48 protein-coding genes and 1 tRNA gene (2 of these 49 running past the window's edge) are annotated in these 57,671 nt (G+C 63.1%); 23 read left to right on the forward strand and 26 right to left on the reverse strand.

Annotated features, from left to right (window positions below; all coding sequences use genetic code 11):
* Window positions 1-280, forward strand: partial view of a metal-dependent hydrolase gene (locus tag EU803_RS06830; RefSeq protein WP_129681097.1) — the 3' portion only. Its footprint begins 182 nt before the window's first position; the window shows 280 of its 462 coding nt (coding positions 183-462); the start codon falls outside the window, past its left edge; its stop codon occupies window positions 278-280.
* 38 nt (window positions 281-318) lie between these two features.
* Window positions 319-1,479, forward strand: coding sequence for a multidrug effflux MFS transporter (locus tag EU803_RS06835; RefSeq protein WP_242494299.1), 1,161 nt, complete (start codon window positions 319-321; stop codon window positions 1,477-1,479).
* A gap of 16 nt (window positions 1,480-1,495) precedes the next feature.
* Here EU803_RS06835 and mfd read toward each other — a convergent pair whose 3' ends face one another.
* Entirely contained in the window at window positions 1,496-4,957 is a 3,462-nt protein-coding gene (gene mfd, locus EU803_RS06840; RefSeq protein WP_129681101.1) for a transcription-repair coupling factor, read from the reverse strand.
* 37 nt (window positions 4,958-4,994) lie between these two features.
* A complete protein-coding gene (locus EU803_RS06845; protein ID WP_129681103.1) occupies window positions 4,995-5,519 on the reverse strand; it encodes a component of SufBCD complex in 525 nt (174 codons plus the stop codon).
* A 127-nt stretch (window positions 5,520-5,646) separates the two neighbouring features.
* On the opposite strand from EU803_RS06845, the gene hemB reads away from it, so the two are divergent.
* On the forward strand, window positions 5,647-6,645 hold the full coding sequence (gene hemB / locus EU803_RS06850; protein WP_129681610.1) for a porphobilinogen synthase: 999 nt from the start codon (window positions 5,647-5,649) through the stop codon (window positions 6,643-6,645).
* Window positions 6,646-6,761: 116 nt separating this feature from the next.
* Window positions 6,762-7,319: a YSC84-related protein gene (locus EU803_RS06855; protein ID WP_129681105.1), complete on the forward strand. Its 558-nt coding sequence runs from the start codon at window positions 6,762-6,764 to the stop codon at window positions 7,317-7,319.
* Window positions 7,320-7,326: 7 nt separating this feature from the next.
* Here EU803_RS06855 and EU803_RS06860 read toward each other — a convergent pair whose 3' ends face one another.
* On the reverse strand, window positions 7,327-8,661 hold the full coding sequence (locus EU803_RS06860; RefSeq protein ID WP_242494300.1) for a DUF2254 domain-containing protein: 1,335 nt from the start codon (window positions 8,659-8,661) through the stop codon (window positions 7,327-7,329).
* Between the two features lie 93 nt (window positions 8,662-8,754).
* Here EU803_RS06860 and EU803_RS06865 point away from each other — a divergent pair, with 93 nt between their 5' ends.
* Complete coding sequence (locus EU803_RS06865; RefSeq protein ID WP_129681107.1) at window positions 8,755-11,163, forward strand: FAD-dependent oxidoreductase; 2,409 nt, start codon at window positions 8,755-8,757, stop codon at window positions 11,161-11,163.
* A 42-nt stretch (window positions 11,164-11,205) separates the two neighbouring features.
* A complete protein-coding gene (locus EU803_RS06870) occupies window positions 11,206-11,802 on the forward strand; it encodes a nucleotidyltransferase family protein (protein WP_129681109.1) in 597 nt (198 codons plus the stop codon).
* Window positions 11,803-11,895: 93 nt separating this feature from the next.
* On the opposite strand, the gene EU803_RS18795 is transcribed toward EU803_RS06870, so the two are convergent.
* Window positions 11,896-18,894 carry a Hint domain-containing protein gene (locus tag EU803_RS18795; RefSeq protein ID WP_129681111.1) on the reverse strand — a complete coding sequence of 2,333 codons (6,999 nt, stop codon included), beginning with the start codon at window positions 18,892-18,894 and terminating at the stop codon, window positions 11,896-11,898.
* 662 nt (window positions 18,895-19,556) lie between these two features.
* Window positions 19,557-19,642: transfer RNA gene (locus EU803_RS06880), tRNA-Leu, on the reverse strand.
* Window positions 19,643-19,743: 101 nt separating this feature from the next.
* Between EU803_RS06880 and EU803_RS06885 the strand changes: the two genes are divergently transcribed.
* Window positions 19,744-20,322: a YqaA family protein gene (locus tag EU803_RS06885; protein ID WP_129681113.1), complete on the forward strand. Its 579-nt coding sequence runs from the start codon at window positions 19,744-19,746 to the stop codon at window positions 20,320-20,322.
* Window positions 20,319-20,789 (forward strand): disulfide bond formation protein B, encoded by a 471-nt coding sequence (locus EU803_RS06890; protein WP_129681115.1) that lies wholly within the window; start codon window positions 20,319-20,321, stop codon window positions 20,787-20,789. Before EU803_RS06885 ends, EU803_RS06890 begins: the two co-directional genes overlap by 4 nt.
* Here EU803_RS06890 and EU803_RS06895 read toward each other — a convergent pair.
* The gene (locus tag EU803_RS06895) at window positions 20,786-21,217 is read right to left on the reverse strand and encodes an Lrp/AsnC family transcriptional regulator (RefSeq protein WP_129681117.1); all 432 of its coding nucleotides are present in this window, start codon (window positions 21,215-21,217) and stop codon (window positions 20,786-20,788) included. The two genes, EU803_RS06890 and EU803_RS06895, sit on opposite strands and share 4 nt — an antisense overlap.
* Before the next feature lie 85 nt (window positions 21,218-21,302).
* On the opposite strand from EU803_RS06895, the gene rocF reads away from it, so the two are divergent.
* Both rocF and EU803_RS06905 read left to right on the forward strand, forming a co-directional pair.
* Window positions 21,303-22,235: an arginase gene (gene rocF, locus EU803_RS06900; RefSeq protein ID WP_129681119.1), complete on the forward strand. Its 933-nt coding sequence runs from the start codon at window positions 21,303-21,305 to the stop codon at window positions 22,233-22,235.
* Complete coding sequence (locus EU803_RS06905) at window positions 22,232-23,290, forward strand: ornithine cyclodeaminase (protein ID WP_129681121.1); 1,059 nt, start codon at window positions 22,232-22,234, stop codon at window positions 23,288-23,290. Before rocF ends, EU803_RS06905 begins: the two co-directional genes overlap by 4 nt.
* 193 nt (window positions 23,291-23,483) lie before the next feature.
* Here EU803_RS06905 and EU803_RS06910 read toward each other — a convergent pair whose 3' ends face one another.
* Window positions 23,484-23,750 carry an usg protein gene (locus EU803_RS06910; RefSeq protein WP_129681123.1) on the reverse strand — a complete coding sequence of 89 codons (267 nt, stop codon included), beginning with the start codon at window positions 23,748-23,750 and terminating at the stop codon, window positions 23,484-23,486.
* Window positions 23,751-23,941: 191 nt separating this feature from the next.
* Between EU803_RS06910 and gyrA the strand changes: the two genes are divergently transcribed.
* The 4 genes from gyrA (at window position 23,942) to gluQRS (ending at window position 30,033) form a co-directional block, all read left to right on the forward strand.
* Window positions 23,942-26,701 carry a DNA gyrase subunit A gene (gyrA, locus tag EU803_RS06915; protein WP_129681124.1) on the forward strand — a complete coding sequence of 920 codons (2,760 nt, stop codon included), beginning with the start codon at window positions 23,942-23,944 and terminating at the stop codon, window positions 26,699-26,701.
* Window positions 26,702-26,819: 118 nt separating this feature from the next.
* Complete coding sequence (locus tag EU803_RS06920; RefSeq protein ID WP_129681126.1) at window positions 26,820-27,728, forward strand: hypothetical protein; 909 nt, start codon at window positions 26,820-26,822, stop codon at window positions 27,726-27,728.
* A gap of 95 nt (window positions 27,729-27,823) precedes the next feature.
* On the forward strand, window positions 27,824-29,167 hold the full coding sequence (gene trmFO, locus EU803_RS06925; protein ID WP_129681128.1) for a methylenetetrahydrofolate--tRNA-(uracil(54)-C(5))-methyltransferase (FADH(2)-oxidizing) TrmFO: 1,344 nt from the start codon (window positions 27,824-27,826) through the stop codon (window positions 29,165-29,167).
* Window positions 29,164-30,033, forward strand: coding sequence for a tRNA glutamyl-Q(34) synthetase GluQRS (gluQRS, locus tag EU803_RS06930; protein WP_129681614.1), 870 nt, complete (start codon window positions 29,164-29,166; stop codon window positions 30,031-30,033). Before trmFO ends, gluQRS begins: the two co-directional genes overlap by 4 nt.
* Window positions 30,034-30,097: 64 nt before the next feature.
* Here the strand turns inward: gluQRS and hisI are convergent, their stop codons facing one another.
* Window positions 30,098-30,457 carry a phosphoribosyl-AMP cyclohydrolase gene (hisI, locus tag EU803_RS06935; RefSeq protein WP_129681130.1) on the reverse strand — a complete coding sequence of 120 codons (360 nt, stop codon included), beginning with the start codon at window positions 30,455-30,457 and terminating at the stop codon, window positions 30,098-30,100.
* A 68-nt stretch (window positions 30,458-30,525) separates the two neighbouring features.
* On the opposite strand from hisI, the gene EU803_RS06940 reads away from it, so the two are divergent.
* Window positions 30,526-30,972, forward strand: coding sequence for an iron-sulfur cluster assembly scaffold protein (locus EU803_RS06940; protein ID WP_129681132.1), 447 nt, complete (start codon window positions 30,526-30,528; stop codon window positions 30,970-30,972).
* A gap of 198 nt (window positions 30,973-31,170) precedes the next feature.
* On the opposite strand, the gene EU803_RS18865 is transcribed toward EU803_RS06940, so the two are convergent.
* The 5 genes from EU803_RS18865 to EU803_RS06960 form a co-directional block, all read right to left on the reverse strand.
* Entirely contained in the window at window positions 31,171-31,293 is a 123-nt protein-coding gene (locus EU803_RS18865; protein ID WP_277985703.1) for a hypothetical protein, read from the reverse strand.
* A gap of 122 nt (window positions 31,294-31,415) precedes the next feature.
* Entirely contained in the window at window positions 31,416-33,506 is a 2,091-nt protein-coding gene (gene recG / locus EU803_RS06945; RefSeq protein WP_129681134.1) for an ATP-dependent DNA helicase RecG, read from the reverse strand.
* Window positions 33,503-35,722, reverse strand: coding sequence for an NAD-dependent DNA ligase LigA (gene ligA, locus EU803_RS06950; protein ID WP_129681616.1), 2,220 nt, complete (start codon window positions 35,720-35,722; stop codon window positions 33,503-33,505). The genes recG and ligA overlap by 4 nt, the downstream gene beginning before the upstream one ends.
* Before the next feature lie 227 nt (window positions 35,723-35,949).
* A complete protein-coding gene (locus EU803_RS06955; protein ID WP_129681136.1) occupies window positions 35,950-36,663 on the reverse strand; it encodes a response regulator transcription factor CtrA in 714 nt (237 codons plus the stop codon).
* A 95-nt stretch (window positions 36,664-36,758) separates the two neighbouring features.
* The gene (locus tag EU803_RS06960) at window positions 36,759-37,037 is read right to left on the reverse strand and encodes a DUF1153 domain-containing protein (protein WP_129681138.1); all 279 of its coding nucleotides are present in this window, start codon (window positions 37,035-37,037) and stop codon (window positions 36,759-36,761) included.
* Window positions 37,038-37,176: 139 nt separating this feature from the next.
* Between EU803_RS06960 and mnmA the strand changes: the two genes are divergently transcribed.
* Together mnmA and EU803_RS06970 are read left to right on the forward strand one after the other, a co-directional pair.
* Window positions 37,177-38,313, forward strand: coding sequence for a tRNA 2-thiouridine(34) synthase MnmA (gene mnmA / locus EU803_RS06965; protein WP_129681140.1), 1,137 nt, complete (start codon window positions 37,177-37,179; stop codon window positions 38,311-38,313).
* A gap of 190 nt (window positions 38,314-38,503) precedes the next feature.
* Window positions 38,504-39,100 (forward strand): thermonuclease family protein, encoded by a 597-nt coding sequence (locus EU803_RS06970; protein WP_129681142.1) that lies wholly within the window; start codon window positions 38,504-38,506, stop codon window positions 39,098-39,100.
* On the opposite strand, the gene lpxB is transcribed toward EU803_RS06970, so the two are convergent.
* The 13 genes from lpxB to pyrH all read right to left on the reverse strand — a co-directional run bounded on the left by lpxB (window position 39,097) and on the right by pyrH (window position 51,076).
* Complete coding sequence (lpxB, locus tag EU803_RS06975) at window positions 39,097-40,242, reverse strand: lipid-A-disaccharide synthase (RefSeq protein WP_129681144.1); 1,146 nt, start codon at window positions 40,240-40,242, stop codon at window positions 39,097-39,099. The genes EU803_RS06970 and lpxB overlap by 4 nt on opposite strands.
* On the reverse strand, window positions 40,239-41,033 hold the full coding sequence (gene lpxI, locus EU803_RS06980) for a UDP-2,3-diacylglucosamine diphosphatase LpxI (protein WP_129681146.1): 795 nt from the start codon (window positions 41,031-41,033) through the stop codon (window positions 40,239-40,241). Before lpxI ends, lpxB begins: the two co-directional genes overlap by 4 nt.
* Entirely contained in the window at window positions 41,033-41,812 is a 780-nt protein-coding gene (gene lpxA / locus EU803_RS06985) for an acyl-ACP--UDP-N-acetylglucosamine O-acyltransferase (RefSeq protein WP_129681148.1), read from the reverse strand. Before lpxA ends, lpxI begins: the two co-directional genes overlap by 1 nt.
* Entirely contained in the window at window positions 41,809-42,279 is a 471-nt protein-coding gene (fabZ, locus tag EU803_RS06990; RefSeq protein WP_129681150.1) for a 3-hydroxyacyl-ACP dehydratase FabZ, read from the reverse strand. Before fabZ ends, lpxA begins: the two co-directional genes overlap by 4 nt.
* A gap of 88 nt (window positions 42,280-42,367) precedes the next feature.
* Window positions 42,368-42,961 carry an OmpH family outer membrane protein gene (locus tag EU803_RS06995; RefSeq protein ID WP_129681151.1) on the reverse strand — a complete coding sequence of 198 codons (594 nt, stop codon included), beginning with the start codon at window positions 42,959-42,961 and terminating at the stop codon, window positions 42,368-42,370.
* Window positions 42,961-45,264 (reverse strand): outer membrane protein assembly factor BamA, encoded by a 2,304-nt coding sequence (gene bamA / locus EU803_RS07000; RefSeq protein WP_129681153.1) that lies wholly within the window; start codon window positions 45,262-45,264, stop codon window positions 42,961-42,963. The genes EU803_RS06995 and bamA overlap by 1 nt, the downstream gene beginning before the upstream one ends.
* Window positions 45,265-45,394: 130 nt before the next feature.
* Complete coding sequence (locus tag EU803_RS18870) at window positions 45,395-45,520, reverse strand: hypothetical protein (protein WP_277985704.1); 126 nt, start codon at window positions 45,518-45,520, stop codon at window positions 45,395-45,397.
* A gap of 108 nt (window positions 45,521-45,628) precedes the next feature.
* A complete protein-coding gene (rseP, locus tag EU803_RS07005; RefSeq protein WP_129681155.1) occupies window positions 45,629-46,939 on the reverse strand; it encodes an RIP metalloprotease RseP in 1,311 nt (436 codons plus the stop codon).
* A 12-nt stretch (window positions 46,940-46,951) separates the two neighbouring features.
* On the reverse strand, window positions 46,952-48,118 hold the full coding sequence (gene dxr / locus EU803_RS07010; protein WP_129681157.1) for a 1-deoxy-D-xylulose-5-phosphate reductoisomerase: 1,167 nt from the start codon (window positions 48,116-48,118) through the stop codon (window positions 46,952-46,954).
* Window position 48,119: 1 nt separating this feature from the next.
* Complete coding sequence (locus tag EU803_RS07015; RefSeq protein WP_129681159.1) at window positions 48,120-48,908, reverse strand: phosphatidate cytidylyltransferase; 789 nt, start codon at window positions 48,906-48,908, stop codon at window positions 48,120-48,122.
* Window positions 48,898-49,632: a polyprenyl diphosphate synthase gene (gene uppS, locus EU803_RS07020; protein WP_129681161.1), complete on the reverse strand. Its 735-nt coding sequence runs from the start codon at window positions 49,630-49,632 to the stop codon at window positions 48,898-48,900. Before uppS ends, EU803_RS07015 begins: the two co-directional genes overlap by 11 nt.
* 33 nt (window positions 49,633-49,665) lie before the next feature.
* Window positions 49,666-50,229 (reverse strand): ribosome recycling factor, encoded by a 564-nt coding sequence (gene frr / locus EU803_RS07025; RefSeq protein WP_129681163.1) that lies wholly within the window; start codon window positions 50,227-50,229, stop codon window positions 49,666-49,668.
* A 109-nt stretch (window positions 50,230-50,338) separates the two neighbouring features.
* A complete protein-coding gene (gene pyrH / locus EU803_RS07030) occupies window positions 50,339-51,076 on the reverse strand; it encodes a UMP kinase (protein ID WP_129681165.1) in 738 nt (245 codons plus the stop codon).
* Between the two features lie 140 nt (window positions 51,077-51,216).
* On the opposite strand from pyrH, the gene miaA reads away from it, so the two are divergent.
* The 6 genes from miaA to EU803_RS07060 all read left to right on the forward strand — a co-directional run.
* The gene (gene miaA / locus EU803_RS07035) at window positions 51,217-52,101 is read left to right on the forward strand and encodes a tRNA (adenosine(37)-N6)-dimethylallyltransferase MiaA (RefSeq protein WP_129681167.1); all 885 of its coding nucleotides are present in this window, start codon (window positions 51,217-51,219) and stop codon (window positions 52,099-52,101) included.
* A gap of 99 nt (window positions 52,102-52,200) precedes the next feature.
* Complete coding sequence (locus EU803_RS07040; RefSeq protein WP_129681169.1) at window positions 52,201-53,037, forward strand: AraC family transcriptional regulator; 837 nt, start codon at window positions 52,201-52,203, stop codon at window positions 53,035-53,037.
* Between the two features lie 299 nt (window positions 53,038-53,336).
* Complete coding sequence (locus EU803_RS07045; protein ID WP_129681171.1) at window positions 53,337-55,001, forward strand: ABC transporter substrate-binding protein; 1,665 nt, start codon at window positions 53,337-53,339, stop codon at window positions 54,999-55,001.
* Between the two features lie 137 nt (window positions 55,002-55,138).
* Window positions 55,139-56,185: an ABC transporter permease gene (locus EU803_RS07050; RefSeq protein ID WP_129681173.1), complete on the forward strand. Its 1,047-nt coding sequence runs from the start codon at window positions 55,139-55,141 to the stop codon at window positions 56,183-56,185.
* A 12-nt stretch (window positions 56,186-56,197) separates the two neighbouring features.
* Window positions 56,198-57,646 (forward strand): ABC transporter permease, encoded by a 1,449-nt coding sequence (locus EU803_RS07055; RefSeq protein ID WP_129681175.1) that lies wholly within the window; start codon window positions 56,198-56,200, stop codon window positions 57,644-57,646.
* An 11-nt stretch (window positions 57,647-57,657) separates the two neighbouring features.
* Window positions 57,658-57,671, forward strand: the start of a protein-coding gene (locus EU803_RS07060; protein WP_129681177.1) for an ABC transporter ATP-binding protein. Its footprint extends 2,071 nt past the window's final position; 14 of the gene's 2,085 nt are visible here — the first part of the coding sequence; its start codon is at window positions 57,658-57,660; the stop codon falls past the right edge of the window.

Genomic DNA, 57,671 nt, shown 5'->3' on the forward strand with positions numbered 1-57,671 from the left:
GGTGATCACGGGCGCCATCATCTGGCCGATCCTGCGGGCGGTGGATCTGAGGGTATCGAGGGTATTCGCCGCGTTCCTTGCAGGCGTCGCCCTGCACATCGGGCTTGATGCCATTGCGGGCGGAATAGCCTGGGGGTGGCCTTTTGACAGCCATCTTTACACCATCGTATCGGTGCCTGCCCTTGGCGGGCATTGGATATGGAATTTCATCCTTCATCCGGTCTTTGCGCTGGAGTTGGCAATCTGGGCAAGTGCGGGGTGGCTGTTTTGGAACAAGTAAGAAAACCCGGGCCAAAACGTACTGAATTCGTCGCCCTGATGGCAATGATGGGAGCGATGGTGGCCTTTTCCATCGACGCCATGCTGCCCGCGCTGCCCGAGATTGGCGCAGAGCTGAGCCCAGATGCCCTGAACCGTGCGCAGCTTGTCGTCACAAGCCTCGTGCTGGGCATGGGGGTGGGCACCTTCTTTGTCGGGCCGATATCCGATGCCGTCGGCCGGCGGCCCGTCGTGATCGGCGGCACGGTGATCTATATCGGGGCGGCATTGTCGGCCTATTGGGTGAACAGTCTCGAAGGGCTGCTCATCTCGCGTGTCATCATGGGGCTTGGCGCCTCAGGCGCGCGGGTCATGTCGATTGCCATTGTCCGAGACAAGTTTGAGGGGCGGCAGATGGCGCGGATCACCAGTTTCGTCATGCTGGTCTTTGCGCTGGTTCCTGCGCTGGCCCCGTCGCTTGGGGCGCTGATCATCGTGGGCTGGGGCTGGCGGGCTGTGTTCCTGTCCTTCGCGATCTTCGCGCTGGTGATCTGTCTTTGGTATTTGCTGCGACAGCCCGAAACCCTGCATCCCGAATATCGGCGGCCCCTGTCCTTTCGGGCGATGGGCGCTGCCCTGCGGGAAATGGCGGCGCATCCGACGGTACGGCTTTCGACTGTCGTCCAGACGCTGTGCTTCGGGATGCTGTTTTCGGTTCTGTCCTCGACCCAGCAGGTGTTTGACATAACCTTTGATCAGGGCGCGGCTTTCCCGCTGTGGTTCGGCGCGATTGCTGTCATCGCGGCGAGTGGATCGGTGATCAACGCGCGGCTGGTGGTGCGGCTTGGGATGCGGGCCATGGTCAAGGGCGTGTTGGTCCTGGAAATCGGCCTTTCCGCGCTGATGATCCTTGGATGGTTGCTGGTCCCCGGAACGGTCGCGTCCCTGGCCCTTTATGTACTTTGGACCGCATCGGTCTTCTTCATGGTCGGGCTGACAATCGGCAACCTGACTGCACTGGCGCTCGAGCCGATGGGGCATATCGCGGGGATCGCCGCCTCGGCCCTGACGGCGATTGCGACCGTCGGCGCGGTGCTGATCGCGGTGCCGGTGGGGCTGGCCTTTGACGGAACGCCCCTGCCGCTGGCCATAGGTGTGCTCTGCGCAGCCATCCCGGCGCTGTGGCTGACAACAAAGATCCGGCGGGACAGCGACGGCTAGGACCCGCCTGCCGCCGCTAGCCAGCCTTCTTCTCGGCCTTCGCTTCCTTCACCTTCATCGCCAGATCCTGCGCGATGGCAAAGGCGCCCTTGATCTTGTCGCTGTCCTTCTTCCAGTCGCGGCGGACGACGATCTTGTTGTCCTTGACCTTGGCCAGCCCATCCTGCGCCTGAATGAAGTCGACCAGCCCCTTGGGCGAGGCGAATTTGTCGTTGTGGAACCGGATCGTCGCGCCCTTCGGCCCGCCGTCCAGATGGCTGATGCCGGCGCGTTTGCACATCGCCTTGATCCGCACGATCAGCATCAGCGTGTTCACCTCTTTCGGCAGCTTGCCGAAGCGGTCGATCAGTTCGGCGGCGAACCCTTCCAGTTCCACCTTGGTAGTCAGTTCCGACAGCCGCCGGTAGAGGCCTAGGCGCACATCCAGATCGGGGACATAGCTGTCGGGGATCAGGACCGGGACGCCAAGGTTGATCTGCGGCGCCCAATGCCCGTCGTTGTCGGTGACGCCCTCGGCCTCGCCAGACCGGATGCGCGCGATTTCGTCCTCGAGCATCTGTTGATACAGCTCGTATCCGACCTCGTTGATATGGCCCGACTGTTCTTCGCCCAACAGGTTGCCCGCGCCCCGGATGTCCAGATCCTGACTGGCCAGCGTGAACCCGGCCCCCAGCGTATCCAGACTGCCCAGAACGCGCAGACGCTTTTCCGCCTGCGGGGTCAGCCGGGCGCGGGGTTTCGTGGTCAGATAGGCATAGGCGCGGGTCTTGGACCGGCCCACGCGTCCCCGGATCTGATAGAGTTGGGCAAGGCCGAACATATCCGCCCGGTGCACCACCATCGTATTTGCAGTCGGGATATCGAGCCCCGATTCCACGATGGTCGTGGCCAGAAGCACGTCGTATTTCCCGTCGTAGAAGGCATTCATCCGGTCGTCCAACTCGCCCGCCGCCATCTGGCCGTGGGCCACCACATAGGTGATTTCCGGGACATTGGTTTTCAACCAGTCCTCGACCTCGGGCAGGTCGGAGATGCGCGGCACCACATAGAAGGATTGCCCGCCGCGATAGTGTTCGCGCAAGAGCGCCTCGCGGACGGTGATGGTGTCAAATTCGCTGACGTATGTGCGGATCGCCAGACGGTCCACCGGGGGCGTGCCGATGATCGACAGTTCGCGCACGCCGGTCAGCGACATTTGCAGGGTGCGCGGGATCGGCGTGGCAGTCAGGGTCAGGACGTGCACATCCGACCGCATCTGCTTGAGCCGTTCCTTGTGCTGGACGCCGAAGTGCTGCTCTTCGTCGATGATCAACAGGCCCAGGTTGCGGAACTTTGTCCCCTTGGCCAAGAGCGCATGGGTGCCGATGACGATATCCACATCGCCCGAGGCCATGCCGTCCCGCGTGGCGGCCATATCCTTGGCCGAGACGAACCGCGACAGTTGCCGCACCTTGATCGGGAAGCCGCGGAACCGTTCGGCAAAGCTTTTGTAATGTTGCCGGGCCAGCAGGGTCGTCGGCGCGATCAGCGCGACCTGCACCCCCGACATCGCCGCGACAAAGGCCGCGCGAATCGCGACCTCGGTCTTGCCAAAGCCCACGTCGCCGCAGATCAGCCGGTCCATCGGGCGGCCCGCGTCCAGATCGTCCAGCACCTCGGCGATGGCCTGCAACTGGTCGTCGGTTTCGGCATAGGGGAAGCGGGCCAGAAACTGGTCCCACATGCCATCGGGCGGGGTCAGCACGGGCGCCTTGCGCAGAGCGCGTTCGGCGGCGATGCGGATCAGCCGTTCCGCCATCTGGCGGATGCGTTCCTTCAGCCGGGCCTTCTTGGCCTGCCATGCGCCGCCGCCCAGCCGGTCCAACAGCCCCTCTTCATGGCCGTATTTCGACAGAAGCTCGATGTTCTCGACCGGCAGGTACAGCTTGGACCCTTCGGCGTATTCCAGCGCGATGCATTCATGGGCGGCACCGGCGGCGGTGATGACCTCAAGCCCGAGGTAGCGGCCAACGCCGTGGTCGACATGAACCACCAGATCGCCCGGCGTCAGGCTTTGGGTTTCGGTCAGGAAGTTTTCGGCGCGGCGCTTCTTCTTGGTTTGCCGGATCAGGCGGTCGCCCAGAACATCCTGTTCGGAAATGACCGTCAGGTCCTTCGCCTCGAACCCGGCATCCAGTGGCCAGACCGCCAGATGCAGGCCTGCCTTGCCGACGCGGGTGAAGGCGGTGATGTGGATCACCTCGCCCATGCCCTCGTCTTCCAGAAGGCCGGACAGGCGTTCGCGCGCGCCGTCGGAATAGCTGGCGATCACGACCGGGCCATCGTCCAGTTTGCGCCGCAGATGGTCGGCCAGGGCGCCGAACAGGCTGATGCTTTCCTGTTGCCGTTCGGGGGCGAAATTGCGCCCGATCCGCCCGCCAGCGTCGATGACGCCCGGGCCGCTGGCCTTTGGCAGAGGGTGGAAATGCAGCACGCGGCGGCCATCGGTGGCCGCGTCCCATGCGGCGTCGTCCAGATACAGCAGGTCCGGTGGCACGGGCTTGTAGACCGTATCGACCCGGCCCTTCTGGGTCATGGCGATCTTGCGGGTTTCGTATTGGTCGGCAATCCCGTCCCAGCGCGACAGGCGGGCCGCCCCGGTCTGGTCGTCCAGCGTTATCGTGGCGCCGGGCAGGTAATCGAACAGGGTTTCAAGATGGTCGTGAAAGAAGGGCAGCCAATGTTCGACGCCCGCGTGCTTGCGGCCCGCGCTGACGGCCTCGTACAGCGGGTCATCGGTGCCTGCCGCGCCAAATTCGATCCGGTAGTTCTGGCGGAACCGGGTGATCGCGGCCTCGTCCAGAATGACCTCGGACACGGGTGCAAGTTCGATGACCGACAGTTTTTCGGTGGTACGCTGGGTCGCCGGGTCGAACCGGCGGGCGCCGTCCAGCACGTCCCCGAACAGGTCCAGCCGCACCGGCCCTTCCTGACCCGGCGGGAAGATGTCGATGATCCCGCCCCGGATCGCGTAATCGCCCGGTTCCAGCACCGTGGGCGCCTGGGTGAACCCCATGCGGATCAGGAAATCGCGCAGGCCCTTTTCGTTGATCCGGTCACCGACGCGGGCGGAAAACGCGGCCTCGCGCAGAACCTCGCGGGCGGGCACCTTCTGGGTCGCAGCGTTCAGGGTGGTCAGCAGGACGAATTTTTTCGGCATCCCGTGCGCCAGCGCCGCAAGCGTCGCCATCCGGGTGGCCGAAATATCTGCATTGGGAGAGACGCGGTCATAGGGCAAACAGTCCCACGACGGGAAGGTCATCACCGGCATATCGGGGGCAAAGAAGGCCAGCGCGGCCTGCATCGCGGCCAGTCGCTTGTCATCGCGGGCGACATGCAGAACGGGCGCGCCGCCCTTGTCGATCTCTTGCAGGATCAGGCGGGCATCCAGACCTTCGGGCGCGCCGCCAACGGTGATATGATGGGATGAATTGGCCATGCGGTTCCCTACGCCACCGCCCTGCGATGTCAACCGGTCAGAAGCCGGCCCCGACCGCAAGGTTCTGATACATCCCGAACATTGCGGTCACGAAGATCGAGAGCATGCCGATGAACTGGGTATAGACCCGGTGCCGGTACAGGCGGCGGTGCAGCGCCTCGCCCTCGGGCTGTTCGGTTGCGATCAGCCGCGCGGTGGACAATGACAAAGCCCCGACAAGCGACATCGGGAAGGCCAGAAGGAACACGGCCTGCGCGAATTCCACCCAATACCAGAAGGCCAGCACCCCAAGGGCAGTCAGGACAAAACAGACGAACCCCAGAAGCCAGAGCCCGGACACCCGGCCGATGTGCAGAATGCGGTTCACGTTGACCCGGACAAGGTCTTCCAGATCCTGCTGCGCCTCGCCGCCGGACCGGGCCGCGCGCTGGACCAGATCATAGGGAACGCCCAAAACCCAATGGCTGGCCGACGACCAGAACACCGCCAGCGCGATCCAGAACCAGAGGTTCGAGAAAGAGCGCATGTCGATGACTTCAAAAAGGGTTTGGGTCCAATTCACGGGGGTCGGGTCCGGGTGATCTTTTCGATTTTTCGCGACCCTAGCGCCCGGATGCGGCATTGCCCAGACTTGTGATGCGACAAAATCCGTGGCACCGGTGATTTGTGACAAGAAAGGCCCGTTCCAGATGACCCGCATCCCTGCCCCCTTTCCCGCCAACCGCCCGCGCCGTCTGCGGGCCACCCCGGCCCTGCGGTCGATGGTGCGCGAAAACACCCTGACCCCGGCCGATTTCATCTGGCCGATCTTCCTGATGGAGGGGACGGATGCCGAAACCCCGGTGCCGTCGATGCCCGGTGTTGTCCGCCGCACGGTGGATCGGGTGGGTGCTGCGGCGAAAGAGGCGTGGGAACTGGGCATTCCGGCGATCTGCCTGTTTCCCTACACCGCAATGGAACACCGGACCGAGGATTGCGCCATGGCCTGGGACCCGGACAACCTGACCAACCGTGCCATCCGCGAGATCAAGTCGGCCTGCCCCGAGATTGCGGTGATGACCGATATCGCGCTTGATCCCTACAACATCAACGGCCACGACGGGTTTGTCGAAAACGGCGAAATCGTCAACGACCGCACGGTCGCGGCGCTGGTTAAGATGGCACTGGCGCAGGCGGCCTCGGGCGCGGATATCCTCGGACCCTCGGACATGATGGATGGCCGGATCGCCGCCATTCGCGGGGCGCTTGAAAGTGAAGGATACCAGAAGGTTACGATCCTGTCTTACACTGCGAAATATGCCTCGTCCTTCTACGGGCCGTTTCGTGACGCAGTGGGGGCATCGGGGGCGCTGACCGGGGACAAGAACACCTATCAGATGGACCCGGCCAATTCGGACGAGGCGATGCGCCTTGTCGCCCGCGATCTGGCCGAGGGGGCCGATATGGTCATGGTCAAGCCGGGGATGCCCTATCTGGACATCTGCCGACGGGTGAAAACCGAATTCGGGGTGCCGACCTTTGCCTATCAGGTGTCCGGGGAATACGCGATGCTGCAGGCGGCCGCGCAAAACGATTGGCTGGACGGCAAGAAGGTGATGATGGAAAGCCTGATGTGCTTCAAACGCGCGGGCTGTGACGGCATCCTGACCTATTTCGCGCCCGAGGCCGCCAAAGTGCTGAACGGCTGAAACCCGCCACCGCCGATGCCCCTGCATCTTGCGGGTGACAGGCTTGCCAACTCTGCCTATAGTGGCGCCATCAAGAACGGCCGCCAGAGCCGTCCACAGGCACATGAGGCACATAGATGAGCAGTCTTTCCAGACGCAATTTCGCGCTTGGCGCGTTGGCCGGGGTTTCCCTGACCGCCTGCAGCAATGGCATCGGCGGTAGCGGCGCGCCAACCATCGACGCGCGGGTGAACGAAACCCTGAACTACATGTATTCGCGCTATCCCGGCACCCGGGATCTGGCGAACAGCGCGCGCGGCATGTTGGTCATGCCGGTCATGACCGAGGTCGGGCTGGGGATCGGCGGGTCGTTCGGGCGCGGTGCGCTGCGCATTCAGAACACCACCGTCGATTATTATTCCGCCGCCGGGGCCAGCGCGGGCATTCAGCTGGGCGCGCAGCAGTTCAGCCACGTGTTGTTCTTCATGACCGACGAGGCGCTGATGGAATTCCGCCGCGGGTCGGGCTGGGCCGCAGGGGCCGATATGGAATACGCGCTGAACGATCAGGGCGAAATGCTGCGGGCCGAGACCACGACCTCGCTTGCGCCGGTCATCGCCGTTGTCTTTGCGCAGGCCGGATTCCGGGTCGGGGCCACGCTGGAGGGTGTGAAATACACCCGCATCATTCCCTGATCCGATCCTAGATCAGACTTTCGGACCCGGACCAGACATCCGGGTTCGTCGCCGCCTTGAGCCGGTCACGGTCCGGCCCAAAGGCCAGCGCGGTTCTGGCGCGGGCGCAGCAGAGCGTTGCCAACGACCGGGCCGCTTCGGCCATGTCCTCGCAGGGGTGGTCCAGAAGCCCGGCCAGCACCTGTTGCAGCCGTTCCTGAACCTCGATCACCGCCGCGCCATCCCGGGCCGGGGCGGTAAAGGCATCCCGCAACAGCTCTGCCGCGTTCAGCGGGCGAACCCAGAGCCTGTCGAAGGTGGGGTTTTCGGGCGGGTCGATATCTTCGCGCCGATAGCCCGCAAGAATGGCCCCCTGCCGGATAAAGACATCAATGGCGGTTCCGGGATCGTTAATGCCGGGGGACAGCGCCTTTGATCCGATTTCGGACAACACAGTCAGCCCGAAATGCGGGTCCTGCTGATAGCTGCGCATCTGCCCCATGTTGATGTGACGACAAATGACCTCCGCCGCCTTTTCCTCGTCCGCCTCTTTGGCGCCGTCCCCAACGGCGACCCAATAGGCGATCGTGTCCCCCTTGCTGATGTAATCGCCGATTTCATTGGGCAGGTAGATATGCCAGCCCTGCGCCCGCGCCTTGGCGTTCAGCCCCTCTTGGAAGATTTCGCAAATGTAGCCGGATTCGGTGGCGCGGACCGGTTTTGCCTCGCGCGGCAATTCCTTGTCCGTGGGCCAGACATTCGCCCCAAGGCAGGGCATGTCCAGCCGTTCCTGCAAGCGCAGGCGCACCATGTCTTCGACCTGCTGCAATGTCTTGGCTAGGCTTCCGAAGGTCTGCAGATGGACGATCCAGCGAATGATCGACACCACGACATAGCCCAGCATAAGCACGGTCGTCGCAAACAGCACCAGCGACCGGTCGTCGCCAAAGATATCGAGTTCCCGCAGGATGATCCCGCAAAGCGAATAGACGTAGGCCCCGACGAAAGCGGCAAGCGTCTTCTGCGTGACCGTATCTTCCATGATCAGGCGATGAACGCGCGGCGTGAACTGGGTCGCGGATGACCGAAACACGGTCACCATCACCGTCAAGGAAAAGGTCGTCACGGCGAGAAGCGCGTTGGCCATGATCGCCAGAAGACGGTCGGTCGCTTCACCACTGACCGCGCCGTTCCAGTCGCCGGGGATCAGCCACCCAAACAGCCGCGCCAGACCAAGTGCCAGCACCGCCACCCCGCCCATCACGACGACCCGGACCCAAAGTTTGCGCCAATAGACCAGCCACAGCCGCCAGGCCGTCAGGGGAACATGGGTCAGCCCGAGGGCCAAATCAGAGAGTTTCAATTTTCCACCGCCGACAAGAAATGTCGCCTTTCGCTACGCTTGCGTCACTCGTCTCGGATAGATGATGTTGCGAAACCAAGACAGGAGCAAGTCATGAAGACCCAAACCCGTGTTGCCGTTATTGGGGGCGGCGTTGTTGGATGTTCCGTTCTCTATCACCTGACCAAGCTGGGCTGGTCGGATGTGATGCTGATCGAACGGTCCGACCTGACATCCGGGTCGACGTGGCATGCGGCGGGCGGGTTTCATACGCTGAACGGCGATACCAATATGGCCGCGCTTCAGGGTTATACGATCAAGCTTTATCGCGAGCTGGAAGAGATCACCGGCATGTCCTGCGGGCTTCACCATGTGGGTGGGGTGACGCTGGCCGATAACAAGGACCGGTTCGACATGCTGGTCGCGGAACGGGCCAAGCACCGCTACATGGGGCTGGAGACCGAAATCGTCGGTCCGGAGGAGATCGCCAAACTGGCCCCCATCGTGAACCTCGACGGGATCAAGGGTGCGCTTTACGACCCATTGGACGGCCACCTTGACCCGTCCGGCACGACCCACGCCTATGCCAAGGCCGCCCGCATGGGCGGGGCCGCGATCGAAACCCACTGCAAGGTGATCGAAACCAATCAGCGCCCCGACGGCACATGGGACGTGGTGACCGAAAAGGGCACCATCCACGCCGAACATATCGTCAACGCCGGCGGCCTTTGGGCGCGCGAGGTGGGGGCGATGGCCGGTGTCTACCTGCCGTTGCACCCGATGGAGCACCAGTATCTGGTCACCGATGACCTGCCCGAAATCTATGAACGCGGCGAAGAACACCCCCACGTCATGGACCCCGCCGGAGAAAGCTATCTTCGGCAGGAAGGCCGGGGTCTGTGCATCGGGTTCTACGAACAGCCCTGCCGCCCCTGGGCGGTGAAAGGCACCCCCTGGGAATTTGGGCACGAATTGCTGCCCGATGATTTCGACAAGATCGAAGAGTCCATCGCCTTTGCCTACAAACGTTTCCCGGTACTTGAGCGCGCAGGCGTCAAGACGGTGATCCACGGCCCCTTCACCTTTGCCCCCGATGGCAACCCGCTGGTCGGCCCGGTGCCGGGCTTGCGCAACTACTGGTCCGCCTGCGGTGTCATGGCCGGGTTCAGTCAGGGTGGCGGCGTCGGCCTGATGTTGGCGCAATGGATGATCGAAGGCGAATGCGAACGGGACGTCAGCGCCATGGACGTGGCCCGGTTCGGCAAATGGATCACCCCGGGCTACACCCTGCCCAAGGTGATCGAGAACTATCAACGCCGCTTCTCGGTCAGCTACCCGAACGAGGAGCTTCCCGCCGCCCGGCCCCATCGCACCACGCCGATGTACGATATTTTCGACAGCATGGGCGCTGTCTGGGGCGCGCAATTCGGGCTTGAGGTCGTCAACTACTTCGCCCAAGGCGACGAGCCGCGCTATGAAACCCCGTCCTTCCGCCGCTCGAACGCGTGGGAGGCGACCGCGCGCGAGGTTCGCGCGGTGCGCGAGGGTGTCGGCATCAACGAGACCCACAACTTCGGCAAGTTCCGGGTAACCGGGCCGAATGCGCGGGCGTGGCTGGACCGGATCATGGCGGGCCGTATCCCGGCCCCCGGCCGCCTGTCGCTGACTCCAATGCTGTCGCCCAAAGGGCGGCTTCTGGGGGATTTCACGGTGTCCTGTCTGGCCGAGGATGATTTCCGCCTGACGGCCTCGTACGGGGCGCAGGCGCAGCACCTGCGCTGGTTCGAAATGAACGCGGCGGACGGCGTGCGGGTCGAAAACACCTCGGACAGCCTGACCGGGTTCCAGATCGCGGGGCCAAAGGCGCGGGATGTGCTGGCCGCCTGCACCCTGTCGGATGTTTCCGACATCCGGTTCCTTGACGTGCGCAAGATGGTCGTGGGTCAGGTGGACGGCATCGTTCAGCGGGTCAGCTATACCGGCGATCTGGGGTATGAGATTTTCTGCAACCCGATGGATCAGCGGCAATTGTGGGAAACCCTCTGGGCCGCGGGTCAGCCGCACGGGATGAAGCCCTTCGGGATGCGGGCGATGATGAGCCTGCGTCTGGACCGGTTCTTCGGGTCGTGGATGCGGGAGTTTTCGCCAGATTACACGCCCGCCGAAACCGGGATGGACCGCTTCATCGCCTGGAAGAAGAACGTGGATTTCATCGGCCGAGCGGCGGCCGAGGCGGAACGGGCCACTCCCCCCGCCCGCACGCTGATGACCTTCGAGGTCGATGCCGACGACGCCGATGTGGTCGCATACGAGCCGGTCTTTATCGGCGGCGAGGTGAAAGGGTTCTGCACCTCGGGCGGCTATTCGCATCACGCGGGCAAATCCATCGCTTATGCGCTGGTGCCGCGTGCTGCCGCGTCGCCCGATCTGGAGGTTGAGATCGAAATCCTTGGGTCGCGCCGGAAGGCCCGCGCGATCAGCACCCCGATGTTTGACCCCGAGGGAGAGCGGCTTCGCGGCTAGAGCGGCTTTGCGACGCGGCGATTTGCCGGTAGGGAAAGGATCATGGAAACACCAGTCCTGATCCTTGCCGCCGGGCGGTCGTCGCGCATGCGCGGGGCGGACAAGCTGTTGCAGCCGGTCGGCGGCGTCCCGCTTTTGCGGCGGCAGGTGCTGTCGGCCATGACCACGGGCGGGCCGGTTCTGGTCGCCCTGCCCGGCCCGGATGATCCGCGGGCCGCGGTGCTGCAAGGGCTTCCGGCGGTCGTCGTTCCGGTTCCGGATGCGGCGCAGGGCATGTCGGCCTCGCTCCGGCGCGGGGTGTTGGCCTTGCCGGATTGTGACCGGTTTCTCGTGCTGCTGCCCGATCTGGCGGAATTGGCCCCCGAGGACCTGCGCGCCGCTCTGGACGCGCCCGCGACTGCGCCCGACGCTCTGATCTGGCGCGGCGCGACCGAAGACGGAAAACCCGGCCATCCGATCCTGTTCGACGCTACACTGCGACCTGAATTCGCGGATCTGACAGGCGATACCGGCGGCGCCCCGATCATCGCCGCCCATGCCGACCGGGTGCATCTTGTGCCCCTGCCCGGCCAGCGGGCCCGTCGTGATCTGGATACACCAGAGGACTGGGACAGGTTTCGGCGCGATACCGGCCTTTGAAACGGAAACCACCCCGGCGACGAGGGACGCCGGGGTGGTTCCTGTCTGCCCACCTCAGACCACGGCGGCGGTTGCCCGCCGCCATGCTGCAACTTACTTCACCAGAAGCCGGGCTTCATGCTTCTTCAGGGCTTTCCGTGCGGACTGGTAGTTTTCCAGACCCTGCTTCGACTTCAGGTCGGGGAAGAGTTCGAAAATCTCGTTCCGTTGGCTGTTGCCGATGCCCTTGAGGCTATAGTCGCCCGGCTGGAAGCTTTCGGTCCAGGACCCGTTCGACAGGACCACCTCGTGGCGTTCGAACATGAAGTGGATGTAGCTGGTGTTCATCACGTCCACCGCATGGATCCCCGGCGCCCCGACAAGGTGCTTGGCCGCAGCCAGAACTTCGCTTTCCTCGAAGTAGAGCTGGGTCAGCTCGGAGGCCACAAGCACCCGGTGGTTCGGCGACACGAGCATGTCGCGCTCCGGCAGACCGTTCCCCAATGCGCCGGCCCGGATCAGGATCGGCTTGAGGTGCGGGTTCTGGACCAGCTGACGGCCTGCCATCTCCTTGCGACCAACCCAGGCTATTTCCTGAATGCCGTTGTCGCGGGTGATGATCCGGTCGCCTTCGCGCAGGTCTTCCACCAGACGTTCGCCCTTCGGGGTCGCGATCGTGGTGCCCGGCGTGAAGCAGGGGATCACGTTCTCGATCTCCGAGAAGGTCATCGTCGATCCATCGAGGAAGTGCACGGTGCCCGCTTCCGGGTCGCCCGGCACGTATTCGATGTAATCCACGTTGGACCCGGTCAGGTCCAGAACGTCCCAATCGCCGTCATCGGGGTCTTCGCCGCCGACAACCACATCGTCCGCGTCGCCACCGATGAACAGGTCGTTTCCGAACCCGCCATAGAGCATGTCGTTGCCCTGACCGCCGGTGAGGGTGTCGTCCCCGTCGCCGCCATAGAGCACGTCTTCGTCCACGCCGCCGTCAAGGCTGTCGTTGCCGGTGCCGCCATAGAGCACGTCATCATCGTCGTTGCCGGTGATGATGTCGTTCCCGGCCCCGCCATAAAGCGTGTCCATGTTGTTGTCGGTCACGAGGTCTTCGCCGGGGCCGTTGCTGTCGCCATTGCCGTCCAGATCGTCGGGTAGGTCCAGCACGTCGGTGGCAAGCCCGCCGATGATCAGGTCGTCGCCGTCGTCACCATAGATGATGTCGCCGCCTTCCGAACCGATGATCGTGTCGTTGCCGTCGCCGCCGCGGACAAAGTCAGCGTCGATCCCTGCGTCGATCGTATCATTGCCGGTGCCGCCATAGACGGTGTCGGCATCGTCGCCGGTGGTGATGGTGTCATCCCCTGCGCCGCCATAGACGGTGTCCATGTCGTCGTTCGGGATGGGATCGGCCGGATAGACGCCCGGGTAGCCGATATCCGGCAGCCCTGCCCCACCCGCAGTGTCGATCACATCATTGCCGGTGCCGCCGTAGACAAGATCGTTGCCCGACCCGGCTTCGATGCTGTCATCGCCGCCATTGCCCTGAAGCGTGTCGTCGCCCGATCCGCCGGTGATGCTGTCGTTGTCGTCCCCGCCAATGACAAGGTCGTTGCCAGCGCCACCAGACAGGGTGTCTTCGCCACCCTGGCCATAGACGGTGTCGTCGCCGGTGCCGCCGCTGACATAGTCATCGCCGGAAGACCCGGACACCTCATCGTTGCCGGTGCCGCCGTAGACGAAATCGCCCTCGGTGCCGCCCTTTACGATGTCGTCGCCATCACCGCCATAAAGCGTGTCGACGCCACCTTGACCGTTGATCGAGTCATTGCCCGCGCCGCCGTAGACGACATCGTTGTCGGTGCTTCCAAGGACCGTGTCGTTGCCGGCTTCGCCGTAGATGGTGTCGTTGCCCGCAAGCCCGAGGATCGAGTCATCCCCGTCACCGCCGCGCACCACATCATCACCTTCGCCAGCATTGATATAGTCGTTGCCGCCGTTGCCAAAGACAACGTCATTGCCCGAGCCGCCGTAGATCAGATCGTCTTCGTTGCCGCCATAGACAGAGTCGTTGCCGGCATCGCCAAACAGGGTGTCTTCGCCACCTTGACCATAGACGGTGTCATCGCCGGTGCCGCCGCTGACGTAGTCGTTTCCGTCCGAACCCGACACAGTGTCATTGCCCGCATCGCCGTAGACGAAATCGCCTTCGGTGCCGCCCTTTACGATGTCATCGCCGTCGCCGCCATAGAGCGTGTCGACGCCACCCTGACCGTTGATCGAGTCGTTGTCAGCACCGCCGTAGATGGTGTCATTGTCGAAGCTGCCGACGATGGTATCGTCGCCCGCATCACCGAACAGCGTGTCGTTGCCGGCAACCCCATGGATGAAGTCGTTGCCGTCGCCGCCATAGACCTCGTCGTCGCCATCGCCAGCGGTGATGCTGTCGTTGCCGCCGTAACCATAGATCAGGTCATCGTTGCCGGTGTCGCCGGGAAGGATCGCGTCGTTGTTGTCGACCATGTCCCCTTCGGGGTCACCGGTGTAGCCAACGTTGATCACGTCATCGCCCGCGGTGCCTTCGACGGTGCCGTCGGCAACCATGACGGTCACCGTGGCGCTGTCGGAATTCCCGCTGGGGTCTTCGATGGTGTAGTTGATGATCACCTCACCTTCGACGCCCGCAGCCGGGGTATAGGTGATGGTGCCATCGGCATTGATCACCACGGACCCTTGCGTCGGATCGGCTAGCGTCGCGGACACAACCGTCAGCGGGTCGCCTTCCGGATCGCTGTCATTGGCCAGCACGTCAATGGTGACCGGGTTGGTCAGGCCGGTATTGGCGATGTCGTCGATCGCCACCGGCGCGCCGTTGTAGGGATCGCCGATGATGTTTTCGATCTCGGTGAAGACGATGGTTTCGCCGGTCGGGTTGCCGTCGCCGTCCACGAAGACGACCGTGCCGTCATAGCCGTTGCCGTTCGAGTCCGGCACCAAGTCCTGAAGGATGAATTCACCCATGCCGCTCAGGTCGAGCGTGTCATAGTCCACGCCGCCCGCGCCGCCATCGACCACGTCGCCGACGCCACCGATGATCGTGTCGTCGTCATCGCCGCCATAGATGGTGTCTTCGTCGATGCCACCGTCCAGAAGGTCGGACCCGGCGTCGCCATAAAGCACGTCGTCATCGTCGCGGCCATAGATGGTGTCGTCCCCGTCGCCGCCATGGATCGTGTCCATGTTGTTGTTGGTGACAAGGTCTTCGCCCGGATCGTTGCTGTCGCCGTCGCCGTCCAGATCGTCGGGGATGTCCAGCGTGTCGTTGTCCAGACCGCCATAGATCAGGTCGTTGCCGGTGCCGCCGTCGATGTTGTCGGCCCCTTCGCCGCCGGTGATGATGTCATCACCCGCCCCGCCAAGGATGCTGTCGGCGTCAAAGCCCGCGTCGATCACGTCATTTCCGGACCCGCCGTCGACAAAGTCCGCATCGTCGCCAGTCAGGATCACATCGTTGCCCGCGCCGCCATAGACCGTATCAAGGTCGTCGGTCGGGTCGGCATCCGCCGGGTAGACCCCCGGATACCCGATGTCGGGCAGCGGGTTGTTCCCGGAGACATCGATGAAGTCGTCGCCGTCGCCGCCATAGGCGGTGTCAGAGCCGGACACATCGTTGATCACGTCGTTGCTGGTGCCGCCATAAAGACGATCGTCGCCCGACCCGCCTTCCAGCGTGTCTTCGCCCGCGTCCCCGGCCAGCAGGTCGTTGCCCGATCCGCCGAACAGCACGTCGTCGTCGTTCATCCCTTCAAGGATATCGTTGCCCGACCCGCCATAAAGCGTGTCGTTGCCGTCGATCCCACACAGGGTGTCGTCGCCGGTGCCGCCACGGATGATGTCGTTGCCGTCGCCGCCCAGAAGGAAATCATTGCCGGCTTCGCCCGCGATGCTGTCGTCGCCGGTGCCGCCATAGACGGTATCGTCGCCGTCGCCCGCGCGGACGATGTCATTGCCGGCGCCTGCCACGATCAGGTCGTCGTTGCCGCTGTGGCCCGCGATGATCGCATCGTTGTTGTCGACCATGTCGCCTTCGGGGTCGCCGGTGTAGGTCACGTCGATCACGTCGTCGCCTGCGGTCCCTTCGACGGTGCCGTCGGCCACGGTGATGGTCACGGTGGCGCTGTCGGAATTCCCGCTCGGATCTTCGACGGTGTAGGTGATGATCACCTCGCCCTCGACACCAGGTGCGGCGGTGAAGGTGATGGTGCCATCGGCATTGATCACCACCGAGCCTTGCGTCGGATCGGCCAGCACGGCCGACACCACGGTCAGCGGGTCGCCTTCCGGGTCGCTGTCATTGGCCAGCACGTCGATGGTGACGGGGTTCGTCAACCCGGTGTTGGCAATATCGTCGATCGCCACCGGCGCGCCGTTGTAGGGGTCGCCGATGATGTTTTCGATCTCGGTGAAGACGATGGTTTCGCCGGTCGGGTTGCCGTCGCCGTCCACGAAGACGACCGTGCCGTCATAGCCGTTGCCGTTCGAGTCCGGCACCAGATCCTGCAGGATGAAGTTACCCTGACCGGTCAGGTCGAGCGTGTCGTTGTCATCGCCTTCGGAGCCACCATCCACGATGTCGCCCGCGGCCCCGAAGATCAGGTCGGCCCCGGCCCCGCCATAGACCATGTCGGCCCCGGCCTCGCCTGCCAGCGTATCGTCGCCGCATTCGCCAAGGATGGTATCGTCGCCGTCGCCGCCGGTGATGCTGTCGTCAAAGGTGCCCGCGACGCCGCCGGTCACGACCGAGGTCAGGCTGGGGTCGTAGGTGCCGTAGAAGTCCGAATAGCTGAGCACCATGTCGTTGCCCGGACCGGTGTTCAGGGTCGGGCCGCTGTCGGCGGCAGAGCCGTTTTCGTTGCCGTCGACGGCATAGTAGGTTTCCGACGTGCCGCCCTTGATCGAGACGCCCGCCGTCACCGACGCGCCGACCAGATCCGGGTTTTCGGCGTAGATATAGTTCAGCATCTGGCCGAAATAGTCGTCCAGGTCATTGCTGATGAAGGTTCCGGTCCCGGAATCGGGGAAGCCGTCGATCTTGACCGAATAGTCGTAGACGCCGTCGTGATCGGTGTCGAAGTAGACAACGATATTCGAAATATCCTTGTCCTGTTCCTCGAAATAATCGTCGGTGGCGCAGTCGCCGGTGCCGTCGCCGATCAGAAGGTCGTTGCCGGACCCACCGTCGATGCGGTCATCGCCGACGCCGCCGACCACGGTATCGTCGTCATCGCCCGCCGAAATGGTGTCATTGCCCAGTTCGCCGTAGATTTCATCGTCGCCCGACCCGCCGGTCAGCACGTCGTCATAGCATTCCTCGGACCCCAGGGCGGTGAACGAGATATCGCCAATGCCGATGGTGCCCGAATAGGCGGCCGCATCGCCGTTGTCGTGGATGATGGTCAGGCTGACGATCGGCCCGGCAATCGACACCGTCACCGTATCGGCAGAGCCGCTGCCCTCAACGCCGGGGTTCCAGTTGCCTTCGCCCTCGATCGTGCTGCCGCTGATCGCGTGGATATAGGTGTTCGAGAACACGACCGGAACCTGGTTCCCGTCCGCGTCCAGCGCGATCACGGTAACCTTGTCATCCCAGGTGCATTCGTCGGAATCGACGTCGAACAGTTCAAAGCTGAGGTTCGATACCTCGCTCGAGAAGCTGACCGAAACCTCGGTCCCATTGGTGACGCCGGCGCTGGTCAGCTCCGTCTCGCCGGCAATGGTGCCCATGTAGAAGGAATCGCCGTTGATGTTGGTCGGGGTCGACACGGTCACATCGACCGATGCGTCGCCAGAGGTGACGGTGTTCACCCCGTCGATATTGGCCCCGACGAAGGAGAAGCTCATCGCGGTCGGGGTGGATGCGCCCGGCCCGCCGACGGTCCCGTCATAGTTGGTGTCGCCGCGGATCAGGTCGTTGCCCGCGCCGCCGTCGATGGTGTCGCAGCCTTCGCCGCCCATCAGCCGGTCGTCGCCGCCCGCGCCCGCGATGCTGTCGTCGCCAGCCTCGCCCCAGAATTCATTGGTGTAGGTGTCCGCCGGATCGCTGCCCGATTGGTCAAAGCCGATCAGCGTGTCGTCATGTGCCGACCCGATGGCGCCGTCGATGCCCTGGATGATGCTGTCGCCCTCGGCGTCACCACCCGACAGGGCGCCGGTCGCAAGGTTCACATAGACCGCGGAATCCGAGGCGGAGTAATCGATGTTGTCCTGACCGGCGTTACCTGCAAAGGCATCGTGGCCTTCACCACCAACAAACAGGTCGTCGCCCGTCCCGCCGTAGAGCGTGTTATCGCCCGCGCCGCCGGACAGGATGTCATTCCCGCTTTCGCCATAGACGGTGTCATTCCCCGCCCCAGCCAGAACCGTGTCGTTCCCGGCCCCGGCAAGGATCAGGTCGTCGTTGCCGCTGTGGCCGCCGATGATGGCGTCGCCATTGTCGACCATGTCGCCGTGGGGGTCGCCGGTATAGGCGATGTCGATCAAATCGTCGCCTCCGGTGCCGGACACCGTGCCGTCAAGTTCCGGTCCTGCCAGATCGAAAGAGATGTCGCCAACGCCGACGGTGCCGGAATAGGCCGCCGCATCGCCGTTGTCGTGGATGATCTCAAGCTTGACGATCGGCCCGGGGATGCTGACCGTCACGCTGTCGGGGGCGCCGCTGCCTTCGACGCCCGAGCTGTAATACCCTTCCCCTTCGACCGTGCTGCCGCTGACCGAGTGGTAGTAGAGATCCGAGAAGTTCACCTCGACCTTGTTGCCGTAGGCATCGTAGGCGTAGATCGTGACCTTGTCGTCAAAGGTGCATTCGTCGGAATCGACGTCGAACAATTCGAACTTCAGGTTCTCGACTGCCTGATCGAAATTGATGACGATCTTTGTCGGGTCGTTCACGCAGTTGGAGGTCAGCCCGTCAGAGCTGCCGGACGTGCCTTTGGTCCAGTAGTCGCCATCGATGTTGGTCGGCGTCGACACGGTAAAGCCAACTGACCCACCCGTCCCCGATGCGCTGTTCGTTCCATCGATATTGGTGCTCGACCAATCAATTAAATAATCCGACATTTCGCGACTCCCCTATGCCCTTGGCAGCGGACGGTTTTCCGTCCGGGCGTTTACGTCAAAGCACGTAGAATCGACCTTTGTCGGTCGGGGCACCACATACTCTCACGCTGGTTGGAAGGCTTGCGCCCGCCAACCGAAATACAGATGCGAAAGGACAACCCTCGCAGACTCAACTCTTCGTTCAGATCAGAAGCCCTGATCGAACCCGACCGCCCCAATCGGCCGGAGTGCCCCCCAGTTGGGCCTTTCTTGGATACCGGCAAGAATGTGGCGAAAAAAGCGAAAAATTTTTCGATCAGCGGGGAAAATCGTTTGTCTCGCCGCAATTTGGCCCGAATTCACCTGAGTTTTGGGCGGGGCGAATGAGCCAATTGTTTCGTCTTAGGAAACGCGACCTGTCCAAAAGGATAGTTTCGGCACCCTACCCAGCAACCGCAGATTGAAATAACTGTGAATTGCCGGGGGGTTCGTGAAAAACTGTTTCACGCAGAACACCCAAAACCGTTCCGTTTACCTTGTGTCAGAATGTTGCCTGAATTCGCGCCCGATTGTCTGCAACCTGTGCAAAATCCGAATAATGGACGTCGATCGTTCCGGATTTGGTCAACAAACTCGAATCGATTCGAGAAAAATTCGATCGTTAACGGTTTTTCAGGGATTTCTGGTGCCGGTGGAGAGACTCGAACTCTCACGATGTTGCCATCGGCGGATTTTGAATCCGCTGCGTCTACCATTCCGCCACACCGGCCAGCGCAGACCGTCTAGCGCCCGGTCAGGGCGGCGTCAACGGCCCATGGTTGACCTGCGCCCCGGATTAAGGGACTAAGGTCAAAACAAGGGCACCGAGCAATGATCCGCAGCCTGTATGACTGGACGCTGTCGCTGGCGAACCACCCGCGCGCGCTTTGGGCGCTGGCGCTGATTGCCTTTATCGAAAGCTCGGTCTTTCCGATCCCGCCGGATGTGCTGATGATCCCGATGATCATCGCCGCGCCGCGCCGTGCCTTCCTGATTGCGACAGTCGCCACGGTGTCGTCGGTGCTGGGCGCGCTACTGGGCTATTACATCGGCGCGGTGCTGTTCGATACGGTCGGCCAGCCGGTGCTGGATTTCTACGGCAAGGGCGAGGATTTCGCGGCCTTCGCAGACCGCTACAACGATTGGGGCGCCTGGGCGGTTCTGATCGCAGGGGTGACCCCCTTCCCGTTCAAGGTGATCACCATCGCGTCCGGGGCCACGGGCCTGTCGATCCCGGTGTTCATCATCGCCTCTATCATCGCGCGGGCACTGCGGTTCTTCATCGTGGCGGTGCTGCTTTGGAAATTCGGCCCACCTATTCGTGATTTCATCGAACGTCGGTTGGGGCTTGCCTTTACTGCCTTCTGCGTCCTTCTTGTGGGCGGTTTCATCCTTGTGAGGTATCTATGACCCGGACCCGACTGATCTTTCTGGCCGCTGGTGGGTCATTCGCCCTGCTGGCCGGGGCGTTCCTGTTTCAGGCGCTTGGCTGGGCGCCCTGCAAGATGTGCCTGTGGCAACGGTATCCGCATGGTGCGGCAATCGGGATCGGGGCGCTGGCGCTGTTGGGTCTGGGCTGGCGCATCCTGCCTTGGCTGGGCGGGCTTGCGGCGCTGACGACTGCCGGGATCGGCGCCTATCATTCGGGCGTCGAACAGAAATGGTGGGATGGTCCGGCAAGCTGCTCGGCCTCTGGCGGGGCGCTGGACGGGCTGTCGGGCGCATCGCTGTTGCCCGGCGCGGCGATGGATGCCCCTGCCCTCGTGCTGTGCGACACCTTCACCCCGTTCCTCTTCGGCCTGTCGATGGCCAATTGGAACACAATCCTGTCGGCGGGCCTTGTCGTTCTCTGGCTGATGGCGGCGCGGCGGGCCTAACGGCGCGCGGCGCGGCGGGTCGACAGAAGAAGGTTGGTTTCGGACCGGGTCACGCCCTCCAGCTTGCGGATGTCGAACAGCACCTGATCCAGCGCCTCAAGCGTATCGGTCCCGATCTCGACAATCAGATCCCACGTCCCGTTGGTGGTGTGCACGGCAACGACCTGCGCCATGCCCGTCAGGCGTTGGATCACCTTTTCGGTGCCCCGCCCCTCGATCTCCAGCATCATCAGCCCCCGCACCGGAGAGGCTGCGATATCGTTGCGGGTCAGCACGGTGAACCCGGCGATCTCGCCGCTTTGGGACAGGCGGGCGATCCGGGCGCGGACGGTTGTCCGGGTCACGCCAAGATCGGCGGCAAGCTCTGACAGGCTCGCGCGGCCGTCGCGTTTCAGGGCGGCCAGCAGGCGCTGATCCAGTTCGTCCATGATGGGCATCCGTTTTGATCACTCCGCCCCCCTTTTGATCCTTTTGCCTGCTTTTGTCATCCCCGAAATGGCTAAAGTATAAGGCATGGAACAGACTCATATCATCTTGATCGGGGCCCCGATGGACAGCGGCAAGCGTCGTCGGGGCTGTCTTATGGGGCCGGACGCCTATCGGACCGCCGGCATCGCCGAGGCGATTTCAGAGCTCGGGCACAGCGTGACCGACATCGGCAATGTGGTGCCGGACAGGGTGACCGACGCCCCGGTCCTGAAGAACCCGAAGGTACATGCACTGGCCGAAACCATCGGCTGGACGCAGGCCCTGATGCGCAGCGCGCAAGAGGCCGCGCCGAAAGGGCTGCCGATCTTTCTGGGCGGCGATCACGCGCTGGCGCTGGGTTCGGTCGCCGGAATGGCCGCCCACGCACAGGCGCAGGGGCGGCCGCAATTCGTCTTGTGGCTGGACGCGCATAGCGATTTCCACACGCCCGAAACCACCGGCTCCGGCAACCTGCATGGCACGCCCGTCGCCTATGTCACCGGTCAGCCGGGGTTCGATGGCTTCCCCGCCCTGCCCGCGCCGGTGCCCACCGAAAACGTCTGCATGATCGGCCTGCGGTCGGTCGACGGGGCGGAAAAGGCGGCGCTGGAGCGGCTGGATGTCTCGCTTGCCGATATGCGGACCATTGACGAGGTCGGGATCACCGCGCCGCTGACCGCCTTCCTGAACCGGGTCGCGGCGGTTAACGGGATGCTACATGTCTCGCTCGACGTGGATTTCCTTGACCCGACCATCGCGCCCGCCGTGGGCACGACCGTTCCGGGTGGGGCCACGGTGCGCGAAGGTCATCTTGTGATGGAACTGCTGCATGACAGCGGGCTTGTAACCTCGCTCGACCTTGTGGAACTGAACCCCTTCCTCGACGACCGGGGCAAGACCGCCAGCCTGATGGTCGACCTGACGGCCTCGCTTCTGGGGCGGCGCATCTTTGACAGACCGACGCGGAGTTTCGCATGACCACCCCTTCCGATCTGGCCCTCGTGCCCTTCGTCTCTGTCGATCACATGATGGGGCTGGTGCATCACATCGGCATCGAACAGATGCTGATCGACCTCGCCGCCGAGATCGAGGCGGATTTCAAACGGTGGGAGCTGTTTGACAAGACCCCGCGCGTCGCCTCGCACAGCCCCGTCGGGGTGATCGAACTGATGCCGACTTCGGACGGCGAGATGTATGGGTTCAAATACGTCAACGGCCACCCCAAGAACACGCGCGAGGGGTTGCAGACCGTAACCGCCTTCGGGCTTTTGGCGGATGTGAACACCGGTTACCCGAAACTTCTGACCGAGATGACGATCCTGACGGCGCTGCGCACGGCGGCGATGTCGGCGCTGGCGGCCAAATACCTTGCCCCCAAGGGCGCGCGGACGATGGCGATGATCGGCAACGGGGCGCAATCGGAATTCCAGTGCCTTGCGTTCAAGGCGAACTGCGGGATCGACACGGTCCGGCTGTATGACGTCGATCCCAAGGCGACGCTGAAATGCGCAACGAACCTGCGGGGAACGGGCCTGACGGTTGTATCCTGCGACAGCGGCGAATCCGCGATGGAGGGGGCCGAAATCATCACCACCTGCACGGCGGACAAGCAATATGCCACGATCCTGACCGACAACATGGTCGGTAGCGGCGTGCACATCAACGCCATCGGCGGCGACTGCCCGGGCAAGACGGAACTGGCCGCACCGATCCTGCACCGGTCCGAGATTTTCGTCGAATACCCGCCGCAGACCCGGGTCGAGGGGGAGATCCAGCAGCTGGACCCTGACCATCCGGTGACAGAGTTGTGGCAGGTGATGACCGGTGCCGCCGAAGGCCGCCGCGACGCGCGGCAGATCACCCTGTTCGACAGCGTTGGCTTCGCGATCGAGGATTTCAGCGCCCTGCGCTATGTCCACCGGGCGATTCAGGCAACGCGGTTCTTTACCAACCTGGACATGCTGGCCGATCCGGATGATCCGCGCGACCTGTTCGGGATGGTGGCGCGCGCCGCACCGGGGGCGGTGGGTTAAAACCCACCTTACGTTCAGGGGCGCTGCCCCTCCGGCCCTGTCGGGCCATTCACCCCGGGATATTTTTGACCCAAAGAAGGAGGCTGGACTGAGGTCCTTTCTTCTTTGGGTAAAATATCTCCTCTAGGGACCACGAATTGTCAGGTGGGGGGCGAAGCGCCCCCGGGTAAGGTGGGTCTTGACCCACCATCCCCTAATGGTAGCGGAATTCGCCCACCACGTTGCGCCATTCGCCCGGACGGATCAGTTTTCGGTGGGTATAGCGGACTGAATGCAGCGGTCCCTCGATCTCTTCCCGCCAGAAGGAAATGAACCCCAGCAACCTGTCGTGATCTGGTGCAAGGTCGTAATCCTGCCAGATGAAGGTGTTAAGGACATGCGGATGGTCGGGCATGTGATAGTAAAGCTCTGCCGTGGTCAGCCCGTATCCCTTCAGCATCAATTCGGTTTCGGTGGTCATATCGCCCCCTTTCTCTGCCTGATGAGAAAATGAGAGCACAACCATATTAATTGTCAATTAAAACAATCTATTAGCAGCCAAGCCCTGCGGCTGCCAAACTGGGTGGGCTTATGGCGTTGCACCCCATATCCGGGGTCTGATATAACACCGCAAACAAGATATAGCAGCCTTTGGGCAGACAGGCGGACGACGTGAGCGATACCCCGGAAACCCCTGAAAACGAAGAAGAAAAGCCGATCCCGCGCAGCACCTGGGAGGGGCCTAGCATCTCGATCACCTCCGAGATGAAGACCTCGTACCTTGACTACGCGATGAGCGTGATCGTCAGCCGGGCCATTCCGGACCTGCGCGACGGGCTGAAGCCGGTGCACCGGCGCATCCTTTATGCGATGCATGAAACCGGCAACACGCACGACAAATCCTACCGCAAATCGGCCCGCCCCGTGGGCGACGTGATGGGGAAATATCACCCCCACGGCGACAGCGCGATTTACGAGGCGCTGGTGCGGATGGCGCAGGATTTCTCGATGTCGCTGCCGCTTCTGGATGGTCAGGGCAACTTCGGGTCGATGGACGGCGATAACGCGGCCGCCATGCGCTATACCGAGGTGCGGATGGACAAACCCGCGGCCTATCTGCTGGCCGATATCGACAAGGACACTGTCGATTTTCAGGACAACTACGACGGCAAGGACCGCGAACCGACCGTCCTGCCCGCCCGTTTCCCGAACATGCTGGTCAATGGCGCGGGAGGCATCGCCGTCGGCATGGCCACCAATATCCCGCCCCACAATCTGGGCGAGGTGGTGGATGCCACGCTTGCGCTGATCGACAACCCCGATCTGTCGTCCGAAGACCTGATCCACTATGTCCCCGGCCCGGATTTCCCGACCGGTGCCATCATGCTGGGCCGGTCCGGTGCGCGGAAGGCCTATCTGGAAGGGCGCGGGTCGGTCGTGATCCGTGCCAAGACCCATGTAGAGGAGATCCGCAAGGATCGTTGGGCCATCATCATCGACGAAGTGCCCTATCAGACCAACAAGGCCACGATGATCGACCGCATCGCCGAAGCGGCGCGGGAAAAGCGGATCGAAGGCATCGCCCATGTGCAGGACGAGTCCGACCGCAACGGCGTGCGCGTGGTCATCGAGCTGAAGCGGGACGCGACCGCCGAGGTGGTGCTGAACCAGCTGTTCCGCTTTACCCCGATGCAGACATCCTTCGGCTGCAACATGCTGGCGCTGAACGGGGGGCGGCCGGAACAACTGACCCTGCGCAGCTTCCTGACCAATTTCATCGACTTCCGCGAAGACGTCGTGGCCCGCCGGACCGCGTTCGAACTGCGCAAGGCCCGGGAACGCAGCCATATCCTCTGCGGTCTGGCCGTGGCCGTGTCCAACGTGGACGAGGTGGTGGCCACGATCCGGTCGTCCCGCGATGCGGCGGAAGCCCGTGAAAAGCTGATGACCCGCCGCTGGCCGGCGCATTCCATCGTCGAATATCTGAAGCTGATCGACGATCCGCTGCACCCGGTCAATGACGACGGCACCTATAACCTGTCCGAGGTTCAGGCCCGCGCGATTCTGGACCTACGCCTGCAACGCCTGACCCAGATCGGGGTCAAGGAAGTTACAGACGAGTTGGAAGAGCTGGCAGGCAAGATCAAGGAGTTCCTTGCCATCCTCGCCAGCCGCGAACAGATCATGGGGATCATCGCCGATGAGCTGCGCGAGGTGCGCAACCTTTTCGCCGTTCCCCGCCGAACCGAGATTGTCGACTGGTCAGGCGACATGGACGACGAAGACCTGATCGAGCGCGAGGATATGGTCGTCACCGTCACCTCGGGCGGCTATATCAAACGCACGGCGCTGGCCGACTTCCGCGCCCAGAAGCGCGGCGGCAAGGGCCTGTCGGGGATGCAGACGAAAGAAGAGGATGTGGTCACCACCCTTTTCGTCGCCAACACCCATACGCAGCTGTTGTTCTTCACCACCGACGGGATGGTTTACAAGCTGAAGACGTGGCGGCTGCCGCAGGGCGGGCGCACCGCCAAGGGCAAGGCCATCATCAACATCCTGCCGATCCCGCAGGGGGTTTCCGTGGCGGCGATCATGCCGGTCGACCGGCCGGAAGAGGAATGGGACGACCTGCAGATCGTCTTTGCCACCTCGGCGGGCGATGTGCGCCGCAACCGGCTGTCGGATTTCACCAACGTCATGCGTAATGGCAAGATCGCGATGAAATTCCCAGAAGGCGAAGACATCACGCTGGTCAATGCGCGCATCTGTTCCGAAGATGATGACGTCATGCTGGTCACGAATTCCGGGCGGGCGATCCGCTTCCCAACCACGGATGTCCGGGTCTTTGCGGGCCGGTCGTCGACGGGGGTGCGTGGCATCCGCCTGCAGGGCGATGACAAGGTGGTGTCGATGTCCGTCATTCGCCATTTCGACGCCGAGGCGGATGAACGCGCCGGCTATCTGAAGATGCGCCGGGCCATGGCCGGGCTTGCCGATGATGCCGAGGTCGAGGACGAAGACGCCCCGGCTGGTGCCATCAGCCAGGACCGCTATGCCGAGATGTCGGCGGCGGAGAACCTGATCCTGACGATCACCGTAGGCGGGTCGGGCAAGCTGTCCTCCAGCCACGATTACCCGGTGCGGGGCCGTGGCGGCATGGGTGTGGCCGCAATGGACAAGGCCATGCGGGGCGGCGACATCGTGGCCTGTTTCCCGGTCGAGATGGCGGATCAGATCATGCTGGCCACCTCGAAGGGGCAGTCGATCCGGGTTCCGGTGGAGGGCATCAGCTTCCGGTCGCGCAGCGCGGGCGGCGTGCGGGTGTTCAACACCGGCAAGGGCGAAGAGGTCGTCAGCGTGGCATGGATCGCCGATCAGGGCGATGAGGACGGGGCCGTCGCGCCCGACGCGACCGACGGTACCGAAGAGTAATCTGGCGACGGCCCTCTGCGGGCCGCGTCAATCTGCGTAGGTGGTGAATGCTGGCCCCTTGCCGGTGTTGATGTTAGAATTATTGAATTGGAAATAGATTGTTATGATGGGGAAGATCATGAAAATCAAAAATCTGGCCGGTCTTGCGGCCACCACGGCTTTGGTTTCTGCGGGGGCTGTCTGGGCCGACAGCGGGTCCAATAGCTTCAGCGGCTACTACGGCAATTTCGATCGTATCTTCGACGATTACGGAAGCGCCCAAGTGCTGAGCTTCGGTCTGGAACGCGAATATGACTTTGGCAATGCCATCGTCTTTGGCGGGCTGGCCCACACCGAGTTCAGCGGAGATATCAAGGCACGGGGCTTTTCGTCCCTGAACCTTGGCGCCGCTTATCGGATCACCCCTGAAATCGCGGCTGGTGCCGAAATCTGGACCTATGCAGACGATTGGGGCAACTACAGCGATCTTGGGCTTTTTGCGCAATATGATGCCGGGTCGACCCGCGCGGCGCTCTATGTCCAGACCAGCCTCGACAATGACGGGCCCTTCTATGGCGGTATCTACTCGGAATTCATGCCCACCCCGGATCTTGATCTGCGGGTGTCGGCCGAGTTTTCGGAGGGCCGCGGGGTCGAGTGGATCCAGCTGGCGGGCGACTACCAGATCGGTCAGTTCAGCCTGACCGGCGCCTTCAGGACCGATCCGGAATACACCGATTTCAACATCACCTCGCTTGGCCTTGGCTATCAGGTGAACGATCAGCTTGATGTCGATTTCCGCTATACCTGCTTTGACGATGGCCCCTTCTATCGGGAGTCGATGTCGGTCGGCGGGTCCTATGAGCTTGGGACCGGTGTGTCGCTGGCCGCCTATTTCGGACGCGAGCAAGGTGGGTTCGGGCCGACGCTCAACACCTTGGGGCTGGAGTTCGAATTTGAAACCGGCAAGCGTGGGGTGGTGCATCATGACCTGATGCAGCAATCCTACGATGACATTTTCCGCGGGTTTCCGATCTTTATCTTCTGAAGGTCGGACCAAGACAGACAGCGGGGCGCCAAGTGGCGCCCCGTTTTCGTTCTGGTTCCCTTGCGTGGGAACAATGCGCCCGCTACATGCCTCACATGACACAGGTACTTCATATCGTGGGCGGCGGCATGGCCGGGTCCGAGGCGGCATGGCAGGCGGCAAAGGCCGGGGTGCGCGTGGTGATCCACGAAATGCGCCCCAAGGTCGAAACCTTTGCCCATCGCACCGGGAACCTGGCCGAGATGGTCTGTTCAAACTCGTTCCGGTCCGACGACAGCGAACAGAACGCGGTCGGCCTTCTGCATTGGGAAATGCGGCAGGCGGGCGGGATCATCATGGACACGGCCTATCGCCACCGGCTGCCCGCCGGCGGGGCGCTGGCGGTGGACCGCGACCCGTTTTCCGAAGATGTGACCGCCGCGCTCAAGGCGCTGCCGAATGTTTCGGTCTCCTATGAAGAGGTGACAGAGATTCCCGATCAGGACCACTGGATCTTTGCCACCGGGCCCCTGACATCCCCCGCCCTTGGCGAGGCGATCCGCGCGGAAACCGGGGCTGAAGCGCTGGCCTTTTTCGATGCCATCGCGCCCATCGTGTACTTCGACAGCGTCAACATGAACGTGGCCTGGATGCAGTCCCGCTATGACAAGGGCGAGACCGAGGAAGAGCGGACGGCCTACCTCAACTGCCCGATGACGAAGGACCAGTATGAGGCATTCATCGACGCGCTTCTTGCCGCGGATAAGGCCGAGTTTCACGAAGGCGAAACCGCGGGCTATTTCGACGGTTGCCTGCCGATCGAGGTGATGGCCGAACGCGGACGCGAGACACTGCGCTTTGGGCCGATGAAACCGATCGGGCTGACCAATGCCAATGATCCAACCAACAAGCCCTATGCGGTTGTCCAGTTGCGCCGCGACAACGCTCTGGGGACGCTCTACAACATCGTCGGGTTCCAGACCAAGATGAAATATGGCGCGCAAACCTCTGTTTTCCGGATGATTCCGGGGCTTGAGGATGCGCAATTCGCGCGCCTTGGCGGCATCCACCGCAACACTTTCATCAACTCGCCGACCCTGCTGGACGATCAGATGCGGTTGAAATCGCGGCCCAATATCCGCTTTGCCGGGCAGATCACCGGGGTCGAGGGATATGTTGAATCCGCCGCCATGGGTCTTTTGGCCGGACGTCTGGCCGTGGCCGAACTGCAGGGGCGCGCCGTAGCGCCCGTGCCCGCGACGACGGCGACCGGGGCGCTTGTCACCCATATTACCGGCGGCGCGGATGCGAAGACTTTCCAGCCGATGAACGTGAACTTTGGCCTGTTTCCCCCGGTTGACGGGTTGAAAAGCGGACGGCGCGGGCGCAAGGACCGCTACAAGGCCTATACCGACCGGGCCAAGGCCGACTGGAAAGGTTGGCTGGACGCGCAGGCGTGATCACCCGCTTTGCCCCCTCGCCGACCGGCCCGCTGCATCTGGGCCACGCTTACGCGGCGATCTATGCGCATGACATGGCGCGGGCGGCGGGCGGACAGTTCCTGTTGCGGATCGAAGATATCGATCAGACCCGCGCGCGGCCCGAATGGGAACAACAGATCTATGACGAGCTGACCTGGCTCGGGCTGACATGGGATGGATCGGTCCTGCGGCAATCCGACCGGATGGACCGATATGAACAAGCGCTTGTAAGGCTATGGGATATGGGCGTTTTATATCCCTGCACCTGCAATCGGCGCGATATCCTTGCCGCCGTGGCCGCGCCGCAGGAAGGCGGATTGATCCTGACCGGGCCGGACGGGCTGATCTATCCGGGCACCTGTCGGCCCGGGACCGCGCCGGTTGGTCCATTGCCCCGGGACACCGCCCTTCGGTTGAACATGAAGGCCGCGCTGGATCATATTGGGAAAGAAACGTTTTCCTTCTTCGAATGTGGCGCAGGCCCGGCCGGAGAGCACGGCGAAATCACCATTTCCTACGATGCGTTGGTTGAGGCCGTGGGTGATGTGGTTCTGGCCCGGCGCGACATGGGCACGTCCTATCATCTGGCGGTGGTCGTCGATGATGCCGATCAGGGGATCACCGATGTGACCCGCGGCGCCGATCTGTTCGAAGCGACGAAGATACATGTTGTTCTTCAATCGCTTCTGAGCCTTCCTTCACCCGACTATCACCATCACCGGCTGATCCGCGATGACAACGGCAAGCGGCTGGCCAAACGGGATGACGCCCGCGCGATTGCCAAATACCGCGCCGAGGGTGCATCCCCGGAGGATATCCGGCGGCTTGTCGGTCTGACGGAATAGGTGGGTTGAAACCCACCTTACAAGGTTGCCCCAAAGTATGGTGAGTCTTGACCCACCGTTCCCGTCAGCGCTCCGGCGTCATCAATTCCAGCTCTGCCCCGTCCCGCACTGCGGTATAGAAACAGCTGCGCCGGTTGGTGTGGCAGGCCGGGCCAGTCTGATCGACAAGAACCAACAGGCAATCGCGGTCGCAATCCACGCGGAAATCGACCAGCCGCTGCACATGGCCAGAGCTTTCCCCCTTCACCCAGAACGACTGCCGCGAGCGGCTCCAATAGGTGACCTTGCCGGTCTCAAGGGTCCGCGCCACGGACTCGGCATTCATCCAGGCCATCATCAGCACCTCGCCCGAACCATGATCCTGCGCGATCGCGGGGATCAGCCCGTTGGCATCATACTTTAGGCTTGCAGGGTCGAAAGACATGGGATTTCCCTTTTGTATCCGGGCGTCGCACCCTATCTAAGGGGGGAAATCACGAAGGGCAAACCGCCATGTCGTCCGACGCCGACCTGATCAAGCTTTATTCCGGCCGCATCCTTGCACTGGCCGCCGAGATGCCGCGGACCGAAAGGCTGATCGCCCCGGATGCGACCGCGCGCAAGCGGTCGCCGCTGTGCGGATCGACGGTGACGGTCGATATTGCGCTGAAGGACGGCAAGATCGTCGATTACGGACAGGATGTGAAGGCTTGCGCCCTTGGACAGGCGGCGGCAGCGGTTGTGGGTGCCAGTATCGTTGGTACGACCCGCGACATTGTCCAGAAGGGCCGTGACCAGCTTTATGCCATGCTGAAGGAAGGTGGCCCCGCCCCCGATGCGCCCTTTGACGGGCTTGCAGTTCTTGAACCGGCGCGGGACTACAAGAACCGCCATGCGTCGATCCTGCTGGCCTTTGACGCGACCCTTGCCGCGCTGGACGAAGCCGCGGCCAACGCCTGACCCGACGCCGAAAAAAGAAACCGCCGCACATCCGGGACAGGATGGCGGCGGCAGGCAGAGAGTGTTCGCGTGGGACCCGGTGACCGTCCGATTGGGGAGGCAGACCCCGGTGATGACTGGGACAGGCAGTTCAGTCTGGCATCGCAGTTTGGGACAGGCGATGCGGGGACGGACCGGCGCGAAACTCCGGGCAGAAACTCAGAACATTCCCGGCAACCACAGGCCGGCATAAAGAAGAACGATCAGGGACACCGCGCCCAGCATGTCGCTGATCAGCGTGTCGCGGCTGCGGGTGATGCTGGCTTTGATCTCTTGGGCCATTGGGGCGTCTCCTGCTCTGGTGTTCTCTTTGTTGCCCCTTTGTTCTCACATGGTTAACGCCGTGTAAAGAACTTTATGAGAACATTAGTGAACTTTTTGGAACATCCAGAGCGGGGACTCCCCTAACCCACTGATATCAAACGGATTGCCCGATCCTGTTCCATCAGCCAAAGAAGCGTCCGCGCGGCCTGTCCCCGCTCGCTCGTCAGCCCGGGATCGTCGTGCAACAGTTTTCGCGCGTCGGATTGGGCCATCTGCATGACCGAGGCCTGCCGTTCCAGATCGGCCACCCGGAACCGGGGCAGCCCGGATTGGGCGGTCCCGATCACATCGCCCGCGCCGCGCATGGCAAGGTCTTCCTCGGATATGCGGAACCCGTCCTCGGTCTCGCGAAGGATTTCCAGCCGCCGACGCCCACCTTCGGTCAGGGGCGGCTGATACATCAGCAGGCAGGTCGAGGCGGCGGCCCCGCGCCCGACCCGGCCCCGCAACTGGTGCAACTGCGCCAGCCCGAAATGTTCGGCCCGTTCGATCACCATGATCGAGGCGTTGGGCACGTTTACCCCCACTTCGATCACCGTTGTTGCGACCAGAACGGATGTCTCTCCGGCGACGAACCGGGCCATGGCCGCGTCTTTCTCGGACGGGGGCATTTGCCCATGGACCAGGCCCACGACCCCCTCGCCAAGGGCGGCCCGCAGTACCTTGAACCGTTCCTCGGCGGCGGTCATGTCGCTGACTTCGCTTTCCTCGACCAGCGGGCAGACCCAATAGGCCTGACGGCCCTCGCCCACGGCGCGGCGCAGGTGGTCCACCACCTCGTCCATCCGGCCGGTGCTGACCAATGCGGTTTTCACCGGGGTCCGTCCGGGCGGCTTTTCGTCCAGTACAGAGACATCCATGTCGCCATATTGGGCGAGCGACAGGGACCGGGGGATCGGTGTGGCGGTCATCACCAACACGTCCACGGCCATCCCCTTGGCCCCCAGTTCCATCCGCTGCGCCACGCCAAAGCGATGCTGTTCGTCGATTACCGCCAGCCGCAGGTCATGGAATTCAACGTCCTTCTGGAACACGGCGTGGGTGCCCAGTAGGATCTGGATCCGCCCCGCTTTCAGCGCCTCCAGCTTGGCCCGACGCTCCGTGCCCTTATCCCGGCCCGTCAGCAACTCGACCACAACGCCCGCCGCCTCGGCCAGCGGCCTCAACCCATCCAGATGCTGCCGGGCGAGGATTTCGGTCGGGGCCATCATCACCCCCTGCCCGCCTGCTTCGACCGCGATCAGAAGCGCCATCAGCGCGACCAGCGTCTTGCCCGCGCCGACATCCCCTTGCAGCAGCCGGTTCATCCGGGTCTCTGCCGCCATATCCGTTGCGATTTCGTCAACCGAACGGGTCTGGGCGCCAGTGGGGCTATAGGGAAGCGCGGCCAGAACCTTGCCCCGCAGATGCCCGTCGCCCGTGCTGGCCCGTCCTTTGCCCCGCCGCAACTGTTGCCGCGCCAACGCAAGGGTCAGCTGATGGGCGAACAATTCATCATAGGCCAGCCGCTGCCGCGCCGGATCGTGCGGCGACAGGTCGACCGAGGATTCAGGCGCATGGGCGGTGACCAGCGCCGCCCGCCAGTCTGGCCAGCCTTCGCGCGCCTTCAGGGCGGGGTCGATCCATTCGGGCAGGTCCGGGGCCAGCGCCAGCGCCGAGCGTGTCGCCTTGAACATGGTCTTTTGCACCACGCCGGAGGTCAGCGGATAGACGGGTTCATACGGCGGGATCTGATCCCCCTCCTCGACCGGCAGGATGTGATCGGGGTGCGGCATCTGCGCGATCCCGTCGAACAGCTCGATCTTGCCCGAAACAATCCGCCGTTGCCCGGTCGGCAACACCTTTTGCAGGTAGTCGCCACGGGCGTGAAAGAACACCAGCTGGAACTCTGTCTCTGCGTCCGTGACGTGCACCCGATACGGCCGCCCCTTTGTGCGCGGCGGATGGTGCATCCCCACGGTCACCTCGACCGTGACGGTCGCCGGGGCCACAACCTCGCGGATCGTGGCGCGGCGGCGGCGGTCGATCCCGGAATGTGGCAGGGTGAACAGCAGGTCGCGGGGTTTCCCGACCTCCAACTGGCCCATGTGCTGCGCCGTTTTCGGGCCCACCCCGTCCAGCGCGGTCAGCTCGCCGAACAGCGGCCAGAGGATTTCGGGCCGGCTGCTCATGCGTCCCCGATCAGGGCAAGCCAGCCGTCTTCGTCGATCGTCTCGACGCCGAGGTCGGCGGCCTTTTTCGCCTTGGACCCGGCGCCCGGACCGGCGACCAGAAGGTCGGTCTTGGCACTGACCGATCCGGCCACCTTGGCGCCGAGCGCCTCGGCCCGCGCTTTTGCCTCGGCCCGTGTCATCTTTTCCAACGTGCCGGTGAACACCACCGTCTTGCCCGCGACGGGGCTGTCGGTTGCGCGTGCCTCGGGCGGGATTGGGGTCAGATGGGACAACAGCCGGTCGATGGCGGCCCGTTCGTCGGGGTTGGCCAGCGCGTCCGACAGGGACAGGGCCATGACCGGGCCGATGCCATCGGCACCGATCAGGTCGGACCATGCGGCGCTCGCGTCCTCGGGAATGTCCTGTCCGGCAAGGGCGGCCACGCGGGCCTCGGCGACCCGGGCACGGCGGTTCTCCATCGTAGCGGCGGCACGTTCGGCCTCTGCCGCCTCGTCCGCGGCACGATGGGCCAGCGCGGCAGGGCGTGCCGTATCGAGCGCGGTCGCCAACGCCTCCCAAGTTGTATAGTGGCGGGCCAGATCTTGGGCGGCGACTTCGCCCACATGCCGAATGCCAAGCCCGAAGATCAGACGCGACAGGGGAATTTCCCGTTTTTCCGCAATGGCTTGAAACAGGTTCTTCGCGCTGGTTTCGCCCCAGCCCTCGCGGTTTTTCAACTGCTGAAGCCCAGACCCAAATCGGTCCTCCAACGTGAAAATATCCGCCGGTTCGGCGATCCAGCCGTCCCCATGGAACTGCTCCACCTGCTTTGCCCCCAGCCCTTCGATGTCAAAGGCCGCGCGGGAGACGAAATGTTTCAGTTTTTCAACGGCCTGCGCAGCGCAGATGAGGCCCCCGGTGCAGCGACGGACCGCGTCGCCCTCCTCGCGAATGGCGGGAGAGCCGCAGATCGGGCAGGTTTCGGGGAAGACATAGGGCTGTGCCCCGTCGGGCCGTTTGGTCAGGTCCACATCGGCGACCTTGGGGATCACGTCACCCGCGCGGTAGACCTGCACCCAATCGCCCACCCGGATGTCCTTGCCACCGCGGATTTCGCCCCCGTCGGCCCCGCGCCCGGCGATATAGTCTTCGTTATGCAAGGTGGCATTGGACACGACGACGCCACCGACGGTGACCGGATGCAACCGCGCGACGGGCGACAGCGCTCCGGTGCGGCCAACCTGAATATCGATCGCCTCCAGCCGGGTCCAGGCAAGTTCGGCGGGGAACTTATGGGCGATGGCCCAGCGGGGCGTGGTCGACCGGAACCCCAGCCGCGCCTGAAGCGTCAGATCGTCGACCTTATAGACCACCCCGTCGATGTCATAGCCAAGGGTCGCGCGCTGGTCTTCGATGGCGCGGTAATGGGCGATCATTGCTTCCGGGCTGTCGCAGAGCCGGGTCAGCGGGTTTGTCTGGAACCCAAGGTCGGCCAGCCGCTCGATCGCGCCCATTTGGGTGTCGGACAAGGGCGTGCTAAGCGCCCCCCATGCGTAGGCAAAGAACCGCAGCGGCCGGGCGGCGGTGATTGTCGCGTCAAGCTGGCGCAGCGATCCGGCGGCGGCATTGCGCGGGTTGGCAAAGGTCTTGTCGCCCTTCTCGGCCTGACGAGCGTTCAACGCCTCGAAATCCGCATGGGCCATATAAACCTCGCCCCGGACCTCCAGCACCTCGGGCGCGCCGGTCAGGGTCTGGGGAATATCCGCGATGGTGCGGGCGTTGGCGGTGACGTTTTCGCCGGTTTCGCCATCGCCGCGCGTTGCCGCCTGCACCAACGTGCCGTTTTCATAGCGCAGCGACAGCGACAGCCCGTCTATCTTGGGCTCGGCGGTGTAGGCCAGCAGCGCGTCGGGCCCGAGGCCAAGGTAGCGGCGGATGCCCGCATCGAAATCGGTGATGTCCGCGTTTTCGAACGCATTCGACAGCGACAGCATACGCACCGCATGGCGGACTTTGCCGAACCCGTCTGCCGGGGCGGCGCCGACCTGTTCGGACGGGCTGTCTTCACGCTTCAGGTTGGGAAATCGCGCCTCGATCGCGGCGTTGCGCAGTTTCAGTGCGTCGTAATCCGCATCGCTGATTTCCGGGGCGTCATCGCGGTGATAGGCGGCGTTGGCGCGGGCAAGGGCCTCGGCCAGGTGTGACAGTTCGGCCCGGGCCTCCGCCTCGGTCAACCTGTCCACCGGCTGCGTCCCTGTCCGGTTTTCCCCTTCTGTCGCCGCCACCTGTCGCCCCCGTTTGCCATCCGCTCAGACCAATGCCGGTCGCGATCCTGGGACCGACCGGCAACTCTCTGGGCCAAGTCTTAGGGGGCGCTGCCTGATCCGTCCAGTGGTGCCGGCCCCATCGTCCGTGAGTGGTTGGGCCGGCACCCCCGTCCGGGAGAAAGGCAAGGTTCGGATCAGGCGCCGACGGCGAGTCGTTCGCTGTCGGACCCGGTGTCGGGATCGCGCAGCACATATCCGCGGCCCCAGACGGTTTCGATGTAATTGTCGCCACCGGTCGCCTGCGACAGCTTCTTGCGCAGCTTGCAGATGAAGACATCGATGATCTTCAGTTCCGGTTCGTCCATGCCGCCATAAAGATGATTGAGGAACATCTCCTTGGTCAGGGTCGTGCCCTTGCGCAGGCTGAGCAGTTCCAGCATCTGGTATTCCTTGCCGGTCAGATGCACCGGCGTGCCGCCCGCATCGACCGTCTTGGCATCCAGATTCACGGCAATCCGGCCGGTCTTGATCACCGATTGTGCGTGGCCCTTGGACCGGCGGATGATCGCATGGATACGGGCGACCAGTTCTTCCCGGTGGAACGGCTTGGTCAGGTAGTCGTCCGCGCCAGAGCCGAAGCCCCGCAGTTTCGATTCGGTGCCATCTTCGCCCGACAGGATCAGGATCGGCGTATCCACCTTGGCAAGCCGCAGTTGGCGTAGCACCTCGTGCCCGGTCATGTCCGGCAGGTTGATGTCCAGCAGGATCAGATCGTAGTCGTAAAGCTTGGCCAGATCGATCCCTTCCTCCCCCAGATCCGTCGTATAGACGTTCAGATTGGCATGGGTCAGCATCATTTCGATGCTTTTCGAGGTCGTGGGGTCGTCTTCCACAAGAAGAATGCGCATCCCGGGGTCTCCGCTTGTCTCAAATCATCTTCGTTAACTTAAAAGGCAATTGGTTAATTACCCGTTACCGGATGATTTGAGCTTGGCAGCTCGCCCTAGGGTTGTCTATACTTTTGGAGCGCGGTGGCTTTCAAAGCAGCTTCCCCATGCAAGGTTACGGCGGTTTCCCACTCCCGGAATTCATCGTCGGACAGGCCATAATCGTCCAGCGCCGTTTCGCGCGAGATCAGGCCCGAAGCCACCGCGCGCACCACCGCGGCCTTCCGCGACGCCACCCACCGTCGGGTTTCCTTCGCAGGCAAGTCCGCCCGGGTCATCTTTGTTCCGTCGGGCAGGGTCACAGCCCTTGGCCCTTCTACTTTTCGAAGATACATCTCTCTCACCCCTCTCGGTCGTCAGTCGAAAGCAAGGGTCAAACTGGGCGCCCAGCCTTAAGAAGGGGTGAAACCGCCCCTTGAGAGTATGTTGCATTTTCCTATATTCCTGCGGACCTCAGCCCCGATTGGATCTCCCATGCCGCTTGACCCTGCCCTGAACTCGCTTGGCTTTGCCAAACCGCCCTCGGAAACGCGGGTGGTGGTGGCCATGTCCGGCGGTGTCGACAGTTCCGTCGTGGCCGCGCAACTGGCCGAAGAAGGCTATGACGTGGTCGGCGTGACGCTGCAGCTTTACGATCACGGGGCGGCGCTGGCCAAGAAGGGCGCCTGCTGCGCCGGGCGGGATATCCACGATGCCCGCCGGGTGGCCGAGGAAATGGGGTTTCCGCACTATGTCCTCGACTACGAGAACATCTTCAAGGATGCGGTGATCGATGAGTTTGCCGACAGCTACCTTGCCGGGGCGACGCCTGTGCCCTGCATCCGCTGCAATGAGCGGGTGAAGTTCAAGGATCTGCTGGCCACCGCCAAGGACCTTGAGGCCGATTGCATGGCCACCGGCCATTACATCCAGCGCAAGATGGGACCGAACGGCCCGGAATTGCACAGCGCCGAGGACGCGAACCGCGACCAGTCCTATTTCCTGTTCTCGACCACGCCGGAACAACTGGACTATTTGCGGTTTCCACTGGGCCATCTGCCCTCGAAAGAGGCGACCCGGCAATTGGCCGCGAAATACGGGCTGGCGGTGGCGGACAAGCCCGACAGCCAGGACATCTGCTTTGTGCCCAACGGCAATTATGCGGCGGTGATCGAAAAGCTGCGCCCCGGCGCGGCCGAACCGGGCGAGATCGTGGGTGTGGATGGCACGGTGCTTGGCACCCACCGCGGGGTGATCCACTACACCATCGGACAGCGGCGGGGCCTTGGCATCGGTGGGCTGGCGGACCCGCTTTACGTGGTGAAACTGGACGTGGACACCCGGCAGGTGATCGTCGGCCCGAAAGAGATGCTGGCCACCCGCAAGATCCCGGTGCGCGAGATCAACTGGCTGGGCGATGGCGCCTTTGAGGATGCGTCCGAACGCCACGTGCTGGTCAAGGTGCGGTCCACCCGCCCCCCGCGCGAGGCGGTGATCCGGCCCATTTCCGCGACCGAGGCCGAGGTGGAACTGGTGGTTCCCGAGGAGGGCGTCAGCCCCGGTCAGGCCTGTGTCTTCTATGACGACGGAAGCAGCCGTATCCTTGGCGGCGGCTGGATCTGGAAAGGCTAAGGACAGCGGGCGGGGCCCAAGGGTCAAGACCCATGGTGACATTTGAGGGGCTCTGCCCCTCTGGCCCTGACGGGCCATTCACCCCGGGATATTTTTGACCCAAAGAAGCGGACCGCAATTCAGGATCTTTGAGTGCTTGTCACCTCGCGTTCTGCGTGTAGGCTGACAGGTATTGTTAAGGATCAATTGGATGGAAGCTGTAGTTCTCATTTTTCTGGGCGGAATTCTTGTCCTGATTTTCGCCCCGAGACGCCGATCAAGGAAGTCCCGGCCACAAGCAGTCTTAAGGCCCGAAGTACGGCGCAGGCCGCCGCCGCCCGTTCGTCGGCAATTTGACCGCGAAACGTCTGTTCCCGTGGCCGAGCCGAAGGTTTTGCGAGGTAGGGCCTGGGTGGTGGACGGCGATACCATCGTCATTCAGAAAACCCAGATCCGGTTGTTCGGGATCGACGCCCCGGAAATGAACCATCCCTATGGCAGGAAAGCGAAATGGGCGCTTCACGCCTTGTGTAAGGGGCAGATGGTTGAGGCGCGCCTGACGGAAGTTGATGGTTTTGGCCGGACTGTTGCGCGGTGCCATCTGGAGGACGGGCGCGATCTTTCTGCGGAAATGGTCAAGGCGGGCATGGCGATAGACTGGCCGAAGTTTTCCGGTGGGGAATATGGGTGTCTGGAACAGCCCGACGCGCGCAAGAAGCTTTGGCTCGCTGATGCGCGTCAGAAGGGGCGGATGTATGTTTGGAAGAAATTCGAAGCGCGGCAGGCAGAGCGGCGCAAGGATTGCTAGGGCCGGGTCGGCAGCCGGTCCAGCACGGCCCGGGCAGCCCGCAGTCCCGGGGCCTCACCGCCCTGACCAAGCCGTTCCATCGTGACCCGCATCGCGTCGATCTGCGCTGATGGGTCGGCAAGCACGTTGGACAACGCCCCTGCGATCGGGTCGGGCTGGCAATTGGCGCCGATGAATTCGGGCACCGTGCGGGTTTCAGAGACGAGGTTCACCAGCGTCACCGTATCCACCCGCAGCATCCGCCCGATGATCTGTCGTGACAGCCAGGACATGTCATAGGCGATGACCATCGGCGTCGACGCGGCCGCAAGTTCGAGCGAAACAGTGCCGGAGGCGGCGAGCGCCACATCGGCGGCGCGAAAGGCGGCCAGTTTGGCGGCCTTGTCGGCGGCCGGAATGATCAGCGGGGTAACAGGCCAGCCGGCGACCTGTTGGCGCACAAGGTCTTCGACCGGGCCAGCGCAGGGCAGGACCACCCGCGCGTCCGGATGGCGGGCCACCACCTGCCCCAGCGCCTTACCAAAGGTCTCTGACAGCCGCGCGACCTCGCCCCGCCGCGATCCGGGCAGGGCAAGGATCAGGGGTGCTGCGCCAATGCCGTGAGACGCGCGGAAGGCCTCTGCCTCGGCCTCGGTCGCAACGGGTTCCGCGACGACCGGGTGGCCGACGAAATCGCAGTCCATCCCAGCGGCGGTCATATAGGGCGGCTCGAACGGGAAAAGCGCCAGCACGTGGTCGATGACCTGCGCCATCTTCTCGGCCCTTCCCGGACGCCAGGCCCAGACCGTCGGGGCGACGTAATGGACCGTGCGAATGCTGCTGGCGGCCTTGACTAGCCGCGCGACCCGCAGGCAGAAATCCGGGCTGTCGATGGTGATCAGCACATCAGGCTGCGCCGCGATCACCGCCTCGGCCGTCTGGCGGATGCGCCGTTTCAGGTGCCGGTATTTCGGCAGGATCTCGGCGATGCCCATGAGGCTAAGCTCGTCCATCGGGAACAGGCTGCCCATGCCTTCGGCCTGCATAAGCGGGCCCCCGACCCCTTCGAATATCACATCCGGCATCAGCGACTTCAGCCCGGCCATGAGTGCCCCGCCCAGCTTGTCGCCCGACACCTCGCCCGCGATCAGGAAGACCTTCACGGTTTGACCCACAGGAACATGTCCCGTGCCTCAAGCTTGGTGACGACGATGGGGAGGTCGAGCACCATGACGCCCCCTGCCCCGATCACGATCCCGGACAGCCCCGCCTGCGCCGCAGCCTGCGCCGTGTGCGGCCCGATCAGGGGCATGTCGGCACGCAGGTCCTGCCCCGGTTTCGGCGCCTTGTAGAGGAGGCCGCCCCGCGCCGCGTCGGCAAGACCGGCCAGCAGCGCGTCGGTGCCTGCGTCCTCTTCCCGGGCGATGACCTGCCCGTCGCGCACGATTACCGCCTGCCCCAGATCGGCGCGGCCCATTTCGGCAAGCGCCTCCTGTGCGGCGGCGATATCAACGTCGATCCCGTCGGGGCGGCGACCGCAATGCATCCCGTGGGCGGGAACAAGGTCCGGCACAAGGGTGGCGGCGCCGACAACCTTGAACCCATGGTCTTCGAACAGAGTGATGATCGCCCGCAGCGCCCCGTCGTCCCCCTGTCCGATGGCGGCGGCAATTCGGGGGACCAGCGGTGCGGTGGCCGCGTCGATCCGTGCCGGGTCGATCCCGGGGCGGCGCACCGCGCCCGCCATGCAAATCTGGGTGACGCCCGCGGCCTTCAGATCCTCCAGCAGGCTGCCCAGCGTTTCCAGCCGGAACCGCCGGCGCGGCAGGTCAGGGTCGATCTCGGAAGGGAATTGTTCCAGTTCGCAGATCAGCGGCGGGTGGCCCTGCCCGGTCAGCGTCCTGACCAGGACCGGCGGAAGCCCGCCCTGCCCTGCGATCAGCGCCAGCGACATCACGGGGTCAGGAAGTTGCGGTCGGTATCGCCAAGGATGAAGTCGACCATTTCGCGGACGTAGGGGCTGTCGCTTTCGTCGGACAGACGGCGGGCGCGGTCCATGAACGATCCTTCGCCGTCCTTGAGCATCTGAAAGGCGGCCCGAAGCGCGGTGATATCGGCCCGGTCGACGCCCTTGCGCTTTAACCCGACAAGGTTCAGCCCGTCCAGCTGCCCACGCGGCCCTTGCACCAGCCCATGCGGCAGCACGTCATTGGTCACCATCGTTACCGCGCCAATAATCGCGCCACGGCCGATGCGGACCCATTGGTGGACCCCACACAGCCCGCCGATGATCACGTCATCTTCGATCACGCAATGCCCGGCCACGGCCGAGGAGTTGACGATGATCACCCGGTCCCCGACCCGCGCATCATGGGCCACGTGACAGCCCGCCATCAGCAGGCAGTCGTCGCCCACGCGGGTTTCGCCGCCGCCCCCGGCCGTGCCGGTGTTGATGGTGACATGTTCACGGATGCGGTTGCGGGCGCCGATCCGCAGGCGGGTCTTTTCACCGGTGAACTTCAGATCCTGCGGGATCTCTCCGATCACCGAGAACGGAAAGATGACCGTGCCCTCGCCAATCTGGGTGTCGCCGGTAACGACCACATGGGATTTCAGGGTCACGTTCGCGGCCAGAACCACCTCTGGCCCGATCACGCAGAACGGCCCGATCTCGCAGCCCTCTCCGATAACCGCGCCGTCTTCGATCACCGCGCTGGGATGAATGCGGCTCACGCAGGGGCCCCTTGCATATCCATCATCGCGGTGAATTCGGCCTCGGCCGCCATTTCACCATCCACGGTGGCCACGCCCTTAAATTTCCAGACCTTGCCGCCGGGTTTGCCGCGGGTGGTTTCCACCTTCATGATCAGCTGATCTCCGGGCACCACTTTGCGACGGAATTTGCAGCCGTCGATCGCCATGAAATAGACCAGAAGGTCGCCGTTGATCAGCCCCATCGTGGTGCCGACCATCACGGCGGCGGTCTGCGCCATCGCCTCGATAATGGTGACGCCGGGCATGATCGGGTTGCCGGGAAAATGCCCCTGGAAATGGGGTTCATTCATGGTGACGTTCTTGATGCCCGTCGCCGATTGGGTGCCGTCGATGTCAACGACACGGTCCACCAGAAGAAACGGGTAGCGATGCGGCAGGATCGCCTGAATCAGCTGGATATCGGCGGTGGTGGGGGCGTCAGTCATGCGGCGGGTTCCTTTCAGGTGTGGGCGCTTTGCCCGTCTTGCCACCTGAGTAGCAACAAGCCCCGCAGGCGGCAAGCATGGCCGCGCCCTATTGCGCGTCGGCGACCTGCGGCACGGTATAGACATCGGCACCGTCGCCAATCTCGGTGTCGATGGCACGCACGGCGTCATCGGTGATATCGACGGACTGAGCGAACAGGCGTACGATCCGCCGGTCCAGCAGGACGACAGCGCCCCGGTCCTGCATGAATTGCGCAAGGATCGGGTCGGCGGTCGAGATGAAGACGCTCAGCAGCTCTTCCCGCGCGGATTGCAGGGTTGTTTCCTTGGCGTCCTGCGTGGCCCGGATGATCTGGACCTTTGCGTCGAAGGCCTCGGCCTCCTCGCGGAAATCGGCGGGTGCCATATCGGGCCGCCGCGCCGCGAGGTCTTGTTCTTCGGCCTGCAGCTCCTGGGTGATGCGGCTGTTTTCCGCCTCCAGCGCGCGGGCGGCCTGATTGAATTCCGCCACCACACGTTGCCCAAACAGAGATTGGGAAAAGGCCCGGTCATAGTCGATGACCAGAACCAAGGGTGCAGTCGCGCCTGGGGCCGGCGGGACCGGCACCGGCGCGTCCTGCGCCCATGCCGGCCCGGTGGCCAAACCCGCCAGAAGCCCGAGAAGCGCCAGGCGGGTCCGCATCAGAACGTCGTCGAGACGGTCAGCTCGAAGGACCGCGGGTTGTCCTGCGGCTGGGCGTCCAGCGCCTCGGTCCAGTTGAACCGCAGCGGGCCGATCGGCGTGGTCCAGAACAACGACACACCAACCACGGACCGCGGGGTAAAATCGTTGTACAGAACGTCCGACGTATCGGCGAGCCCGGTATCCCAGAGCGACCCGTAGTCGAAGAAGACACCACCGGACATGCCGTATTCCTCGGGCAGGCCCAGCGGGAACTCCGCCTCGAGCCGGGCAACCGCATAGGCGTTGCCGCCAAGCGCGTCGTCGGTCAGCGCGTCACGCGGGCCGAACCCGCCGGGATTAAAGCCCCGCATCTGGCGGCTGGACAGGAAGAACCGGTCGATGATCCGGCTGTTGCCGTTGGCATAGGACAGAAGGCCCCCTTCCAACGTGGCCCGCAGGGTCACTTCCTCGTTCAGAACATCCGCCTCGGCCGAGGCGATGGCGGTTGTCTTGAGGAACTCCACGTCGCCGACCCCGAATTCCTGCCCGAAGCGCAGGAAGACACCGGCGGTCGGGTTCAGACCGTTGCGGCGGCTGTCCCATGTGTAAGTATAGCCGACCGAGTTGGTCCAGATGCCGCCAACAAGCCCATCGGCGATGATCGGCGCACTGGCGGTGGTGACGTCGGAAATATCCGCGTAATCGGCAGAGTAGAACACGCCAAGCCGCGAGCGTTCCCCAATCGGGAAGGTCAGCGAGGGCGAGAAGCTGAACTTCTCGGTATCGTAGAGCGCGCTTTCGTTGTCGGTGGCCGAATATTCCACGTCGAACCCGAACCGCAGATCACGGCCCAGAAGGTTCGGTTCGCCAAAGTTGAACTGGAAAACACGGTTGGTTTCGGCGGTGGACAGGTTGAAGTTGAGCGACTGCCCACGGCCCAGCCAGTTGCGCTGCGACAGGCTGGCGATCAGCGATACGCCGTTGTCAGAGTTATAGTTGGCGCCGAAGGACAGCGACCCGGTCGGCTGTTCGGTGACGTTTACATCAACGATGACCTGATCGGGGCTGGAGCCTTCGCGGGCCTGAACATCGGCGTTGCCGAAGAAACCAAGCGCGCGGATGCGTTCGGCGCTTTCGCGGATCGAACGGGGGTTGAACGGGTCACCTTCGACCACGCGGAACTGGTTGCGGACAACCCGGTCCAGCGTCGTGTTGTTCCCTTCGATGTCGATCCGTTCGACAAAGATACGTGGGCCGCGGATCAGCACATATTCGACGTCCAGCGTCAGGTCGCGGTCGTTGCGGGTGATCCGCGGATCGACCTGCATGAACTGCACGTTGTTCTGAAGCGCCAGCCGTTCCAGCCGCGCGATATCGGTCTCGATCGCGACCGGCGAATAATAGTCGCCATTGCTGGTGCGCAGCGCGGATTCGTAGACTTCGGGATCGACCTCGGGCAGTTCGCTCGACAGGGTGATGTTGCCGAACCGGTAGCGCTGGCCTTCCTGCACGTTGAAGGTGATCAGGTAGGCGTCGCGCTGACGGGTCAGCGACACATCGACGGATTGCACGGTGAAATCGACATAGCCGCGCGAGCGGTAGAAATCCGTCAGCACCTGTTTGTCGAACTCAATCCGGTCGGCAACAAAGGTGTCGCGCTGGATCAGGGCCCGCAGAATGCCCGCCTGCTTGGTTTCCAGCACGCGGCGCAGGCGCCGGTCGGAATAGTTGCGGTTGCCGACAAAGCTGATCCGCTCGATCTCGGTCACGCCGCCTTCAAAGACCTCAAACACAAGATCGACGCGGTTGTCGGACCGGCGGATGATGCGCGGGGTCACGGTGGCGTTGATCCGCCCCTGATCGGCATAGGCCTGGGAAATGGCGGCTACGTCCGCCTCGGCCTGGGCGGGGCTGTAGACGCGGCGCGGCTGGGACCGGACCAGCGGACGCAACTCGTCATCGCCCAACCGGCGGTTCCCTTCAAAGTTGATCCGGTTGATCGTCGGGTATTCCACGACCGTGATGACAAGCGTGTTGCCGCGCGGGATCGCATCCACGCTTTCGAACAGGCCTGTGGCGCGAATCCGCTGGATCCCGTCGTTCAGATCGGCGGCTGAAACCGCCTCTCCGCGGGTCACGCCGAGGTAGCTGAGAATCGTGGAGGTTTCGATCCGCTGGTTGCCTTCGACCTGAACCGAGGTGAAGACAAAGCTTTGCGCCACCGCTCGGGATGCTGGCAGGGCAGCCAAGGCAATGAAAACAAATACGAAAAAGGCGCGGGCAAAACCCACGGTTCGCACAAAGGCGCTATTGTTGTTCATATGCATAAATCCAGCCACTTCAGACATCCCAGGTACTAGATGAAGTAGCTGCTATGGGGGGGCTTGTCAAAACGAAGAACGCGCCCGAGGGGGCGCGCTACTTATCCACAGGCGGGGCGACTTATCCCCGTCAGAACGACCCCATGAGCGAGCCGAGCCAGAGGGCTGCGATGATCGCCGCGCCAAACAACATCCGATCCAGGTTCAGGGTGAACAGGAAGGACAGGCTACGGTATCCGGCGCTGATGGTCTGCATGGTCTTTGCCCCATGAATTCGATTGTCGATGAAGAAATCATCGCCCCGAAATGTGGCGCAAAGGTGGCGAGGACGCGACGCTTTGGTGAAATCGCCCTGGTCCGACCCCTAGCAGAGGAACAGCTCGTTGGTCAGGGCGAAGACCATCAGCGACAGGATCAGGGTCAGCCCGATCGTGAACATCACCCGCAGCACCTTGTCCGACGGGGGCTTGCCGGTCACGGCCTCGTAGGCGTGGAACACAAGATGGCCGCCATCCAGAACCGGGATCGGGAACAGGTTCAACAGGCCAACCGCCGTCGACAGGAAGCCAAGGAACGTGATGAAATCGGCCAGCCCCGCCGCCGCCATGGCACCGGACGCCTGCGCGATCCCGACCGGGCTGGACAGGTTGCAGGTCGAGATATCGCCAACGATCATGTACCACATCCCCGACAGGGACAGCTTGATCACATACCAGACCTGCCAGGCGCCGTTTTCAATCGCCGTCCACAGGCCCGGAAACTCGGTTTCCGCGTCCAGCACGATGCCGCCGTTGATCCCCATGATATAGCGGGTTTCGAAAGTGCCGTCAGAGCGGGGCACATCCGACATCTCGGGCGTGATCGCGATTTGCAGCGTCTCCCCTGCCCGCCAGATATCAAGGATCAACTCGCCCCCGCCCGAGGCGTTCACAATCTGGATCATCTGATCGAAGGCAAAGACGGGCTGCCCGTTGATGGCCGTGACCACATCGCCCTCTTTCACGCCCGCGGGCGCGGCGGGTTTGTCGAAACTGATGCTTTGGACGGTGGTGGTCTGCGGGTACGGGCCAAGGACGACCATCTCGGTCCCGTCGCGGCGAATGGTGTAATCCAGCGCGGGTTCCAGTGGCAGAGCGTCCAGCACGTCGGACAGGTCCTCGCCCCGGCTGATCTCCATCCCCTCGATCGCAAGGATCTGATCACCTTCCTGAAGCTCCACCACATAGGGCGCAGGAAGGTCAGGGACGCTGCGAACGGTCATCGGGTAGGACACGATGCCGTAGATCATCCCGAAAATGGCAAAGACAACGGCGGAAAAGATGAAATTGGCCAGCGGCCCGGCGAAAACGGTTGCCGACCGGGCCCAAAGCGGCGCGCCAAGCATGGTGTTGCGCCCGCCCTTGGTGCCGCCCGCGCTGGCCGCATTGGCATCGCCCAGAAACTTCACGTAGCCACCCAAGGGCAGTGCCGCGATCTGCCAGCGGGTGCCGTGCTTGTCCATCCGGCTCCAGATCACCGGGCCAAAGCCCAGCGAGAAAACCTCGGCATGGATGCCGGACCAGCGCCCCACGATGTAGTGGCCGTATTCATGCACCGCGACGATGACCGACAGGGCGACGACAAAGGCGGCAAGGGTCCAGCCGATGCTGCCGAAGAAGGGGATGAAATCTGCCATGGGCCTCTTGATCTAAGTCTTTTGGGCAAGCGCGGTGGCGATCCGCCGGGCCTGCGTGTCGATCTCTGCCACCCTATCTAGGCACATCGGGGCATTTTGCAGCCCCAGATCGGGAGAGATTTGGGCGAGCGTCTCTTCCACGACCCCTGACATGTCCATGAAGCCGATCTTTTCGGCGATGAACGCGTCCAGAGCGGCCTCTTTCGCGGCGTTGAAGGCCGCCCCGGCATAGCCGCCCGCCGCCATCACCTCGCGGGCAAGGCGCAGGGCGGGATAACGGGCCTCATCGGGCGCGCGGAACGTCAGCTGCCCGATCCTGGCAAGGTCCAGTCGCTCGACCGGCAGGGGCCTGCGGGTTGGGTGGTTCAGGGCGAAGCCGATGGCGTGGCGCATATCGGGCGGGCCGACATGGGCCATCAGCGCCCCATCGGCAAAGCCCACCAGAGCGTGGATCAGGCTTTCGGGGTGCACCAGCACCTCGATCTGATCCGGCGTGAGGCCAAAGAATTCATGCGCTTCAATGACTTCCAGCGCCTTGTTGAACAGGGACGCGCTGTCGATGGTGATCCGCTGACCCATCGCCCAATTCGGATGGGTCGCGGCCTGCGCGACGGTGGCGCGGGCCATATCCTCAAGCGGCCAATCGCGAAAGGCCCCGCCGGATGCGGTGATGATGACCCGTTCCACGGCGGCAAGGTCTTCGCCAATCAGGGCCTGAAAGATGGCGGAATGTTCGCTGTCAACCGGCAGGATGCGGGCGTCATGGGCGGCGGCCTCGGCCAGAAGGATCGGACCGGCGCAAACCAGCGATTCCTTGTTGGCCAGCGCCAGCGTCGCCCCCTGTCGCACCGCTTCGATCCCAGGGCGCAGGCCCGCCGCGCCGACGATGGCGGACATGACCCAATCGGCGGGGCGCTGCGCGGCCTCGATCAGGGCGGGTTCGCCCGCCGCCACCTCGACCCCGCTGCCGGCAAGCCTGTCGCGTAACGCGGGCAACAGCGCCGGGTCGGCGGTGACGGCGACATCGGCCCGAAGCCGGATCGCATCCCGTGCCAGCTGGTCGATGTTCTGTCCGCCGGTCAGCGCGACCACGTCATACCGGTCCGGGTCGCGGGCAATCAGGTCGAGCGTGTTCTGCCCGATGCTGCCGGTTGCCCCAAAGACCGAAATCCGCCGCACGTCAGGCCCCGGCAATCAGGCTATTGATCACGAAAAGAAACAACCCCGCCCCGGCCAGCGCATCGAAGCGGTCCAGCAGGCCACCGTGTCCGGGGATCAGGTTCGAACTGTCCTTGATGCCGGTCGCCCGTTTGATCGCGCTTTCGGCGATATCGCCGATCTGCCCGGCAAAGGCGGTCAGGATCGACAACAGGATCAGGATCGGCGGTGCCCCCCCGATCACGACCAATCCCCAGCCGATCAACCCGGCCCCGACCCAGCCCGCGACGGTGCCAGACCATGTTTTCTTGGGGCTGACACGGGGCCAGAATTTCGGCCCGCCCATGGTCCGGCCCGCGAAATAGCCCATCACGTCAGAGGCGATGATCACCAGCACGATCCAGATGATCCAGAAAAACCCGCCATCGGCCCCGCGCAACATGACCAGATACCAGACCGCCAATTGCAACCCATAGGCATAAAGCGGCACCCAAAGGCGCAGTTTCCGGCCCTCCCAGGCCAAAAGACCCGGCACAGCAAGGAACAACAGGTAGAACGGCAGCAGTCCGCCCGGCCCGATGGCCAGCGCCATGAAAACGGCCCCTAGCGCACCCGCGGCCACATGTTTTGCATTGTTGTCAGGGATCACCATCCGGGCCAGTTCCCAGACCATCAGCCCGGTCACGACCACCCCAAGCGCGGCAAGGGCAAGCCCCCCGGCCCAGATCGCCCCGGCGCCGATCACGACCATCACAAGCGCGGACAGAACCCGCGCCCGAAGGTCGGTCCAGTTACCGCCCTCAGTTGACATCGGCCTCTCGCACCGCGCCGAACCGGCGATCCCGGCCCGAGAAGTTGCCGACCACGCGGGCAAATTCGGTGCGGGTGAAATCCGGCCAGAGCGTATCGACGAATTCATACTCGGCATAGGCCGACTGCCAGAGAAGGAAATTGGAAATCCGCGCCTCGCCGCTGGTGCGGATCACAAGGTCGGGGTCGGGCAGCACATGGGTATCAAGGAATTTGGCCAGCGTTTCGGCGTCGACGTCCTTGTAGGACAGGCGGCCCTGTTCGACCTCATAGGCCAGCCGCTTGGCCGCGCGGGTGACCTCGTCCCGGCCGCCATAGTTGATGGCGACTGTCAGGTGGCATTTGTCGTTCTTCTCGGTCAGCAGTTCCAGGTGATCCATCAGGTCCACCAGATCATCGGCCAGTTTCACCCGGTCACCGATGAACCGGACCCGCACGCCCGCCTCGAACAGGTCGCGGGCCTCGCGCTGGATGTAGCGTTTGAACAGCTTCATCAGACCGGCAACTTCGGTCTGGGTGCGTTTCCAGTTCTCTGTCGAAAAGGCAAAGATGGTCAGATATTTGACGCCCAGATCGGGACAGGATTCCACGATCTCGCGGACCCGTTTCGCCCCGGCGTGGTGCCCGAAAAGACGCGGCCGCCCGCGCATCTGCGCCCAGCGGCCGTTGCCGTCCATGATGATGGCGACGTGACGCGGGCCGTTTTTCTGGCTGTCTTTCGCCATCACCACTTCCTTTTTACGCGACGGTGTACCCCGTCAGACCTGCATGATCTCGGCTTGCTTGGTTTCCAGCATCGCGTCGATCTTCTTGACGTAGGTGTCGGTCAGGTCCTGCACTTCGGATTCCCAGAACTTCTGATCGTCCTCGGACAGACCATCGGCCTTGGCCTTCTTGACCTGATCCATCCCGTCGCGGCGCAGGTTGCGGATCGCCACGCGGGCGTGTTCGGCATAGTTGCCGGCGACCTTGGTCAGCTCGCGGCGGCGTTCTTCGTTCAGTTCCGGGATGGGCAGCATGATGATGGTGCCGTTCAGCTGCGGATTGATCCCTAGCCCGCTTTCCCGGATCGCCTTTTCCACCTTGCCGACAAGTCCCTTGTCCCAGACGTTGATCGTGACCATGCGCGGTTCGGGCACGTTCACGGTGCCGACCTGGTTGATCGGGGTCATCTGGCCATAGGCATCCACCTGAACCGGCTCAAGCATAGAGGCCGAGGCACGGCCGGTCCGCAGGGATGCGAATTCCGTGCGCAACGCGGCAAGCGCACCGTCCATGCGGCGGGTCAGGTCATCGGTATCGAGTTCGAAATCATCGGACATCTGCTCTGCTCACTCTTCTTGGGGCAGTTGTTTGCGAAAGGGTTTAGTCCACGAGGGGGCAAATGTATAGACCATCCGCCCCCGGGATCGTGCAGCGCTTGTGCAGGCGCTAGCCGTGGACCTTGGTGTAGGTGCCTTCACCGGCAAGGATACCCTTGAACCCGCCGGGCTCGTCCAGACTGAAGACGATGATCGGCAGATCGTTGTCTCGGGCCAACGCGATGGCCGAGGCATCCATGACGCCCAGCCGTTTCTGCAACACGTCATCATAGCTGACAGTGTCATAGCGCGTGGCGTCGGCGTGTTTCACCGGGTCCTTGTCATAGACCCCGTCCACCTTGGTGCCCTTGAAGATCGCCTCGCAGTTCATTTCGTTGGCGCGCAGGGTCGCGGCGGTGTCGGTGGTGAAATAGGGGTTACCGGTGCCGGCGGCAAAGATGCAGACCCGTTTCTTTTCAAGGTGGCGGACGGCGCGGCGGCGGATATAAGGCTCGGCCACCTCGTCCATGCGGATGGCGCTGATGACGCGGGTGAAAACCCCCAGCCCTTCCAGCGCGGATTGCATGGCCAGCGCGTTCATCACCGTGGCCAGCATCCCCATATAATCGGCGGTTGTCCGTTCCATCCCCTGGGCGCTGCCCTGAAGGCCGCGGAAGATGTTGCCGCCACCGATCACCATGCAAATCTCGACCCCCATGTCGTGGACCGATTTCACCTCGCGTGCGATCCGCTCGACCGTCGGCGGATGCAGGCCGAATGCCGTGTCCCCCATCAGCGCCTCCCCGGAAATCTTCAGCATCACGCGTTTGAAGGTGGTTTTTCCGGTGTCGTCGCTTGAATCGGTCATAGGGAGCCTTCCAAAACTTGGGGGGTGCTTTCTTCGCGCCGCAAGATGTATGAAAAGGGCTGCGGGTTCAATAAGCCGTGGCAGGTTTGCGGCGGTTTTTCCGGCCGCACCGAAACGCACAGCGGGCAACAGGGGATCAGATGCGCGAAACAGGCCTTGATCTGTCAGCCATCCCGGCGGACCTGCCGGTGGTGATTGCCGGGCCGACCGCCTCGGGCAAGTCCGCGCTGGCGCTGGCGATCGCGGCGGGGTCTGGCGGCGTCGTGGTGAATGCCGATGCGCTGCAAATCTTCGACGGTTGGCGCATTCTGACCGCCCGGCCCAGCCGGGATGAAGAGGCGGTCTCGCCCCACGCGCTTTACGGCCATATGCCCTATGACGCGGAGTATTCCGTGGGCCACTGGCTGCGCGACGTGACCCCCTTTCTGTCCGGGCCGGCCCGTCCGATCATCGTCGGGGGAACCGGGCTGTATCTGACGGCGCTGACCGAAGGGTTGGCCGAGATCCCCGCGACCCCGCCGGAGATCCGGGTCGAGGCAGATACGATCCCCCTGCCCCAGCTTGTGGCCGACCTTGACCCGCGCAGCCGCAACCGGATCGACCTGAACAACCGCGCCCGCGTTCAAAGGGCGTGGGAGGTGCTGCGCGCCACCGGACGCGGGATCGCGGACTGGCAGGCCGATACGCCGCGGCCGCTGCTGCCCGCCGATCAGGCCCATTGCGTGGTTCTGATGCCGGAAAAAGAATGGCTTAACGACCGGATCACCCGGCGGTTCGACATGATGTTGTCCCAAGGCGCGCTGGAGGAGGCGGAGGCGATGCTGCCCAACTGGAACCCGGCGCATCTGTCATCCAAGGCCATCGGCGCCCCCGAGCTGATTGCGCATCTGAAAGGCGAGATCACGCTGGATGACGCCCGCGAACGCGCCATCATCGCCAGCCGCCAATATGCCAAGCGTCAAAGAACTTGGTTTCGGGCCCGAATGGCCGGGTGGGAAAAGATACAGAAGTTATCCACAGGGTAATCCCCGGAAATTGACTGTTTCCGCCCGCTTCTGCCGTTGTTTTACAGGCGCGCCCGGTCCAAACTTGCACATATCGAACACGTGTCGAGGGGATGGGACATGGACTTTCAGGATCCGGCTTTGGCCAATCGCCTGTCGCTGACCGCAGTTGGCTACAATTCATCGACCGGCAAATGGCGGACCGAGGCGATGCGCAGCCACAGCTCTCCCCGGCTTTTGTACATCGGGAAGGGTCAGGGGCGGATCACCATCGCTGGTCTGACGCGCGGCTATGGGCCGAACAACCTGATCTTCATCCCTGCCCGCACCATGTATGGATTCGAGGTTGGACCGACCGTCTTTGGCCAGATGCTGACCATTCCCGCCGCCATGGCCGCCGAATGGCCGGACGAACCGGTGCATCTGCGGTTGCGCGATGTGCTTGGTCAGAAGGAACTGGCCCAGTTGTTCGACAATCTGGAACGGGAACTCGTCTCGGCCCGGTCGGGGCACAGCCGCGCGGCCCATTACCATCTTGGCCTTCTGTCGGTGCTGTTCGAACGGCAGATGGACCTTCAGGCCCAGCAGGAGCCGGTCGGCAAGGACCGCACGACCAGCGCCGCCGCGAAACTGGTCGCGGCCTATTCCGATCTGGTCGACCGGGATTTCAGATCGTCCAAGGGGGTGGCCGATTATGCCGCCGCGCTTGGGGTAACGCCCACCCATCTGACCCGCTGCTGCAAGCAGACCTGCGGAAAATCAGCCCTTGCCATTCTGAATGACCGAACCCTGTTCGAGGCACGGATGTTGTTGCGGCAAACCCGGCAACCGGTGCAAGCGATCGCAGCCAATCTTGGCTTTACCTCTCCCGCCTATTTCAGCCGCGCCTTCCACAGCGCCACCGGGCAAACCCCTTCGGCGTTCCGTCGTTTGGGACCGATTGCAAATCCGCGCTAGGCAGGTCCGGCGCGGGCCCTGACAGCATGCGATTGCATACATTGCCCATGTCGCAAACATAACGGTCCAACGTCGCTTTTGTGATCAGAAAACCTGATGAAGGTCATTGACGTTGCGTCGAAAAAGTTGCGCAATGTATCCCGACACGGGAGGTCAGACGCAATGAAATTGCGCGCAAGGCGCGCGGTTGGTCTTGCGTCGGCGCTTACCCTCGTCAGTGAAGACGCCGCCTTGGCGGCGCCGCCCCCCGGGAACCCGGGACAGGTGGACAACAAAACATGTCGCAGGGAGAAACTGACATGACAGAATTCAACAAGGATCTTCATCCGGCCGCGTACATGTACGCGGAAGAGGAAAAGGCCGGCAAACTGGATCGCCGGGAATTCCTCGCTCGGACGACCGCGCTGGGCGTGACCGCAACCGCAGCCTATGGCCTTCTGGGCCTTCAGGCCCCGGTAGAAGCGGCCGCGCACATGCAGCAGGGCGGCACCCTGCGCATTCAGCAGGAAGTGCGGGCGCTGAAAGATCCGCGGACCTGGGACTGGACCCAGATCTCGAACTACTGCCGCGGCTGGCTGGAATACCTCGTGGAATACAACCGCGATGGTTCGTTCCGCCCGATGCTTCTGGAAGGCTGGACTGCCAACGAAGACGCGACCGAATACACGCTGAACGTCCGCAAGGGTGTGAAATGGAACAACGGTGACGAATTGACTGCCGATCACGTGGCATGGCTCATCAACTACTGGTGTGACAGCGGCGTCGAAGGCAACTCCATGGCGACCCGCATGGGCTCGCTCATCGACGCTGACACCGGCGTGGCCCGCGATGGCGCAATCACCGTAGTCGACAGCCACACGATCAAGCTGACCCTGCCCGCACCGGACATCTCGATCATTCCGGGCATGGCTGACTATCCGGCCGCGGTTGTGCACCCCGACACCAACCTCGACGACATCACCGCGACGCCCATCGGCACCGGTGCCTTCCTGCCTTCGAGCTATGACGTTGGCGTGAAAGGCGTTCTGACCAAGAACGCGGACCACGAATACTGGGGCAACTCGGTGGACGGCTATGCCGGTGGCGCGCTGGATTCGATCGAATTCATCGACTACGGCACCGACCCGGCAACCTGGATGGCTGCAGTGGACTCCGGCGAAGTCGACATGCTGTACCAGAACACCGATGAATTCATCGACATCGCTGACGCGATCGGCTGGGAAAAGTCCGAAGTGGTCACCGGCGCGACCGTCGTCGTCCGCTTCAACCAGCAGACCGAAGTCGATGGCATGAAGCCCTACGCCGATGTCCGCGTGCGTCAGGCCATCAGCCAGGCAGTCGACAACGCGGTTGTTCTGGAACTCGGCTACTCGAACCGCGGTGTTCAGGCCGACAACCACCACGTCGCCCCGGTCCACCCGGAATATGCCGACATCGGTCGTCCGAAATATGACCCGGCGTCTTCCGCCGCGCTGATGGCCGAAGCCGGCATGGCCGATTTCGAGCACGAGCTGATCACGCTGGATGACGGGTTCAACAAGAACACCGGTGATGCAGTGGCCGCGCAGGTGCGCGACGCTGGCATCAACATCAAGCGGACGGTTCTGCCCGGGTCGACCTTCTGGAACGACTGGGCGAAATACCCGTTCTCGGCCACCGAATGGAACCACCGTCCGTTGGGCGTTCAGGTTCTGGCGCTGGCCTATAAGTCGGGCGTGCCGTGGAACGAAGCCGGGTATGCGAACCCCGAATTCGACGCGCTTCTGGATCAGGCCATGTCGATCGCCGATGCCGACGCCCGTCGCGCGGTGATGGAACAGATCGAAACCGTGTTCCAGAACGACGCGGTGATCATCCAGTCCTACTGGCGGTCGCTCTATCGTCACTACCGTCCGGGCGTTGTGGGGGCTGACATGCACCCCTCGTTCGAGATCCACGTGCACAAGCTGGGCCTCGCCGCCTGATAACGGCCAAACCAACGCCCCCACCCCGTCTTTCGGGGTGGGGGTTTTCGTAACGGCTGGCCGGTTCTGCCGGAAGGCTGCAAAACGAAATCAACAGGCACCGCACAAGGTGCCGATCTGCCAACCGGGGGACTCCTATGGGAGCGTTCATCCTACGTCGCGTCGGCCTGATGGTGCTTACCGCACTTTGCCTGACCTTCGTCGTGTTCTTTCTGACCAACCTTTACCCAAACCTTGAAAAGCTGGCCAAGACGCAGGGCAACCAGCGGATGACCGACGAACAGGTCGAAAGCTGGCTGGCGAACCGTGGCTACAATCAGCCCGTGTTCCTGAAATACGGCCAATGGCTTGGCGTCCTGCCGACGCCCGTGATCGAAGGTCCGGATGGGGAAATGCGCAGCCGTTGCCGCGATGCAGACATGAGCATCGAGGAAACGCCGCGTTTCTGCGGGATCTTGCAGGGGGATTGGGGGTTCTCAACGGTTTTCAAGGATGACGTCTCTACCATCATCTCGACCCGATTGGGTTTGACGGGATGGCTGATGTTCCTTGTCATGTTGGTGATGGTGCCCGCCGCGCTGATCATCGGTGTGGCCGCTGGGATGCGCGAGGGGTCGAAACTGGACCGGTCGCTTTCAACGGTTGCCATTACCACGACCGCGACGCCGGAATATGTGTCGGGCGTGGTGTTCATCGCGATTTTCACCTCCTCCGCCGTGGGTCTGAAATGGTTCAACGGCTCGGCCACATCGGCGATGGATGACATCACATTTGCCAACTTCACCCTGCCGGTGCTGACCATCGCCCTTTACGGAACCGGCTATATCGCCCGGATGACCCGCGCCTCGATGGCCGAGGTGATGACCGCCCAATACATCCGCACCGCGCGGCTGAAGGGTGTCAGCTTTGGCAACATCGTGATGAAGCACGCGCTGCGCAATGCGCTGATCGCGCCCTTCACGGTGATCATGCTTCAGTTCCCCTGGCTGCTGAACGGCGTCGTCATTGTCGAGACCCTGTTCAACTACAAGGGCTTCGGCTGGACGCTGGTGCAGGCCGCAGGCAACAACGACATCGAGTTGCTTCTGGGCCTGTCGGTGGTTTCCGTCTTCGTCGTTCTGATCACACAGCTGATTTCCGATATCGGCTATGTGTTCCTGAACCCCCGCATTCGCATTTCTTAAGGAGGCGCAGCCATGGATAATCTTACATGGACCGGTGCGCTGGGCACCATTCTTGACCCGATCCTTTTCGCGGTTGCAGGGTTCTTCATCGTTCTGGTGGCGGCGCAGGTGGTCCTGTCCTTCTTCGCCACGCCGGTGACGCTGCAATCCAACCCGGATGGCACGCTGCAGCGGCAGGGGGGCGTTCTGGGAACCGTCTCGACCCTGAACAAGTGGCTGTTGCTGGCGCTGATCTGTATCGCTGTGACCTATATCGTCGCCGGCATGGTCATGCCCTATGGGTCGGCCGGGATCGTCGGTGCGATGGCCAAGCAATTCACCCCGGTCTGGATCGCCCTTGTGGCGACCTATGTCCTGTCGATCACCTTCAAGCGCAAGCTGGGCCTGTATGGCAAGCTGTTCGACAGCACCATCGGGATGATCGGTTTCGGCCTTGTCATGTTCTGGGTCTATACCGCCATCTTCGGGGCTGCACTGGAATGGATCCCCACCCATGAACCGCTGAGCCAGGTATCTGGCCTGAAGAACAAGGTGCCCGGCACTGCCGTTCCCGGGGCCGAGGTCTGGGGACCTGGGGCGCATTACCTTCTGGGCGGTGACAACCTTGCCCGCGACGTGTTCAGCCGGATGATCTACGGCTCGGGCATCGTGGTGCTGATCGCGCCGATGGCGACGCTGTTCGCCTTCATGGTCGGGATCACGCTGGGCCTGCCGGCCGCCTATTTCGGCGGGCGGCTGGATGCGGTCCTGTCGTTCATCGCCAACCTTGTGCTGGCCTTCCCGGTGATCCTGCTCTTCTACCTTCTGGTCACGCCCGAGATCACCGAGACCGGCCTGCCGCAGTATATGGCGACGGTGCTGTTCTTCTTCCCGCTGGTGTTCTTCGGGGTGCTGATCCACTCACGCTACAAGACCCAACCGCAGCAGAACTACATCCGGCTTGCCGTGGTGCTGATTCCGCTGTTCCTGATCTATGCCTCTGCAATCAACGCGAACGCCTCGAAGATCGACTTCTGGCCGCTGGATTTCTTCGACATCGCACCGGGGATCCTTGTGGTCTTCGTCTCGGTGGTTTTCGTGAACTCTCCCACCGTGTTCCGGATCGTCCGGGGCCTGGCGCTGGACATCAAGACCCGCGACTATGTCGCCGCCGCGCAGACCCGTGGGGAAACGCCGTGGTACATCATGCTGTGGGAAATCCTGCCCAACGCGCGTGGGCCGCTGATCGTCGATTTCTGCCTGCGCATCGGCTATACCACAATCCTTCTGGGAACCCTTGGCTTCTTCGGCCTTGGCCTGCCGCCGGACAGCCCGGACTGGGGCTCGACGATCAACGAAGGCCGCAAGCTGATGATCGCCTACATCCACCCTGCCCTGCCGCCCGCCTTTGCGCTTCTGACCCTTGTTCTGGGTCTGAACCTGCTGGCTGACGGCCTGCGCGAAGAAAGCCTCAAGGACTAAGGAAACGGACCATGACCAAATGGGA

This window comes from Loktanella sp. IMCC34160, from assembly GCF_004145845.1.
Taxonomy (GTDB): Bacteria; Pseudomonadota; Alphaproteobacteria; order Rhodobacterales; family Rhodobacteraceae; genus SELP01.

Excerpts from the sequence above, each read along its gene's own strand:
- EU803_RS06835 (WP_242494299.1), top strand. The coding sequence starts at position 319 with ATGGCAATGATGGGAGCGATGGTGGCCTTTTCCATCGACGCCATGCTG.
- mfd (WP_129681101.1), bottom strand. The coding sequence starts at position 4,957 with ATGGCCAATTCATCCCATCATATCACCGTTGGCGGCGCGCCCGAAGGT.
- hemB (WP_129681610.1), top strand. The coding sequence starts at position 5,647 with ATGACCCGCATCCCTGCCCCCTTTCCCGCCAACCGCCCGCGCCGTCTG.
- EU803_RS06855 (WP_129681105.1), top strand. The coding sequence starts at position 6,762 with ATGAGCAGTCTTTCCAGACGCAATTTCGCGCTTGGCGCGTTGGCCGGG.
- EU803_RS06865 (WP_129681107.1), top strand. The coding sequence starts at position 8,755 with ATGAAGACCCAAACCCGTGTTGCCGTTATTGGGGGCGGCGTTGTTGGA.
- EU803_RS06870 (WP_129681109.1), top strand. The coding sequence starts at position 11,206 with ATGGAAACACCAGTCCTGATCCTTGCCGCCGGGCGGTCGTCGCGCATG.
- EU803_RS18795 (WP_129681111.1), bottom strand. The coding sequence starts at position 18,894 with ATGTCGGATTATTTAATTGATTGGTCGAGCACCAATATCGATGGAACG.
- EU803_RS06885 (WP_129681113.1), top strand. The coding sequence starts at position 19,744 with ATGATCCGCAGCCTGTATGACTGGACGCTGTCGCTGGCGAACCACCCG.
- EU803_RS06890 (WP_129681115.1), top strand. The coding sequence starts at position 20,319 with ATGACCCGGACCCGACTGATCTTTCTGGCCGCTGGTGGGTCATTCGCC.
- EU803_RS06895 (WP_129681117.1), bottom strand. The coding sequence starts at position 21,217 with ATGGACGAACTGGATCAGCGCCTGCTGGCCGCCCTGAAACGCGACGGC.
- rocF (WP_129681119.1), top strand. The coding sequence starts at position 21,303 with ATGGAACAGACTCATATCATCTTGATCGGGGCCCCGATGGACAGCGGC.
- EU803_RS06905 (WP_129681121.1), top strand. The coding sequence starts at position 22,232 with ATGACCACCCCTTCCGATCTGGCCCTCGTGCCCTTCGTCTCTGTCGAT.
- EU803_RS06910 (WP_129681123.1), bottom strand. The coding sequence starts at position 23,750 with ATGACCACCGAAACCGAATTGATGCTGAAGGGATACGGGCTGACCACG.
- EU803_RS06920 (WP_129681126.1), top strand. The coding sequence starts at position 26,820 with ATGAAAATCAAAAATCTGGCCGGTCTTGCGGCCACCACGGCTTTGGTT.
- trmFO (WP_129681128.1), top strand. The coding sequence starts at position 27,824 with ATGACACAGGTACTTCATATCGTGGGCGGCGGCATGGCCGGGTCCGAG.
- hisI (WP_129681130.1), bottom strand. The coding sequence starts at position 30,457 with ATGTCTTTCGACCCTGCAAGCCTAAAGTATGATGCCAACGGGCTGATC.
- EU803_RS06940 (WP_129681132.1), top strand. The coding sequence starts at position 30,526 with ATGTCGTCCGACGCCGACCTGATCAAGCTTTATTCCGGCCGCATCCTT.
- EU803_RS18865 (WP_277985703.1), bottom strand. The coding sequence starts at position 31,293 with ATGGCCCAAGAGATCAAAGCCAGCATCACCCGCAGCCGCGACACGCTG.
- recG (WP_129681134.1), bottom strand. The coding sequence starts at position 33,506 with ATGAGCAGCCGGCCCGAAATCCTCTGGCCGCTGTTCGGCGAGCTGACC.
- EU803_RS06955 (WP_129681136.1), bottom strand. The coding sequence starts at position 36,663 with ATGCGCATTCTTCTTGTGGAAGACGACCCCACGACCTCGAAAAGCATC.
- EU803_RS06960 (WP_129681138.1), bottom strand. The coding sequence starts at position 37,037 with ATGTATCTTCGAAAAGTAGAAGGGCCAAGGGCTGTGACCCTGCCCGAC.
- mnmA (WP_129681140.1), top strand. The coding sequence starts at position 37,177 with ATGCCGCTTGACCCTGCCCTGAACTCGCTTGGCTTTGCCAAACCGCCC.
- EU803_RS06970 (WP_129681142.1), top strand. The coding sequence starts at position 38,504 with ATGGAAGCTGTAGTTCTCATTTTTCTGGGCGGAATTCTTGTCCTGATT.
- lpxI (WP_129681146.1), bottom strand. The coding sequence starts at position 41,033 with ATGTCGCTGGCGCTGATCGCAGGGCAGGGCGGGCTTCCGCCGGTCCTG.
- fabZ (WP_129681150.1), bottom strand. The coding sequence starts at position 42,279 with ATGACTGACGCCCCCACCACCGCCGATATCCAGCTGATTCAGGCGATC.
- EU803_RS06995 (WP_129681151.1), bottom strand. The coding sequence starts at position 42,961 with ATGCGGACCCGCCTGGCGCTTCTCGGGCTTCTGGCGGGTTTGGCCACC.
- bamA (WP_129681153.1), bottom strand. The coding sequence starts at position 45,264 with ATGAACAACAATAGCGCCTTTGTGCGAACCGTGGGTTTTGCCCGCGCC.
- EU803_RS18870 (WP_277985704.1), bottom strand. The coding sequence starts at position 45,520 with ATGCAGACCATCAGCGCCGGATACCGTAGCCTGTCCTTCCTGTTCACC.
- rseP (WP_129681155.1), bottom strand. The coding sequence starts at position 46,939 with ATGGCAGATTTCATCCCCTTCTTCGGCAGCATCGGCTGGACCCTTGCC.
- EU803_RS07015 (WP_129681159.1), bottom strand. The coding sequence starts at position 48,908 with ATGTCAACTGAGGGCGGTAACTGGACCGACCTTCGGGCGCGGGTTCTG.
- uppS (WP_129681161.1), bottom strand. The coding sequence starts at position 49,632 with ATGGCGAAAGACAGCCAGAAAAACGGCCCGCGTCACGTCGCCATCATC.
- frr (WP_129681163.1), bottom strand. The coding sequence starts at position 50,229 with ATGTCCGATGATTTCGAACTCGATACCGATGACCTGACCCGCCGCATG.
- pyrH (WP_129681165.1), bottom strand. The coding sequence starts at position 51,076 with ATGACCGATTCAAGCGACGACACCGGAAAAACCACCTTCAAACGCGTG.
- miaA (WP_129681167.1), top strand. The coding sequence starts at position 51,217 with ATGCGCGAAACAGGCCTTGATCTGTCAGCCATCCCGGCGGACCTGCCG.
- EU803_RS07040 (WP_129681169.1), top strand. The coding sequence starts at position 52,201 with ATGGACTTTCAGGATCCGGCTTTGGCCAATCGCCTGTCGCTGACCGCA.
- EU803_RS07045 (WP_129681171.1), top strand. The coding sequence starts at position 53,337 with ATGACAGAATTCAACAAGGATCTTCATCCGGCCGCGTACATGTACGCG.
- EU803_RS07050 (WP_129681173.1), top strand. The coding sequence starts at position 55,139 with ATGGGAGCGTTCATCCTACGTCGCGTCGGCCTGATGGTGCTTACCGCA.
- EU803_RS07055 (WP_129681175.1), top strand. The coding sequence starts at position 56,198 with ATGGATAATCTTACATGGACCGGTGCGCTGGGCACCATTCTTGACCCG.